Consider the following 55399-nt stretch of genomic DNA (forward strand, 5'->3'; position numbering starts at 1 on the left):
ATCGACGATCTGGCGATGATGGAAGCGGTGCGTACCGACGCGTTCTACATTGGCGTGATGGGGTCGTTGCAGACCTCGCAGAAGCGCTTTGAGCGACTGCGCCGCATCGGTGGGTTGGGGGAGCCTGAACTGGCGCGGATACACGCGCCCATCGGGCTTAACCTGGGGAGCAGGACGCCGTCGGAAATTGCGTTGGCGGTATTGGCGGATATCGTGCGGATTCGCAGCGGGATTGCTCGCGACCGGCTCTGAAGCGCAGCCCTGTAGGAGCGAGCAAGCTCGCTCCTACAGTGTTTACATCCCGAATTTATCTCGCAACCCGTAGTACCAAGCCCCCAGCGCCGCAAACGGCGTGCGCAACATTTGCCCACCCGGGAACGGGTAATGCGGCAAACCCGCAAACGCATCAAAACGCTCTGCCTGACCCCGCAAGGCCTCTGCCAGTACTTTGCCTGCCAGGTGCGTGTACGTCACGCCATGGCCGCTACAGCCCTGGGAGTAATAGATGTTGTCACCCAGGCGACCGACCTGCGGCAAACGCGACAGGGTCAGCAGGAAATTGCCAGTCCAGGCGTAGTCGATCTTCACGTTCTTCAGTTGCGGAAATGCCTTGAGCATTTTCGGCCGGATAATCGCTTCGATATTTGCCGGGTCCCGCGCGCCATACACCACGCCGCCGCCGAAGATCAGGCGCTTGTCGCTGGTGAGGCGGTAGTAGTCGAGCAGGTAGTTGCAGTCCTCGACACAGTAATCCTGTGGCAATAAAGTCTTGGCTACTTCATCGCCCAGTGGCGCCGTGGTGATCACTTGGGTGCCACACGGCATCGACTTGGCCGCCAGCTCCGGCACCAGATTGCCCAGGTAAGCGTTCCCCGCGACGATAATGAATTTGGCCCTGACCTTGCCTTCGGCGGTATGCACCACCGGATTAGCGCCGCGCTCGATGCGCACCGCTGCCGATTGCTCATAGATCGTGCCGCCCAGGGATTCCACAGCCGCGGCTTCACCGAGCGCCAGGTTGAGCGGGTGGATATGGCCGCCGCTCATGTCCAGCAAGCCGCCCACATAGTTGTCACAGGCCACCACTTCGCGGATGCGGCGCTCGTCCAGCAACTCCAGTTGCGTATGGCCGTAGCGCTCCCACAGACGCTTCTGCGACTCCAAGTGGCCCATGTGCTTGCTGTTGAGGGCGGCGAACACGCCACCGTCCTTCAAGTCGCACTGGATCTGGTACTTGGCCACGCGCTCACGGATGATTCTGCCGCCTTCAAACGCCATCTGCCCCAACAACTGCGCCTGCTGAGGCCCGACGCTGCGCTCGATCACGTCGATATCGCGGCTGTAACTATTGACGATCTGCCCACCGTTGCGACCCGAGGCACCAAAACCGACCTTGGCGGCTTCCAGCACCGTAACGCGAAAGCCGTTCTCCAGCAGAAACAGCGCACTGGAAAGCCCGGTATAGCCGGCCCCGATCACGCACACATCGGTCTCGACTTCGCCTTGCAACACAGGACGGAGCGGAACTGCATTCGCAGAAGCGGCGTAATACGACTGGGGGTAGGGGGTGTTCGCCATCCTGGAACCTCTGTTTTATATTTTTTACGAGTGCGCCGATCCTACCTGAGTTGAAAATTGCCTGCCAGCCACCCGAAAATCACGGGTGTACCCGGCGCAAATAAAAAATTCGCATATTCATAGGGTTAGCTGCAAAAAAGATGTTGACACCCCTTCGGAATTCCGTAGAATGCCGCCTCACAGCAGGCACGTAGCTCAGTTGGTTAGAGCACCACCTTGACATGGTGGGGGTCGTTGGTTCGAGTCCAATCGCGCCTACCAAACAAAATCCGCTCTGCTGGGCGGTCTAGAAGGGCTCACCGAAAGGTGGGCCCTTTTTTGTTGTCCGCGATTTCATGCAGAACGTTCACAAAATATAGGGTTCGTTCACACTGGGCAATGTGAACGCCGATGACGTGATGGCGGGCAGCTACAACGGTCAGTAACATGGCTTGCGAAATGCCTAGCTTCTATTGAGGGATATCCATGAGTTTTGTAATCCCAACCCTGATCGGAGTTGTTGTTTTCCTGATCGGACAATACCTACTCAAGATGGTGATTGAACCCATACAAGCCTGCAGAGCCGCACTAGCTCGGCTTTCCAATACAATTCTTAGGCATCAAGCCAAGATTACCAGCGCAGCCGTCGATGACGAGTTGTCGGGAAAATTATCTGATCATTCGGCAGAGATAGTCTCTGCTGCTGCCACGATTATGTTCTATCGTGCAGCGAGACTGTTCTTCCGCTTACCTAAAAAAGCTGGAATCACCTTGGCAGCACGAAGCCTGAACCACATCGCCTATTCGCTAAATGTGAGCGCGAGAGAGTGGGAGGCAAGCCCAGCATTCAATAGTGCAAAACCTGATCATTCGCGATACGTGTATGACGCATTGACAGTGATACGCCAGCAACTTGGTATCAAGACCAGTTACGAAGATTAGCTAGGGGGCTTCAGAAAGACCGCTCTCGATACAACCAATCACCAAATGGATGCAGTGGAGTGACGCGGATTTCGATGAGTATGATTACGATCCGAAGCGGTAGTCTTGGGAGGCTAGAGGTGTCCGATAGCTACTAGCTATCGGATCGTAAATCAACCTTGAGACTGCTTAACTGCAATGTCTCGGGTTGTCTGAATATTCTGGTGGATTGCTGAGAGTACAAACCACACTCCAGAGCCCAGGCATCCAACGGCGAAGCCAACCACAGCGCCGTTTCATTGCGAAGTAATCCACAACCGTTGCCACAATGATCCCTAGCCAAGCGAAGAAGTTCACTACGGTAATCACAATGTCTTTCATTGCCTTTGCATCCCTTATGAATTGAAAATATTGTCACTCAATCGCCGGTGGGGTGACGTCATTTTCAAGCATTGGTGGTTCTGTCCCTGATGGCAAATTCTCAGCACGTGCTTGCGTATTCCAAGATATGCCGGTCAGTTCTTTTATCCGATCCACTATCGGCTTGGCGTTCTCGCCTACTTTTTTGAGAACTACACTTGCTTCGACCGCAAGACCGTAGAAAGCATTAAGGTCAGATACCTTTTTGTGGATTTCCGACTGCATCTTCTCAAGGCGTTTCAGTAAGCGGCGTTTGTGGTCTTCATCTAGTTCGGTATTTTCGGTTATCAGTTCGCGTAACTCATTAATTAGTGCTCGAATACGCTTTAAGTCCCCATCCGTAAATTCGTAGCCAAACGTATTATTGAGGGTGAGAGAGAAGTGATTTTTAAATTGATCGAGCTTGCGTTCGTTAGTTTGGTCTCGATGCTGAGTTTGCAATTGTTCTTTGACGCCATCTACGAACTGACTAATGCGTACGCAAATATTTGGGAAGGGGGCTTTTAGATCTGGAGCGTCTTCAAGATATGAGATTCGCCCTGATTCCTTCAAACTGAATAATAGGGCGTAAATTTCAAATAGGAGTTCTTCGTCGGATGGCACCCAGGAGTTTCCATTATTGAACTCCGTCTCTACAAACTCGCAGGCTGCAATTGCTCCGGTTGTCGGGTCGTCCTTTATCTGCTCTAAAATTTCCTGTGGTATCCGCATGTTTCATCCTTGTCTTATTGGCTAGGGGGGTGGACGTATGGTGGCAGTGTGCTCCGACGATTGTCTAGGCACTAAACTGGTCTTTCATGGGTAGAGCTGCCAGCTTTCACCAAAGCGGCCTAGGCTTCTGATCGGTTTTCAAATCCGCCGCCCAAAATAAGCGAGCATCTCTTGTCGTTTCGGCCATGGTGGTGGGGAAAATAATAAAAAGCACTTGGGCATTGGGTTGAGCGCGGTAGGTGCTAAGCACGTCACGAGTAGGCCAAATGGCAGTCTGCGGAATATAGAAATAAGCTGGGCGGCCCTTAAGCCCCTACAGCCTCAGAGCGAGACGTTGAAGGCGAGCATGAGGTGACGTACTGCCGTTGGTATGAGCGTGGCGCCACGGGCTGTACGTAAGCCTTTGGTGTTGAGGCAATCAGCTATGGCCTGAAGCGTATTCAACTTGTTGTACAGGCATGCAGTAGGTGGGGCTGTACTGCCGTGCATTCACGGCCTTTGGCGAGCGCCTGAGAGCGGTTGTTGATCTTCTGTACCGCAACTGCATCAGCAGCATGTGGTTAGCGAACGCTCCCCGTTGGCCGGATTGGACTGATTCGAAATCCGTTGTACCTCCACAACTACCCAAGAAAGCTAATTAAATTCAATGAGTTGTGAGTTTTTTTGAGTTGTACTACTCCCTTTCTCGCAATCCTCCCCTCATCTTAGGACTCGCCGTATTTCGTGCTTTTCACGGTACTACGTCCAGAGGTCGGTTCGAACGGTTAGCCGCTAGATGTGCGAACTAGCGCGTCTTCCTCATATGGACAGGGTACCTGCGAGTCGATAATGTCGATGGAATGCGTTTCCCATCTTGCCATTCAGAGCCAACCTGCATGACCGCACAGACGACAGTACCTACGAAAAAAGAGTTCTGTATTGACTTTCCCCTGTATGAGCAATTCACCTTTGCTGAAGGACAGGATCACGATGGCTGGAACGTATTCTATTCTCAAGAGCCAATTGACACCTATTGCCCTGAATGTAATACGCACAGTATTTTCCATCAGCATATTATCTCTGATGTCCCTCGCTATCTTGACGGTTGGGTGGGAAGTAAGCGCCATCACGTCACGCTTAAATGCTCTAGGGATTCAGATCATCGCCTGTATTTCCTTTTCGACGTTGAGGGCAGGACGGTGCAGAAGATAGGGCAGTATCCGTCTCTTGCTGATCTCAATACGTACGATGTACGTCAGTACTCTGCCGTGCTACCCAAAGAGGATTTCAAGGAGTTCACTAAAGCAATTGGATTGGCTGCACATGGTGTGGGCGTCGGTTCGTTTGTTTACTTAAGACGAATTTTTGAGAATCTTGTCGATGCTGCGTACCAGACCGCAAAAAATGATAGCGGTTGGGATGATGACGCTTATCAAAAGAGTCGGATGGCGGATCGGATACAGCTGTTGATGGGGCACCTTCCTGAGTTTCTCGTGGAAAATCGTTCGATGTACAAAATTCTTAGCCAGGGCATACATGAGCTGACAGAGAATGAATGCCTAGCGGCGTTCCCAGTTTTAAAAATGGGGATTGAACTAGTTCTAGATGAGAAGTTGGCCGTAGCGGCGAAACAACAGAAGCTAGAGCAAGCTAAGAAGGCTATTCACGGCTTAGTCAGTAAGGCTGGAGCTGAGAATCGCCCTGGTATTAGTGGGTAACCCATTTTTTCAGATAAAACTCCTCTGTCACAATTTTTTGGGGGCAGATGAACGAGGTGGGGGCTGGAAAAGATAGTACAGTCGAGCTGCGAAACGGAATCCGATCATCAGTACCATTTAGAAGGGAGGGGCTAACTAATTTTTTGGCTCAGTTCGCTATGTGGAAACTCCTAAAAAAGCGTCTAAAATAGTGCCTGTCTCAATTGTAGATTCTGGCGCCTAATTATGACGGAGTGCGTAGCGGAACCTTACATGTTTCGTGATGCCTGCTGAATGAATTATGTTGATGTTTTAGTTTTTATAAAGGTTTGATAATTGGAGTGAAAAGGATGTCCGATACAAAAGCATTTGGTATGCCCGGTAATTTAATGTTTGTCTCTGTTGAGTCTCTGCCTGATGCGATGCTTTCCGGGTGGCAGCGCGAAATTATAGATCCGAATGTTCATGCAGAAGTAGCTGATAGAACAGGTGAGTTCCTTGAACAGGTCTGTGGTTATGAGATGCATGATTTGCTTGGTTTGACTGCGTTATTTACATTTACAAAGGCCGTTATTAAGGATGGGCATAAGTCGGATTACCCGGAACAAGCGGATCTTGAGGCTCTTCAGGCATTAATGCTTGGATGTCAGGGGGATGGCCAAAAAGTGTCTATCCCTAGGGAGAGTGTAAGTGGTTTTTGGTTAGAGTTGATGAGGCAGAACTATGTGGTGTCTCACTCTGCTAAGCGAGAAGGACAGTCAGTAATTGAAACTTTGGCGGACTCTCAAATTGCCTATTATCGTAATCCTTACGGAGACGAGTTTTTTGATAGGATGATGGTTGAGGTCACAGCTGAGTATGATAATCGTTATTTGAGGGATGAAAGTTTTTCTTCTGTTGGTAAGCTCTTTGTTTGTATTAGAACTACTATTTGGGAAAGGTTTCAAAGGTACTATCGTGAGTTAGTTGCGATTCATGGATTTAGTCGTAAGCGGATGTTGAGTGAGGTTTCGCGCTACAAAAAATTAGTGGAAGTTGATGAGGATGATTATGACTGGCATAGGTTAAGTGTTGATCAATTAAGGTGTGGTCTGCGTAATTTAATTGAAGATTACACCATTAAGACTCTTTTTTTACTTGACCAGGCTTGGGTGGCGTCGGTTGGGTTTGAAGATTCTTTTGTGAGAGAGACGTTGGATAAGCTGAGCCTGAATAGCCTCGAAGGAGTAAAAGGGTTTGATGGGCTAAGTAGATTCAATCCAATTGCTTCTCGCCCATTTATTAAGTCAGCGAAAGGATACTCGATATATTGCTTGATGACTTTGATGAGCCTCCCGTTTTCATCGTTATTGACGTTGCTGGTCGATAAGCCAGATGCTAAAAACAGGATTGAAAAAGTCCGCGGATGGTTTGCAGAGCGTGAAGCCGCTCGCATGTTGTTAGATGCGTTTCCATCAGCGAAGCATGTACCCTCTGGATACTGGTTCAGAAGCAAAGAAGATCGTGTTGAATCTGATCTTATAGTTTTAGTCTCTCGACATGTATTAATATTTGAAGCCAAGGGTGCGCTTATAACTGATCGTGTTAGATCTGGAGCTGTTGGTGCAGTACAACAATTTCTTAAGAAAACCTGGGGGAAGTCGACTCTGCAGGGTGCTGCATTAGCTGACCACCTTAGAAGCTCGACTGAGCCTGTTTGTATCGAGGATGCGAAGGGAAAGGTGCTATTAACTCTCGATCCGAAAGAGATACGAACGGTTTCCAGATTCAGTGTTTCGCTTGAGCAGGTTGGGTTGTTGATGAATGCACCCAACATATTGCGTGAGTTGAAAATAATTGATAATGATATAGACCCGGCGCCCTGCATTATTCTTTCTGAATTGCAACAGGTTTTGGGGGCGTTGAAAGATGAATTGCATCGTCTGCATTATCTGACTCGCCGCTTTGCAGTGTGCCGTAGGAATCAGATTATCGGTGATGAAATGGATATATTTTCTATCTATTTGCGAACAGGATTCGTTGGTTTACAAGGTTCTGACGAAGTCATGATGATTCTTGGGGCGTCATATGAGTTGTCAGAGTACCGAAAGCAAGATGGCGTTTTAAAAATTCCGAAAGATAGTGCGTTACGGAACTCACCTTTTTTTGATTCATTCCTGGCTTTGATGCTTAGAAGAATGACGCCTGCTTATTTTGAGGTTGGGCTTCTACTTTTGGATATTCCCTTTGAGTCGCAGAGAGAGCTTGTCACAGGAATGAAAAGAGTGTTCGTTGGGACGCCAAAGGAGGCTGATTCACCTATAATATTTTCGACTGTCGAAGGGTTGTTGGGAGAATTTGCGATCTGTGGTATTTATATGGATCGAAACGTTCACTACGCACAGCGTCGAGAAATGGCAATGAATGTTCTTGGTTCTGTTGGCTCTGCTAATAGTGTTGCTGAGGGCTTCGCATTTGTTCGGCTCAACAAAAGCACTGATGCATATGATGCCTTGTACTATGGTGGTCAACTTTTTGCGAAATAAAATATTGTGAAGTTTAATTAAGATTTTTCTGAAATTTAACGATTGTTGGAGCGGGTAATGCGTGCATGCTATAGCCCGCTTCCACAAAGCTTGGTCTACGCCACCAGAAAATTGGGGGGCGCTTTAATTAGTAGGCGTTTCGTTGACTGGAAAGCAATTCTGGTGGTTTTGCCTGATCCGCTTAGCTTGTTGCGAGCGGGGCTCATGAGTGCCGCTGCTTTTCTAAAATAAGTTGGGGGGCACGTAGCCCTACAGAGCTAGACCAGAAACTACATCAAGCTGCCACTGTTTCTCGCTTGATCCGGTAAACGGTTGCAACACCACAGTCAGCTAATTTTGCAATCTGATCAGCGGACATCGTTGGGTGTTTCTGCATCAACGCCTGTACCTCCGCCCACTTAACGGTATTCCTTCCTTTACCTGACGGCTTCCAATCAGGGTCAGCAGCCTTTTTGTTCTCCAAGCCTTGTTTGATGCGCTCTACGCGTTTCTCTTGATCCAGTCGTGCCATGGTTGCCATCAAATCAATCAACATGTTGTTGATCACATCCATGATTTGACCGGTTATACCCTTCGCTTCAACCAGCATGTGGCTGGTAGGCAGATCAGCAACAACCAGACGCAATCCCTTAGCCTTGATAGTAGCCTTGAGAGTGTCCCAGTCAGCCTGTGAGAGGCGGCTCAGACGGTCTACAGACTCAACCAATAGCACGTCGCCACTCTCGGCAGTATCGAGCAAGGAAAGCAACTCAGGACGGTTGAGCTTGGTCCCACTAATGTTCTCCGCATACACACCAACGATGCTTAAACCCTTTTCGACAGCGAACAACTCCAGGGCGACTTTTGCACGGTTGGCGTCTTGGTCTTTCGTTGATGCACGGAGGTAGAGGTGGGTATTCAAAGCGGACTATCCTTTGTTCTTAGATTCGATAGATAAATGATAATTGAATCGTATGGCTATCTGCAATAGATATTTGATAGTGGTAGGCGAGTGGCTATCGAGCTACCAGTTACGTCTACCTATCTGATAGCGGTTATCGACTCAGCTTCTGAATTCCGGCCTAGATGACGTCGGAGTTTAAACCCAGAGATTCCAAGGCTGAGGCGACGCTTTAGCGGGCGTCTAGCGAACCTCCTGCCTTTTTTCATCACACTGGACACTTGATGTGGTTGCAGGTAGCGTCAGTTACTTAGTCGAGATGACAGGGATACAATCATGGCAGATAGGCACCCGTACTCCGGTATTGCAGGGCTGACTCAGACCGTTACCCAGCTCAGAAAATCGTTCCCTGTCCAATTTGGCTCAGATACGATGAAAAAACTAGGGATAGCACCTAACAACGAAAGCTATGTATTGAACACACTGCGATTTCTTGGTGTGCTCGATGAGGATGGGAAAAAGGGGCAAAAAGTTGGTTCCGTTTTCAGCCAGCATGAAGATGATGAGTTTCAGCGAGGTTTCTCGGAAATCGTCTCTTCAGCCTATAGCGAGCTTTTTGAGTTGCACGGAGAGGGTGCTTGGACGCTCCCGTTGCCCAAATTAATCGCTTACTTCAGGCATACAGACAACACGAGCGACATTGTAGGAAAGAAACAGGCCGCGACATTCCAAGCACTTGGGTTACTGTCCGGTAAATTAGATGGGAGCGTACGAACGCCCACACCTAAACCGAAGACAAGCGACACATCCACTCCTACTCGTACAGTGCGCTCTAAGCCTGCCAAAGCTACTCCGCAGCTACCTAAAGCCGAAATCCCCTTGCCCATTCAATCCGCTCCCCCGGCAGCTCAGTCTTCCGCCATGGCGCTTACTGTCAGGGTCGAAATTAACCTACCCGCTGGTGGTGACCAAGAGACCTACGACCGCATCTTCAAAAGCATCAGAGAGAATCTGCTGAATGGCAACGTCTCTTAATCTCTTCGAAGAAATAGTCCGCAGGACGACAGGGGCATTTGATGGCGAAAGTGAGGTCAAAAGCATTGTCCTGCATCCATTTGAGCTAAGAAATATTCATCAAGGTCTTTATGGGAAGGTCAAAAAGCTTTTCGACAATGGACACTGTGCAGAGTCTACCTTCGAAGCATTTAAGCTTATAGACAAGCTTGTACAGCGTTTATGCCAAGTGGATGAGTCGGGCTTTAAGCTCATGATGAATGCCTTTAATGAGAGTAAGCCAATTCTCACCCTTGCCGACTTATCGACCACGAGTGGCCGAGATGAACAGAAAGGTTACAGCTTTCTTTTCAGCGGAGCAGTGATGGCCATTCGAAACCCCAGAGGGCATGAGATAAACCTCAGTGACGATCCCGACACCTGTTTAGATCATCTTGCATTTGCCTCTCTGCTGCTTAGAAGATTGGAGCAGAGTGGTTTTTCCTGATTGCGAAGGCCAGGATTTCCAACAGCACATGTTGTGTAAGCCCAGCACTTCAACCCGGCAACCGCTGCTCGATTAATTCTCGTCCAAAGATCGTTCAACTCAGCGATCAGCTCGCGGAGCTGCACGATATCCATGCGGCGTGTCCCGCTTTCAACGTTACTCATGAACGACTGTGGACGTCCAGAGCCTCTGAACACTGTACTTGGTTCAGGCCAGCCGCCTTCCTGTGTTTCTTCAGTAGGGTCAGCAGGACTGCGTGTTCGGGTTTGCAGACACTGGAATTTGGGCAAAGGAAAGTCAAGACGCCGGGCGGCGTCCTTTCAGGGCTTGTATGTCCAATCAGGCGAAAAGCGTCGCCACCGCCAGCAGGCAAATTACCTGGGCGAACAGCTGGCAGCGTATTTCGCCAAGTGTGGTCGCCATATTACTCATTTGTCCGGCATACATAGCGGGAACCCTCATTGTCGGCGTGACACCGTGAATGAACTGCAAGTACACACAGCTGCACCGTGGAGTATAGGTGCAGATCAGGAATTTTCCCTGCCGACGCCATAGCGAGTTCATCCTCACGTCTTTTCCAAAAAAACTGCGCTGAATCTCTCCATGGTGCCGTACCCCCGATGCCATCCCCCCACAAAAATTATTGGTTTGCAGCAACAATTTTTCTTGTTGGACACCCCCGTCCCCAGGCAGCAAAGTTGCCGCCACTGACGCTCGACCTTCCAGGTCAACAATAAAAAACCGAGCCGATTGCACGCCACTTTCAAGCTGTGAGCCCTCGGCCCACATCCTGCTGTTATGGCGCCGCAGCGCGCACTAAAGGACCTCTTCGCCATGCAAACTGTTGTGAACTTATGGCCGTTGATCGGCGTACTTGTCATCGTGGTCGGCTTTGTATTGCGCTTCAATCCGCTGTTGGTGGTCACCGCGGCCGCCATCGCCACCGGGCTTGCCGCCCAGTTCCCGCTGGAAAAAATTCTCGCCACCATGGGCGATGGCTTCCTTCAGACCCGTGCCTTGCAACTGATTCTGTTATTGCCGCTGGCGGTGATTGGCCTGCTGGAACGCCATGGCCTGCGCCTGCATGCGCAGAACTGGATTGCACGCTTCGAACGCGCCACGGTCGGGCGTTTGTTGATCATCTATCTGTTTGTGCGTGAGTCCACGGCGGCCATGGGGTTGACGAGCCTGGGTGGGCATCCGCAGATGGTGCGGCCGCTGCTGGCGCCGATGGCCGAGGGCGCCGCAGAAAAACGTTATGGCAAGCTGCCTGACAAGCTACGCCACAAGGTACTGGCCATGTGCGCTGCCACCGACAACGTCGGGTTGTTCTTTGGTGAGGACATCTTCGTGGCCTTTGGTGCGATTGCGTTGATGCACACCTTCCTGCTTGGCTCGGGGATTGATGTGGAGCCGCTGCACATTGCGGTGTGGGGCATCCCGACGGCGATCTGCGCCTTCATCATTCACGCTATCCGGTTGCATCGTTTCGACCGGCGCTTGACCCGCGAAATGAGCTCGGCCACCGCTCCAGTGGAGGCTGCTCAATGATTATTTCCATTCAATACCTGTACTGGCTGGCGGGCGTGCTGTTGCTGATCACCGCCGGCATGATCCTGCTCGACCGTTCCCACCCCAAGCGCTGGTCCAGTGCGCTGTTCTGGTTGTTGTTCGCCGTACCGTTCCTTATAGGCGAGCGCTTGCCTTCGGTGGTCATCGGAGTGGGTGTGGTGGTGATGGCATTGATTGCGGGCTTGGGCGGCGTTGGTCGTGGCCAGCATGCCCAATTGCACGACAAGGCGTCCCGCGCCAGTGCCGGGCGCCTGGGCCACAAACTGTTCATCCCGGCGTTGGCGATTCCGCTGACCACGGTGATTGGCTCAGTGTTGCTCAAACACACCGAAATCGGTGGTGTACCGCTGCTGGACCCGAAGAACACCACCTTTGTCTCCCTCGGCATCGGTTGCCTGATCGCCCTTGGCCTGGCCTGCTGGCTGACCCGGGATACGCCGGTACAAGCGTTACGCGAATCTCGTCGCCTGACCGAAGCCCTGGGCTGGGCCATGGTGCTCCCGCAAATGCTGGCGATGCTCGGGCTGTTGTTCAATGAGGCCGGGGTGGGCACGGCGGTCGCTCATGTCACCACCACCTACATCAACCTGGACTACAAGTTGGTGGCGGTGATGGTCTATGTGTTGGGCATGGCCTTGTTTACCGTGATCATGGGCAATGGTTTTGCGGCCTTTCCGGTGATGACCGGTGGCGTCGGCGTGCCGGTGCTGGTGGGGATTTACGGCGGCAACCCTGCGGTGATGGCGGCCATTGGTATGTTCTCGGGCTATTGCGGTACGTTGATGACGCCCATGGCGGCCAACTTCAATATCGTACCGGCGGCGCTACTGGAACTGCCGGACAAAAATGCGGTGATCAAGGCCCAGATACCCACGGCGCTGATGATGCTGGTGGTCAATATCGTGCTGCTTTACCTGTTGATGTGAGGTCATTGTGCAAAACGTATTGCTGACGGGCTTCGAGCCCTTTGATAAGGCGGCGGTAAACCCTTCTTGGGAGGCCGTGCGCCAGTTGGACGGTGTGCAGTTGTGCGAGGGGGTGCAGATAGTTGCGCGTTGCTTGCCCTGCGCATTTGCCACCGCGGCCGAGACCTTGCTGCAGTTGATCAACGAACTGCAGCCGGCAATGGTCATCGCCACAGGCCTGGGGCCTGGGCGCAGTGATATTTCCATCGAGCGCGTTGCGATCAACGTTAACGATGCGCGTATTCCCGACAATCTGGGCGCTCAGCCAATTGATACCTCAGTGGTGGAGGGCGGCCCGGCGGCGTACTTCTCGACGTTGCCGATCAAGGGCATGGTCAAGGCGGTGCGTGAGGCGGGTATTGCGGCCTCGGTATCGCAGACGGCGGGGACGTTTGTGTGCAACCAGGTGTTTTATCGTTTGCAGCACGCCTTGGTGGGGACTGGGGTGCGCAGTGGGTTTATTCACGTTCCCGGCTTGCCCGGATCGAGCGAGCCGTCGATGGTGCTATCGACAACCGTGGAAGGGCTGCGGGTTGCGGCGCTGGCAGCCTGGCAAACCCAGGCGGATGTCGTCCTTGCCGGTGGCCAGATCAGCTGACAGCTGTACGCTGTGTTGCAATTTCAACTACAGTTCCAGCACACCCTTGCCTCGGAAAGTCGCCATGTTAAAGCGTACGAAACTTGTATCGGCTGCGTTGTCGCTTGCACTGTCCGTCACCAGTGGCCTTGCCCTTGCAGATCCAGGTAATGGCAAAGGCCAAGGCAATAACAAGGGTGATGCCTATGGTGGGCAGGACAACGGCAAAGGTCACGGTAATAACAAAGGTAATGCCCAGGGCGGGCCGGGTAAGGCCAAAGACAAGGGCGGCCAATCCAGGAACGACTTCAGCGTTGATCGCGGTCTTGTACTGAACGTGCTGGGCGGTCACCGCGATTATTGGCGCCCAGGGCCAGCCTTGCCGCCTGGCATTCAGAAAAACCTGGCACGCGGCAAGCCCCTGCCGCCTGGTATTGCCAAGAAGCTGGACGGCCGCTTGCTGGGGCAGTTGCCTCGTTATGATGGTTACGAATGGCAGCAAGCGGGAACCGACTTGATATTGGTGACCATTGCGACCGGCATCATCTACGAAGTTCTGAACGGTGCGTTTGATTGAGGTGCAGCGCCCTCAGGCTTCACGGCCGGGGAAAAACAACTCAAAACAGGTCACGCCATCTTCACTGCTTACACGGTACCGCCCGTTATGCAGTTGCATGATGGTCGCCACGATCGAGAGTCCCAGGCCGTTGGACTGGGATGACCGCTCGCGGGATTCATCGACCCGGTAGAACCGTTCGAACAGCCGCGGCAGGTGCTCAGCCGGGATCGTCTGGCCTTGGTTGCTGACTTTCAGGTTGATGCCCGCGCCATCCGGCACTGCCTGGATACTCAGCTCCGAGCCCGGCGCGCCATACTTGATGGCGTTGGCACACAGGTTGGCCAAGGCACGGCGCAGCAGCATTGGTTCAGCCCAGATCACCCCTTCGCCCAAGGCCGTGATGTGCATGTCCACATCACCGGCCAGCCCCTCGAAGTAATCCGCGATGCGTTCCACTTCATCCGCCGCGTCCAGCGCCTGGCGTTGGCGCAGTGCGCTGGCGGGGTCGGTGCGGGCCAGGAACAGCATGTTGTCGAGCATCCGCGCCAGGCGCTCCAGCTCTTCGACATTGGAGGCCAGCAGTTGCTGGTAGCTCTCGATGCTGCGCTGCTGCTGCAGGGCCACCTGGGTTTCGCCGAGCAGGTTGTTGATCGGGGTGCGCAGTTCATGGGCCATATCGGTGGACACTTGGCCCAGTTGTACAAAGCCTTTGGCCAGGCGCTCAAGCATGGTGTTGAACGAGTCGATCATGGGCAGCAATTCTTTCGGCGCGCCGTGGCTGTCGAGGCGTTCGGCCAGGTTGCTGACGCCGATCCCTTGGGCATGCCGGGCCAGGCGGCGCAACGGCAGCAAGCCGCGATGAACCAGCAGGTAACCCACCAGCGCCAGGATGATCGCGGCGATACTCGCCTGGATGTAGACGCTGAGTCGATAACTGGCGAGCACGGCGGTGCGCTCGGTCATCAGGCGGCCGCTGGTGATTTGCAAGCTGCCCAGGTCGCCGGAGTCGATGTCCACGGCCACCAGCGAGAAGGGAATGCCGTTCAGGCCTGGCAAATGTTGCACGTCGCTCAATATGAGCCGGTGATCCTTGGGCAGCGGCTGGATCGACGGCAACTCAATATTTCCCGGGTTTACCAGCAGCAGCGGCTGCTGGCCGGGTGCGGCGATACTCAGCACCGATTCGCGGTTGCCCAACATGTTCTGGAACAGCTCTGGCTTGGTCTTGATCAAGTCCAAGGTATTGCTGTCGTTAAGCAGGTTGCGCAACTGATCCACTCGCGATATCAGCGCGGCGTCATCGCGGCGGATCAGTTCGCGCTCCAGCTCCCGGTACAGCGCCACGCCCAGGGTTGCCAGCAGGGCGAAGGCGAGCAGGGCGAAGATCAATGCCAGGCGCAGGGTCAGGGAGTAAGGGTGCTGGCGGCTCATGGCTGGGTATCGAAGCGGTAGCCAATGCCCCGCACGCTGTGGATCAGCTTGAGCTGGAACGGGTCGTCGATTTTCAGGCGCAGGCGGCGCACGGCGACATCCACCACATTAGTGTCGCTGTCGAAGTTCATGTCCCATACCCGCGAAGCAATCAGCGAGCGGGACAGCACTTGGTCCTGGTGCGTGGCAAACAGGTGCAGAAGGGCGAACTCTTTGTTGGTCAGGGTAATGCGCGTGCCGGCGCGGGTGACCCGACGTTTGAGTACGTCAATGTGCAGGTCGGCGATGTGCAGTTGCTCTTCATCCCGGCTCGGGCCACGACGGTTGAGGGTACGCAGGCGCGCCACCAGTTCGGCGAACGAAAAGGGCTTGATCAGGTAGTCATCGGCACCCAGTTCAAGGCCTTTGATGCGGTCGGCGATGTCATCGCGGGCGGTGAGGAACAGCACCGGCGTATCGGCCTCTTTGCGCAGGCGACGCAGCACTTCCCAGCCATCCATTTTCGGCATCATCACGTCGAGTACGATCACGTCGAAGGGCGTTTCAAGGGCCTGGTGCAAACCGTCCACGCCATCGCGGGCCAGGCTCACACAATGCCCCAGTTCCTGCAGGCCATTGAGCAGATAATTGCCGGCCTTGGGTTCGTCTTCGACTACAAGGATGTTCATGGGAAGTGCTCTGCTTCAATAAGTTGCGCCAGTGTAGCCCGATCAATTGTCATTGGCGCAACCGGTGCCCTGGACTTGGTAATCCAGCACATGTTCGCGGTCTTGGTGGTCCAGGTAGCGCAGTTGCGCCGGCACAACCCCGCATTGGCCGTAGGTGTCGGTGCTGGACAGCACCTTGGCGACATCCAGGTGCACGAAGAAGCCGGTCTTGTCATGGATCACGTTGGCGGCAGGGGCGGCGTCGGCAGCGAATACCGAGCCAGTGACGAGCAAAGCGGCGAAGCCCAGGGCAATCAGTTTCATGGTGGTGTCTCACGTTCCGGGTGGGTAGTGAGCTCACGGTAACCAGGCGACCCCAACAGCCAACCAACAGGATCATGACAAGTTCGTCATTTTTGCCTCGGAACTGACGGGCCAGATCTCGGCGTTTACAAGCGTCAAGGTGATCCGTAGATTGCAGGGGCCCAGCCCATGAGGAAGCCGTGCAGTGTCCAGCCCAACTCCAAACGTATTTACCCGGCGTTACCGCGCCTTTCTGTTCGATATGGACGGGACCCTGCTCAACTCCATTGCGGCTGCGGAGCGCGTGTGGGGCATCTGGGCTGCACGGCATGGCTTGGATGTGGAAGCGTTCCTGCACACCATTCATGGTGCCCGCGCAATTGATACGATCACCCGCCAGGCGTTGCCGGGTGTCGATCCACAGGTAGAAGCCCAATGGATCACCGAGGCTGAGCTGGACGATGTCGAAGGCATCGTGGCAGTTCCCGGCGCGGTGGCGTTTTTGGCCAGCCTGCCCGTCGATCAATGGGCGTTGGTCACCTCTGCGCCAAAAGCGTTGGCCGTGCGCCGGCTGCAAGCGGCGGGCATTCCGGTGCCGGCGGTACTGGTGACAGCCGAAGATGTAAAGACGGGCAAGCCCGATCCGGCCTGTTATGTGCTGGGTGCCCAGCGCCTGGGCGTGCCGGTGCAAGACTGCCTGGTGTTCGAGGACGCCACAGTGGGGATTCAGGCTGGGGAAGCGGCGGGGGCGGATATCATGGTGGTGACCTCGACACACATGGCGCCGATGGTGACTGCCCATGCTTGCATCGAGGAATATAGTGCGTTGAAAGCCGAGCGTGGGGCTGATGGCTTGCTGTCCTTAAGTCCGTTACCGGTCTCGGCCTTCCAGGCAGTCGAGGGAGTCTGATAGCGCCTGCAACCGGCTGTTTTTCATGCCTTGGCGCGACATCACCATTTCCCTGAGTATCTCGGTGGCGAGCTGGTTGATGGCCTCTGTACCGTGATAGTGCGCACGCACGATGCCAGTAATCGCGAAGTGATCGGTCTCTGGGCCGCTGAGCACGGCTGACAGGGTGCCGTCGGCATGCAGCGTGCACTCAACCCTGTAGCTCGGCAGGCGTTCTGCCAAGGCTTTTTCGATTTGGGATTTGTTGAGGGTGTCCATCTGCTTTTGCACCTTTGATTAGCTGCGCAACGCAAGCCCAATGATAGGTGGTGGTGCGGCGGTGTAAATACCGGCGATCCGATAACCGCTAAACGCCCTCAGCGTGCGGCTTTTTCATGGGCGCGATGAGCGGCGCGCTGACACAGCTTGCGCAAGATCACCTTCTGGATGGGCTTGAGGCAGAACACAAGCAGGTAACCACAGAGTAGAAGCGCCAGATCCACCCAGGAATGGGTGCCGGGATCGGCCCCTTCAACTTCCATTCTCAGGCCACACCCGAGTGCCACGAAGGTCAGCCCTATCAACAGGGCAATCATCCAGGATCTGGAAACAAGGGATTGCGACGCGGCTGGCCTCATCGACGTGTTCCTGAAATGCACTCGGATGGCAGGATAAAGTGTCAGAAATTGGGCTGCCAATAGCGCGACAAGTTCCGGATACCCTGACAGTTTCATCTTGCAGCGAAGGGAAAGCTCAAGGCGCGCTGGTCACGCGGGGAAACGCGAGCAGGCCAATTGGGTTTTCGCCAGCCGTTACAGTGAACGAAAAGGCTGGCTACTGGAGGCGTTTCAAGGCGTCTGGTTTTTATCGGGTGCAGTCAGGCCGGCCTGGATACGCTGGTAAATCTCCTCGCGATGCACGGCAACATCCTTAGGGGCGTTGATGCCGATTCGTACTTGCTGGCCGCTAACGCCCAGGATGGTGATCGTAATGTCATCACCGATGTTTATGCTTTCACCGACTTTGCGGGTGAGTATAAGCATGGACTTCTCCTTGAATTACTTTTAAGGACACATGTTTCAGACAGGGTAGGTGTCGGATGTGTGTAGCTTACTGCGAAGCGCTTCCCTGTGACTGCCTCTTTCTAGGACGCATAGAGGCGACATTAATTCCCATGGCGGTATCATACAGGTCGCGATACATGATTCGCATTGTTTAAGCCAACGTTTATGACGGCCAGAATAGACAGTGAATGGTAAAGTTGCCTCTTTGATCCTCAAAGGAGCAGGGCAGTGCGTAAAGTAGCGATGGCAATTGTGGTGTTGGCGTTGGCCGGATGCGGTGAAGGTAAGTCGGTCGATGCCCCCAAGGCCAAGCCTGCCGTGACCGAAAGCCTGCCGCAAACCGGTGCGATTGCCGCTCAGGAGTGGGATATACGGGTCGGCCCGCCGGACCACAAGCTGCAGGCGATCACCGACCTGACCGCCTGGTTGCTGGAACACGGCTTCAATTTCTATATCGTCAAAGTCGACGGCAAGGATGAGGTGCTATTGGGGCCGTTCGCGACCAAAGCCGAGGCCGAAGCCAAGCAGGCGCTGCTAAACGAAAAAATGGCACGGGCCAAGAAAAACGACACCGTGTCGGAGATCATCGAACACAAGGCTGCGCAGTAGCAGCAGGCCAGGTGGGCGGGCAGCCCCGCCCACGTTCAGCCGCAGGCCTTCAGGTTGACCGGGCCGACGAACTCATTGCCGCGCCCCATCACGCAAGCCACGGTCTGGTTGCGCTGGCGCTCCCAGATTTGCACCGGATAGGTCTTGTTCCAGGCTTCATACAATTGCCGGTCCTGCTTCGACAGGCGTAGGCCATATTGCTTGCTCATGTAGAAATACGTGCGCGCGATCATTCCGCGAATGGACGGGCGCGGCATGACTTTCTTTGCCTTGAAGTCCACCTGGGTCAGGCATGAGCCATACTGCCCGCTTTGCACCGGCAGCCAGCCAAAGCTGAAGTTGTTACGGTCGCCATTCACTTCGCCGATGCTCGGCACCAGATTGTGCAGGTCTGCCTCGGCGCGCTTGAACACCTCATCATGGCGCGTGCAGTTTTTTCGCCCGCCATTTTGCCAGCATTGGCGCAGATGCCCGATTTGCCAGGCCGGTACGATGTGTTCCCACTCAATGCGCGCGGCGCGGTTGGCGTTTTTGCGGGGGATGTAACCGCAGGCTTTCAGGTTGACCCGGTTACCGGTGTATTTGCAGCCGCAATAAAATTCGGTGGATTGCGGCGCGTAGAGCTTCCAGGCGATTTTCTTGGCTTCGCTGAAGGTTCGAGGGGCTTGGGCGTTGGCGGTGACGGTTAAAAACAGACAGCACACAGCAATAAAACGGGCACTCATTGAATCAATCTTCCTTCGGCACAACCCAGAAAATCTGCACGCCACCGTCATCTCGATAGGCGAGGGTGACGTTGTCGTTTTCCGAAATCTCTTCCAGTAAACGTTGCCAATCGGTCTCCGGTTCATCGGGTAAACGGAAGATCAACGCTGCCTTGGCTTTTTGGGCGTTGGTCGAATTGATGATTTTTTGCACGCGGATAGCCAGGCGCTGGTAGGCGTCAGGCGATGCAGGGGCTGCGGAAGAGGGCTTTGCCACAGAACATTCCTTAATTGGCTGTACGCACATACAGTATTTAACTGTAGGCAATTTCGCAACTGCTTAAATTTCAAGAAGTTCGTCTGACAGCGAATCAGGAAGTTTGTTGAGGTGCGGGGGGAGAGGGGTTGAATATGGCGAGGGAGCAAGCTCCCTCGCCACAAAAGCATCTACAGGTGAATCAGCAGGGATCAGTATTCCCAGAAGATCCGTTGCAGTTCCTTGCTGTCCTGGGTCTTGGTCAGTGCGACCATGGCCAGGATGCGGGCTTTCTGCGGGTTCAGGTCAAGGGCGGCGACCCAGTCGTATTTGTCGTCTGGCTGTTCGGCGTTACGCAGAACCATGCCACCGGCGTTGACGTGGGAAGAACGAATGATCTGCACGCCTTGCTTGCGCAATTCCACCAATGCTGGAACGACCTTGGACGATACCGAGCCATTGCCGGTACCGGCGTGAATGATCGCTTTGGCGCCCGCTTGGGCCAATGCTTTGTAAGCGGTGTCGCTCACGTTGCCGTAGCCGTAGGCAATTTCAACGTCAGGCAGGCTTTTGATGGTCTTGATGTCGAACTCAGAATCCATGGTGTGACGCTTGGCCGGCAGGCGGAACCAGTAGGATTTGCCTTCAACGACCATGCCCATTGGCCCCCATGGGCTCTTGAAGGCTTCGGTTTTGATGTTGATCATCTTGCTGACGTCGCGACCCGATTGGATCTCGTCGTTCATGGTCACCAGCACGCCTTTGCCGCGGGCTTCCTTGCTGCCTGCGACCGCAACGGCGTTGTACAGGTTGAGCATGCCGTCTGCCGACATCGCGGTGCCTGGGCGCATGGAGCCGACGACCACGATAGGCTTGTCGGTTTTTTCCACAAGGTTCAGGAAGTAGGCGGTTTCTTCAAGGGTGTCGGTGCCGTGGGTGATCACGATGCCATCCACGTCCTTGCTGTCGGCCAATTCGGCGACACGGCGACCCAATTGCAGCAGGTTTTCGTTATTGATGCTTTCCGACGCAATTTGCATTACTTGTTCGCCGCGAACATTGGCGATCTGGCTAAGCTCAGGAACGCCGGCGATCAGTTGTTCGATGCCGACTTTGGCTGCCTGGTAGGTGGCGCTGTTGGCCGCGCTGGCGCCGGCGCCAGCGATGGTGCCGCCGGTGGCGAGGATGACCACGTTGGACAGTTTGGTCTTGCTTTCAACTTCCTTTGCCTGGGCGGCAACGGGGAACAGCAGCAGAAGGGCCAATGCGCCCGGAATAACGTTCTTCAATGCAGATTTCATTATTTTTCTCTCTGGTTTTTGATGAGTGCTGTAGCAGGTTCATCTAGAACACCCGGGCGGTTCTGAACGCCGCGAGGTGCTGAGAAAGAGCAGGATTTGTACCAGGCTGAGCATGTTGGTTTTTTTAAATTAACTTATTGATTTAAAACAACTTAAAGCAAGATTTCGGTTTGGTGGGGGTCGGTGCTGTCCGGCTTTCCGAACGAGAAGGGCTGTGGTGTTCGGTTGTCCGAAAAGCGTTCACGATTTGTCCGGGCACCCTGCATGATCATTCACCCCCCAGGCTGTCGTTTCAGCGAAGGTCAGAGAGGGCGAGCTTGCTTAAACGTATCAGCGGCCGATAGCTGAAGGGAGGGCCTGGAGGGCGTCCGTGAAAGCCTTGCTGCTACCGTTGACAAATCTCGACAAGGTTCTCATAGTTTACTCAACGCAAACGTTTGCGAGATGTTTCACTGCGCCCTTGGCACATCGTGACAGCTCGTATCAGCCGCCCAAGTGGGAGGGCTGCCGAAGGGGTCTTCGGTGCAAGCGTTGCTCACAATAATCATAAGATCGGAGTGAACCCATGAAGCTGCCATTTGCTGGACGTCTTCTTGCTGTTGCTGTGCTTGCTGCCGCATCCGCCGCTTTGCCTCTCTCTTCTGCATTTGCCGATGACGCTGCCAAAACGCCTACCGTGGGTTTGGTCATGAAGTCCCTTGCCAATGAGTTTTTCGTCACCATGACCGACGGTGCGAAGGACTACCAGAAAGCGCACCCAACAGAATTCAAGTTGATCTCCAACGGCATCAAGAACGAAACCGATACCAGCGCGCAGATCGCCATTGTCAACGAAATGATCAACGCCAAGGTCGATGCGCTTGTCATCGCTCCCGCCGACTCCAAGGCACTCGCCAGTGTGCTGAAGAAAGCTTCCGATGCCGGTATCAAAGTCGTCAACATCGACAACCGCCTGGACCCGGAAGTACTCAAAAGCAAAAACCTCAATATCCCGTTCGTAGGCCCGGATAACCGCAAAGGCTCCAAGCTGGTGGGCGACTACCTGGCCAAGCAACTGGCCGCCGGTGACAAGGTCGGCATCATCGAGGGCGTACCCACTACCACCAATGCCCAGCAGCGCACCGCAGGCTTCAAGGATGCGATGGACGCGGCAGGCATGAAGATTGTTTCCACCCAATCCGGTAACTGGGAAATCGACCAAGGCAACAAGATCGCGGCAGCGATGCTGAGCGAAACACCGGATATCAAGGCGCTGTTGGCCGGTAACGACAACATGGCCCTGGGCGCTGTTTCCGCCGTGCGTGCGGCAGGCAAGGCCGGCAAGGTGCTGGTTGTGGGTTATGACAACATTGACGCGATCAAACCAATGCTCAAGGACGGTCGTGTGTTGGCCACCGCTGACCAGGCCGCTGCCCAGCAAGCCGTGTTTGGTATCCAGAACGCGCTGAAGCTGGTCAAGGGTGAGAAAGTCGATGCCAAAGATGGCGTGATCGAAACCCCGGTCGAACTCGTCATCAAGCAGTAATCCTGGCAGTACCCAACAGCGCCCGCTCGTCCTGAGCGGGCGCCTGGAGATTTTCCTATGTCATCTTCCGCCCCGAACGCTGTCCTCTCGGTCAGCGGTATCGGTAAGACCTATGCCCAACCGGTTCTGTCCGACATCACCCTGACGCTCAATCGCGGGGAAGTGTTGGCGCTGACCGGTGAGAACGGCGCAGGCAAAAGCACCTTGTCGAAGATCATCGGTGGCTTGGTCACGCCCACTACCGGGCACATGCAATTCAATGGTCAGGATTACCGCCCCGCCAGCCGCACCCAGGCCGAAGCCTTGGGCGTGCGCATGGTCATGCAGGAACTCAACCTGCTGCCGACGCTGACCGTGGCTGAAAACCTGTTCCTGGATAGCCTGCCGAGCCGCTGTGGCTGGATCAGCCGCAAACAACTGCGCAAAGCCGCGATCGAAGCCATGGCCCAAGTCGGCCTGGACGCGATCGACCCGGACACGCTGGTGGGCAGCCTGGGCATCGGTCACCAGCAAATGGTCGAGATCGCCCGTAACCTGATCGGCGACTGCCATGTACTGATCCTCGACGAGCCCACGGCGATGCTTACTGCTCGTGAAGTCGAGATGCTGTTCGAACAAATCACGCGCCTGCAGGCTCGAGGCGTGGCGATCATTTATATTTCTCACCGGCTCGAAGAGTTGGCCCGTGTCGCCCAGCGCATTGCGGTATTGCGCGACGGCAAGCTGGTCTGCGTCGAGCCGATGGCCAATTACAACAGTGAGCAGTTGGTGACCTTGATGGTCGGTCGCGAACTGGGTGAACACATCGATTTGGGCCCGCGCACCATCGGAGGCCCGGCCTTGACGGTGAAGGGCCTGACCCGTTCGGACAAGGTCCGCGATGTGTCCTTTGAAGTGCGCGCCGGTGAAATCTATGGCATTTCCGGCCTGATCGGCGCCGGCCGCACCGAGTTGCTGCGCCTGATCTTCGGCGCCGATCCGGCCGACAGCGGCACCGTGGCCTTGGGTTCGCCGGCCAAGGTGGTGAGCATTCGCTCGCCGGTGGACGCGGTCGGTCATGGTATTGCCTTGATCACCGAAGACCGCAAGGGTGAGGGCCTGCTGCTGACCCAATCCATCAGCGCCAACATCGCCCTGGGCAACATGCCGGAAATTTCCGGCGGTGGCGTCGTCAACAGTCGCAACGAAACCGCTCTGGCCAAGCGCCAGATCGACGCCATGCGTATCCGCAGTTCCAGCCCAACGCAACTGGTGTCCGAGCTGTCGGGTGGTAACCAGCAGAAGGTGGTGATTGGCCGCTGGCTGGAGCGCGATTGCGCGGTGATGCTGTTCGATGAGCCCACCCGTGGTATCGACGTCGGTGCCAAGTTCGACATCTACGCTTTGCTCGGTGAATTGACCCGTCAGGGCAAAGCGCTGGTAGTGGTGTCCAGTGACCTGCGTGAGCTGATGCTGATCTGTGACCGCATCGGTGTGTTGTCCGCCGGACGGCTGATCGAGACCTTCGAGCGTGACAGCTGGACCCAGGACGAATTGCTCGCCGCCGCCTTCGCCGGCTATCAGAAACGTGATGCGCTGCTCAACGAAGCCGCGCCTAGGAATACCCCATGAAAACAAGCACTTCCCCCGGTAAAACTGGCGGCAACTTCTATGGCCTGGGTACTTACCTGGGGCTGGCAGGTGCCTTGCTGGCGATGATTGCGCTGTTCTCGGTGCTCAGCGATCACTTCCTGTCCTATGACACCTTCAGCACCCTGGCCAACCAGATTCCTGACCTGATGGTGCTCGCGGTGGGCATGACCTTCATCCTGATCATTGGCGGCATCGACCTGTCCGTGGGCTCGGTGTTGGCATTGGCGGCCTCGGCGGTCAGCGTGGCGATCCTGGGCTGGGGCTGGAGCGTGTTGCCCGCCGCCCTGTTGGGTATGGGCTGCGCGGCGTTGGCCGGCACCATCACCGGTTCCATCACGGTGGCCTGGCGCATTCCGTCATTTATCGTATCCCTCGGCGTGCTGGAGATGGCCCGCGGCGTGGCCTACCAGATGACGGGCTCGCGCACCGCTTATATCGGTGACTCATTTGCCTGGCTGTCCAACCCGATTGCTTTTGGTATTTCCCCGTCGTTCATCATTGCGCTGCTGGTGATTATTGCGGCCCAGTTGGTGCTGACCCGTACTGTGTTCGGGCGTTACCTGATCGGCATCGGTACCAACGAAGAAGCGGTGCGCCTGGCGGGTATTAACCCCAAGCCATACAAGATTCTGGTGTTCAGCCTGATGGGCCTGTTGGCCGGTGTGGCGGCGCTGTTCCAGATTTCGCGCCTGGAAGCGGCGGACCCGAATGCCGGTTCGGGCCTGGAGCTGCAAGTGATCGCCGCCGTGGTGATCGGTGGTACCAGCCTGATGGGCGGGCGTGGTTCGGTCATCAGTACGTTCTTCGGGGTGTTGATTATTTCGGTCTTGGCCGCTGGGCTGGCACAGATCGGCGCGACGGAACCGACTAAACGTATCATTACCGGCGCCGTGATCGTGATTGCCGTGGTCCTCGATACTTACCGCAGCCAGCGCGCCAGTCGGCGGGGCTGAACCATGGCAACGATCAAGGATGTGGCAGCGCTTGCAGGTATTTCCTACACCACCGTGTCCCATGTGGTGAACAAGACGCGCCCAGTCAGCGAGCCGGTACGCATCAAGGTCGAGGCGGCGATCAAGCAGTTGGACTACGTGCCCAGTGCCGTCGCACGCTCGCTCAAGGCCAAGACCACGGCCACCATCGGCCTGCTGGTGCCCAATAGCCTCAACCCGTATTTTGCCGAACTGGCTCGGGGTATCGAGGATTACTGCGAGCGTAATGGCTATTGCGTGATCCTCTGCAACTCGGATGACGACGCAGAGAAACAGCGCAGTTACTTGCGCGTGTTGCTGGAAAAGCGCGTCGATGGCTTGATCGTGACATCCGTGGGCGGCGATGACAGTGGCCTTGCCGCGGGCTTGAGTGCAGTGCGCACGCCCATGGTGATTGTCGACCGGGCGCTGGATGGGATTGATGTGGACCTGGTGCGCATCGATCACGAAGAGGGCGCTTACCTGGCGACCCGGCACCTGCTTGAACTGGGGCACCGGGACATCGCCTGTATCGGCGGCCCTGGGCATACCCGCGTGGCGCAGATGCGCCTGGCGGGTTACCAGCGTGCATTGCGCGAGGCGGGCATCGAGGTGTTGGCCAGTCGTACCCTGGAAAGCGATTTCACCAGCACGGGCGGGTATGCCGCAGCCGTAGAGTTATTATCGCAACACCCGCCCAGCGCGATTTTCGCCAGCAACGATATGATTGGTTTTGGCGTGCTGCGCGCCGCCGCCGAGCGCAATGTGCGGGTGCCGGGCGAGCTGTCGGTCATCGGTTTCGATGACATCCAGATGGGGCGCTACGTCTACCCGGCGCTGACGACGGTCGGCCAGTCAATCCTGCAATTGGGCGAGACTGCGGCCGAATTATTACTGCAACGAATAGCAACACCCCAACTGCCGATCGATCAACGTATCGTGACGCCCAGTATTGTTTTGCGTGAGTCGACTGCGCCATTGGCTGATGTGTTCGCCCAATACCGCTGAACCGAATTGATGAGTACTGATGTATGCCAGCAAAAGTAGTGGTAATAGGCAGCTTGAACATGGACCTGGTCACTCGCGCCAGTCGCTTGCCGCGTGCCGGTGAAACCCTGATCGGCCAGACGTTCTCCACTGTGCCCGGCGGCAAGGGCGCCAACCAGGCCGTCGCCTCGGCACGCCTGGGGGCGAGTGTCGCCATGGTGGGATGCATCGGTACCGACGCCTATGGCAGCCAATTGCGCGATGCGCTGTTGGTGGAAGGGATCGATTGCCAGGCCGTCAGCACGGTGGACGGTTCCAGTGGTGTGGCATTGATCGTGGTCGATGACAGCAGCCAGAACGCCATTGTCATTGTGGCCGGCAGCAACGGTGAGCTGACGCCTGCGTCGCTGCGAACGTGCGACGCTGTGCTGCAGGCGGCAGACGTGATCATCTGCCAGCTTGAGGTGCCGATGGAGACTGTTGGGTATGCGCTCCAGCGAGGGCGCGAACTGGGCAAGACGGTCATTCTCAACCCGGCCCCGGCAAGCGGGCCGTTGCCCGCTGATTGGTATGCCTCGATCGATTATCTGATCCCCAATGAAAGCGAGGCCAGCGCTCTGAGTGGCGTGACGGTCGACTCCCTCGACAGTGCCAAGGTCGCCGCGATCGCGCTGATCCAGGCGGGCGCCGGTAAGGTCATCATCACCTTGGGCGCCCAGGGCGCGCTGTTTGCCGACGGCCAGAGCTTTGAGCACCTGGTGGCGCCGAAGGTCAAGGCGGTGGATACCACCGCTGCTGGCGATACCTTTGTCGGTGGCTTTGCCGCCGCGCTGGCCGCGGGCCAGAGCGAAGCCCGGGCGATCCGTTTTGGCCAGGTGGCGGCGGCATTGTCAGTGACCCGCGCCGGCGCTCAGCCTTCCATTCCTACGCTGCACGACGTACAAGGTTTTGTGCCCGCATGAAAAAGACACCTTTGCTGAATATCGCCCTGTCGCGCGTGATCGCGTCCCTGGGTCACGGCGACATCCTGGTCATCGGCGATGCCGGCCTGCCGGTGCCTCCCGGCGTCGAACTGATCGACCTGGCACTGACTCAGGGCATCCCTGACTTCATCAGCACCTTGCGCATCGTGCTTAGCGAAATGCAGGTGGAAAGCCATGTGCTGGCAGAAGAGATCCTGCTGAAGCGACCGCCCGCGCTGACCGCGCTAAATGCGCTCACAGAGCAGGCTGCACTGGGTGAGCGCCGCCTGCTCAGCCATGACCAATTCAAGCAATTGAGCCGCAATGCCCGCGCCGTGGTGCGCACTGGCGAATGCCAGCCGTACTGCAATATCGCGCTGGTGTCCGGCGTAACGTTCTAGCGTCCCCCCTATGACAAGGAGTGCTTTATGCAACGTGGTCTACCTACCCTGAAAAACCTGTTCCGGAGTGTTCTGCTTTTGTCCGCGCTCACTGCTGCAAGCGCCCAAGCGGCGGAAAAAATCGACCTGATCATCGATACCGACCCGGGTGCCGATGACGTGGTGGCCTTGCTGTTCGCCATGGCCTCGCCGCAGGAGTTGAGCATTCGTGCGCTGACCACCGTCGCCGGCAATGTGCGCCTGGACAAGACCTCCCGCAACGCACGCCTGGCGCGCGAGTGGGCAGGGCGCGAGGACATCCCGGTGTACGCCGGTGCGCCAGCGCCGTTGCTGCGCAAACCGATCTACGCCGAGAATATTCATGGCAAGGAAGGCATCTCGGGCGTCACGGTGCATGAACCGAAAAAAGGCCTGGCCGAAGGCAATGCGGTCGACTATCTGATCAAAACCCTGAGCAGCGCCAAGCCGCACAGCATCACCATCGCCATGCTCGGCCCGCAGACCAACCTGGCACTGGCACTGACTCAAGCGCCCGAAATCACCCAGGGCATCAAGGAAGTGGTCGTGATGGGCGGCGCCCACTTCAATGGCGGCAATATCACCCCAGTGGCTGAGTTCAACCTGTTCGCCGATCCGGTGGCGGCGGAGATCGTGCTCAAAAGCGGTGTGAAGTTGACCTACCTGCCGTTGGACGTGACCCATAAAGTCCTCACCAGCGACGCCCGCCTGAAGAAGATTGCGGACCTGAACAACAACGCGAGCAAGGTCGTCAGCAGTATTCTGAATGAGTACGTCAAAGGCGATATGGAGCACTACGGCATTCCGGGTGGCCCGGTCCATGACGCTACCGTGGTGGCGTACCTGCTCAAGCCTTCGCTGTTCAGCGGTCGTGAGGCCAATATGGTAGTCGACAGCCGCGAAGGCCCGACCTTCGGCCAGACCATCGTCGATTGGTACGATGGGCTCAAGCAGCCAAAGAATGTGTTCTGGGTTGAGAATGGCGACGCCCAGGGCTTCTTCGATCTGTTGACCGAGCGCCTGGCGCGTCTGAAGTAAGTTAGCGGGGCGGCACTCGTCGCCCGGTTCTAATCGCGCTCTTGGGCGCCCCTGTAGTCGGCCGGGTATTTCTCGAATATCTGGCCGATGAACGCTTGCGCCGCCTGGGTGCCCAGTTCCTTGACCAACAGATCGATACCAATGATCGCCAGTTCTTCCGGGCTTCCGGGGCTGTAGGAACTTTGCCCTTGGGGCCACTTGGCTTTGATGTCGGCTTGAAGCGTTACGGTGGTCATGGAAATCTCACGGGCTGAAAATGCGGGGTAGTGCACTGGAACGCCGTTCCAGAGGGGCGCAGTTAAGCATTTTGTACGGCATTTGGCACTGCTACTTAGGCATGAAGCAGCGGCTGTGCGACACTGTCGGCCTGTTAAATGGCCGGGAAACACCGCGTGCAAATCGATTTGAGCAACCCCGACAACCTGACGCTGGAGGCCGTGCGCCAACTGCTTGGCAGCGCCAGTGACGACGAACATACCCAGCTGCGGGTGAGCAAGGCAGGCGTTGCCTACATTTCTTCCGGCGTAGTCGGGGGGGCTGATATCGGTGGCCTGCTGTTTCGCCTGGAGACCTGGGCCAAGGGTTCCGGTTATGTCGGCCTCGTGGCGGCCAGTGATGAAGTGTGGGTCATGCAGATTTTTAACGCACTGAAGCAGAATTGGCCTACAGCGACGTCAGACTATATCGACATCTACTAAGTGCGTTCATATCTAGTCACGATTGACAGGGCGCTTGCCAGCAGTGAGTCAGGCAGACTTGCCCACAAGCGGTTAACGTCTTGAAACCAATCGCTTTGACTGATGTCGCACGATCTCTCTCCACTTTTTATCATAGGAGGCTTCATGCCTTGGAAGCTCGCATCATTCGGTACTTTGTTGGCTGCGCTCGCGTTGGCGGGTTGCAGCACCCCGGGTGCCTCTGAGCCAGGCAAAGCTGCCACTGCGACCGATGCCGGTCATAGCCGCTGTGAGTCGAAGGCTGCAGAGTTCGCCATCGGCCAGAAGGCCTCGCCCCAGTTGCTGGAGCAAGCTCGCACACGTGCCGGCGCGCAGAATGCACGCATTCTCAAGCCCAATGACATGATCACGCTGGAATATCGCTCCGACCGCTTGAACCTGAACACCGACAACAATCTGGTGATCAACCGGGTTAACTGCGGCTGATACGGCTTTTGCATCACCCATAAAAAACCCCGTCACATGGACGGGGTTTTTTTAGCTCAGCGGAGAATTACTCGCCGCGAACCTGTGCAGCTTGCATACCCTTTTGGCCTTTCTCAGCCACGAAGGAAACGGTTTGGCCTTCTTTCAGGCTTTTGAAACCGTCGCTTTCGATAGCTTTGAAGTGTACGAACAAGTCGTCACCGCCACCTGTAGGAGTGATGAAGCCGAAGCCTTTTTCATCGTTGAACCATTTAACGGTGCCGGTTTGGCGATTAGACATGGTGTATCTCCAAGAAACATATATTTTCAGTAGTGCTGTGCTGCTCAGGCCAACTGGGCACACTGGGCTATCATAGTCGAAATGTTCGGCTTGGGAGCCCCCCCAAGGCACTGTTTGCTAATCAATCGCTTTGCGTTTGATTCATCATTCGGCTGAAAGCCCCGATTTACGGGGCTTTGCGACGAAATATCAGCTGTTAAAAAAAGCCGTAAAACCTGCATAATTTGTGTGAAATGGCAGTTTTCAGGCTGTTTTTCCAGCGAAATGGCCGTCGAATCGTCAGCCAATCTTACTTTTTCTTCACCACTTTGCAGGACGAAATAGCCGCGACCGCTTTGTTTTTAAGCTCCGGGCTGGCGTTCTGGTTGGTCATCAATTCCTTGATCTCGGCAGTGCTCAATTCGGCATTGATCTTGTCAGCGCCGCATTCGCAGTGGGCCTTGGCGGTCTTGACGTCCACGTTCTGGCTGGCGGCGGCACTGCAGTCGTTGACGAAGGCGTCACGGGCGCCGGCTGGCCAGTTGGAAGGCGCTGCAGCCTGCGCGCCGAGGGAAAGGAGGCTCAGGGTAGCGGCGACAGCGAGGGTAGAGGTAAAACGCATCATGGGATGCTCCTTTGGGTCGAGGACGAACGGCGATTCTCAGTGGCTTTGAGGCCCTGCGTACAGCTCAAGTTCACTTTCGCAGCTATAAAGCCATGAATTGCTCTTTACCCAACGCTTGGCCGACGCGATGACCGTTCATCTGTGCTAGCATCCTTGCCTGGCTATTTCCGGGCGCGCCATTTGCCGCCTTGCCAGGTCCTTTTTGTTCACTCCAGTCACTCTGGTTCGATTATCGGTTGGCCGAAAGGCTCCTGCCGCTGTAAGGCAGGCGTTCTTCATTGAACGGCCTGGTGTTGGATCTTGTACTGGCTCATCCCAACCCACGTGACCTTTGGTAGGGGTCACCACTAGGAGAGGAGGCGCCATGCCAACTATTACTCTTCCCGACGGCAGTCAACGTTCATTCGATCATCCGGTTTCCGTAGCCGAGGTCGCCGCATCCATTGGTGCTGGCCTGGCCAAGGCCACCGTGGCCGGCAAGGTCGACGGCAAGCTGGTTGACGCCAGCGACCTGATCACCAGCGACGCCAGCCTGCAAATCATCACGCCCAAGGACCAAGAAGGGCTGGAGATCATTCGCCACTCTTGCGCGCACTTGATTGGCCATGCGGTCAAGCAACTGTATCCAACCGCCAAGATGGTGATCGGGCCGGTCATTGAAGAAGGCTTCTATTACGACATCGCCTATGAGCGTCCTTTTACTCCGGACGACCTGGCGGCCATCGAGCAGCGCATGCACGCGCTGATCGAAAAAGATTACGACGTCATCAAGAAAGTCACCCCCCGTGCCGAAGTGATCGACGTGTTTACCGCGCGTGGCGAAGACTACAAGCTGCGCCTGGTGGAAGACATGCCGGACGAGCAGGCCATGGGCCTGTACTACCACGAAGAATACGTCGACATGTGCCGTGGCCCGCACGTGCCGAACACGCGCTTTCTCAAGTCGTTCAAGCTGACCAAGCTGTCCGGTGCCTACTGGCGCGGCGATGCAAAGAACGAGCAACTGCAACGGATCTACGGCACTGCCTGGGCTGACAAGAAACAGCTGGCCGCCTACATCCAGCGCATCGAAGAAGCCGAAAAGCGCGACCACCGCAAGATCGGCAAGCGCCTGAACCTGTTCCACCTTCAGGAAGAAGCGCCGGGCATGGTGTTCTGGCACCCGAATGGCTGGACCCTGTACCAGGTGCTTGAGCAGTACATGCGCAAGGTGCAGCGCGAAAACGGTTACCTGGAGATCAAGACTCCACAGGTGGTCGATCGCAGCCTGTGGGAGAAATCCGGGCACTGGGCCAACTACGCCGACAACATGTTCACCACCCAGTCGGAAAACCGCGACTACGCCATCAAGCCGATGAACTGCCCGTGCCACGTGCAGGTCTTCAATCAGGGCCTGAAGAGCTACCGCGAGTTGCCGATGCGCCTGGCCGAATTCGGTGCCTGCCACCGTAACGAACCATCGGGTGCGCTGCACGGCATCATGCGCGTGCGTGGCTTCACCCAGGACGACGCCCACATCTTCTGCACCGAAGAGCAGATGCAGGCCGAGTCCGCAGCGTTCATCAAGCTGACCATGGACGTTTATCGCGATTTCGGCTTTACCGAAGTCGAGATGAAGCTGTCCACTCGTCCGGAAAAGCGCGTCGGTTCCGACGAGCTGTGGGATCGCGCTGAAGCGGCACTGGCCGCTGCGCTCGACAGTGCGGGCCTTGCGTACGATCTGCAGCCGGGTGAGGGCGCCTTCTACGGTCCGAAGATCGAGTTCTCGCTCAAAGATTGCCTTGGCCGTGTCTGGCAGTGTGGTACCCTGCAGCTCGATTTTAACCTGCCGATCCGTCTGGGAGCCGAATACGTCTCCGAAGACAACAGCCGTAAACACCCGGTTATGCTGCACCGGGCGATCCTCGGTTCGTTCGAGCGGTTCGTCGGTATCCTGATCGAGCACTACGAGGGCGCGTTCCCTGCGTGGCTGGCTCCGACTCAGGCAGTGATCATGAATATCACTGATAAACAGGCAGATTTTGCCGCTGAAGTTGAAAAAACTCTCAACGAAAGCGGGTTTCGTGCCAAGTCCGACTTGAGAAATGAAAAGATCGGCTTTAAAATCCGCGAGCATACCTTGCTCAAGGTTCCCTATCTCTTGGTTATCGGAGATCGGGAAGTCGAGATGCAGACTGTCGCTGTGCGTACTCGTGAAGGTGCTGACCTGGGCTCGATGCCCGTCGCCCAGTTCGCTGAGTTCCTCGCGCAAGCGGTTTCCCGGCGTGGTCGCCCAGATTCGGAGTAATTATTATTAAGCGTGAAATGAGACAAGATAAACGAGCTGCACCGAAAGCCCCGATCAACGAGAATATCTCGGCACGCGAGGTTCGGTTAATTGGCGCTGATGGCGAGCAGATTGGCATCGTCTCGATTGATGAAGCGCTTCGTATTGCAGAAGAGTCCAAGCTGGACCTGGTGGAAATCTCCGCCGATGCAATCCCACCTGTTTGTCGGGTGATGGACTACGGCAAATCGATCTTCGAAAAGAAGAAGCAGGTTGCCGCAGCGAAGAAGAACCAGAAGCAGATTCAAGTAAAAGAAATCAAGTTTCGTCCAGGGACGGAGGAAGGGGATTACCAGGTAAAACTGCGCAACCTGGTACGTTTCCTGAGTGATGGGGACAGGGCCAAGGTATCCTTGCGATTCCGCGGCCGTGAGATGGCCCACCAGGAGCTGGGGATGGAACTCCTCAAGCGGGTTGAAGCTGACCTGCTCGAGTACGGTTCGGTCGAACAGCATCCTAAGATGGAAGGACGCCAGCTTATTATGGTCATCGCCCCGAAAAAGAAGAAGTAATCAACAGGGCACGGCAGGCCTTCTGATTATGTTTATCAACTGAATGCGGAGTACCGAACATGCCAAAGATGAAAACTAAAAGTGGTGCTGCTAAGCGGTTTCTGAAAACTGCTAACGGCATCAAGCACAAGCACGCTTTCAAGAGCCACATCCTGACCAAAATGTCGACCAAGCGTAAGCGTCAACTGCGCGGTAGCAGCTTGCTGCATCCGTCTGACGTGGCAAAAGTCGAGCGCATGCTGCGCCTTCGTTAATTTTGGTTCAAGAATAGAGGAAGTAACTCATGGCTCGTGTAAAGCGTGGCGTCATGGCCCGTAAGCGTCACAAAAAAATTCTGAAACTTGCTAAAGGCTACTACGGCGCGCGTTCACGCGTATTCCGTGTTGCCAAGCAAGCGGTAATCAAGGCAGGCCAATACGCCTACCGCGACCGTCGTCAGAAAAAACGTCAGTTCCGCGCTCTGTGGATCGCTCGTATCAATGCTGGTGCACGTGTTAACGGTCTGTCCTACAGCCGTTTCATCGCTGGCCTGAAAAAAGCGTCCATCGAAATCGACCGTAAGGTTCTGGCTGAACTGGCCGTGAACGAAAAAGCGGTGTTTGCTGCGATTGTCGAGAAAGCTAAAGCCTCCTTGGCTTAAGTACCCCCGACAGTCACCCTGGGCTACTCCTGTGGCCCAAGGTGGTAAACGTCATAAATAGGGGAAGAGCCTTCAAGCTCTTCCCCTATTTTGTATCTGGAGTCTGTACATGGAAAACCTGGACGCGCTCGTCGCCCAAGCCCTTGAGGCTGTGCAAAGCGCTGAAGATGTAAATGCCCTGGAGCAAATCCGGGTTCACTACCTTGGCAAGAAAGGTGAATTGACTCAGGTGATGAAGACCCTGGGAAATCTGCCTGCTGAAGAGCGTCCGCAAGTCGGTGCGCTGATCAACGTCGCCAAGGAGCGTGTCACAGAGGTTCTCAATGCGCGCAAGGCGTCGCTCGAGGAGGCCGATCTTGCGGCCAAGCTCGCCGCCGAGTCCATTGACGTGACCTTGCCTGGTCGTGGCCAGGCCTCGGGCGGTCTGCATCCGATCACCCGGACTCTGGAACGTATCGAACAGTTCTTTACCCACATCGGCTACGGCATTGCCGAAGGCCCTGAGGTCGAAGACGACTACCACAACTTCGAGGCGCTCAACATCCCAGGCCATCACCCGGCCCGGTCGATGCACGACACCTTCTATTTCAACGCCAACATGCTGCTGCGCACCCATACCTCGCCGGTACAGGTCCGCACCATGGAAGCGAACAAGCCGCCGATCCGCATTGTCTGCCCAGGCCGTGTGTACCGTAGCGACTCGGATATCACCCATTCGCCGATGTTCCACCAGGTCGAAGGCCTGCTGGTTGATCGCGATATCAATTTCGCCGACCTCAAAGGCACCATCGAGGAATTCCTGCGGGTGTTCTTCGAAAAAGAGTTGGCGGTACGTTTCCGTCCTTCGTTCTTCCCGTTCACCGAGCCATCGGCTGAAGTCGACATGGAATGCGTGATGTGCAGCGGTAAAGGCTGCCGTGTGTGCAAGCAGACCGGCTGGCTGGAAGTGATGGGCTGCGGCATGGTTCACCCCAACGTGCTGCGCATGTCCGGGATCGACCCGGAAGAGTTCTCGGGCTTTGCCTTCGGCATGGGCGTTGAGCGTCTGGCCATGCTGCGTTACGGCGTGAACGACTTGCGTCTGTTCTTCGACAACGACTTGCGGTTCCTCGCGCAATTTCGCTAGTCGTAACGAATCTTTAGGAGAGCAGGATGAAATTCAGTGAACAATGGCTGCGTGGCTGGGTAAGCCCGCAGGTAGATCGCGACGAGTTGGTTGCTCGTCTGTCGATGGCCGGTCTTGAGGTCGATAGCGTTACGCCGGCCGCCGGTGTTTTCAGTGGTGTGGTGGTGGGCGAGGTGTTGAGCACCGAGCAGCACCCGGATGCCGACAAATTGCGTGTGTGCCAGGTCAGCAACGGCTCGGAAACCTTTCAGGTCGTGTGCGGAGCGCCTAACGTGCGCCCGGGCCTGAAGATCCCGTTCGCCATGATCGGCGCCCAGTTGCCGGGCGACTTCAAGATCAAGAAGGCCAAGCTGCGCGGCGTTGAATCCAACGGCATGCTGTGCTCCCAGGCCGAGCTGCAAGTAGGTGAGGGCAATGATGGCCTGATGGAGCTGCCGGCCGACGCGCCAGTGGGTCAGGACATTCGTGCTTACCTGGAGCTGGAAGACGCCAGCATCGAGGTCGACCTGACCCCCAACCGCGGCGACTGCCTGTCCCTGGCTGGCCTGGCCCGTGAAGTGGGTGCGCTGTACAACGCTCCCGTCACCCGCCCTGTGGTCGCTGCTGTGCCGGCTGTGCATGACGAAGTACGCTCGATCGAAGTGCTCGCGCCGAACGCCTGCCCGCGTTACCTGGGGCGTGTGATCCGTAACGTCGACCTGTCCAAGCCAACCCCGCTGTGGATGGTCGAGCGCCTGCGTCGTGCCGACGTGCGCAGCATCGACGCCGCCGTCGACATCACTAACTATGTGATGCTGGAACTCGGCCAGCCGCTGCACGCCTTCGATCTCGCCGAAATTAACGGCGGCATCCGCGTGCGTATGGCCGAAGAGGGTGAAAAACTGGTGCTGCTCGATGGCCAGGAAGTCAGCCTGCGTGCCGACACCCTGGTCATCGCCGACCACGCTCGCGCCCTGGCAATTGCCGGCGTGATGGGTGGCGAGCACAGCGGTGTATCCGCGACCACCCGTGATGTATTCCTTGAAAGCGCGTTCTTCGACCAGATCGCGATCGCTGGCAAGGCTCGTTCCTACGGCCTGCACACCGATGCGTCGCACCGCTACGAGCGTGGTGTGGACTGGAAGCTCGCCCGTGAAGCCATGGAGCGCGCCACCGGCCTGCTGCTGGAAATCACCGGTGGCGAAGCCGGCCCGATCACCGAAACCGTCAGCGAACAGTATCTGCCGTCGATTGCGCCGATCACCTTGCGTGCCAAAAGCGTTGAGCAGATGCTCGGCCTGGTCATCGAGCCGGCTGAAATCGAGCAACTGCTGTCCGCGCTCGGCCTGGGTATTTCCGCGGGCGGGGAAGGGCAGTGGCAGGTTGCAGTACCTAGCCATCGCTTCGACATCAGCCTGGAAGTCGACCTGATCGAAGAGCTGGCGCGCCTGTACGGTTACAACCGCCTGCCGGTTCGCTATCCGCAAGCACGCCTGGCACCGCAACCCAAGGCCGAAGCGCGTGCGCACCTGCCTGAACTGCGTCGCTTGCTGGTGGCCCGTGGTTATCAGGAAGCTGTGACCTATAGCTTCATTGATCCAAAACAGTTCGAACTGTTCAACCCTGGCGTTGAGCCGTTGCTGCTGGCCAACCCGATCTCCAACGATATGGCTGCCATGCGTTCGTCGCTGTGGCCGGGCCTGGTGAAGGCGCTCTCCCACAACCTGAACCGCCAGCAAGACCGCGTGCGTCTGTTCGAAAGCGGCTTGCGTTTCGTCGGCCAGCTTGATGGCTTGAAGCAAGAGCCGATGCTGGCGGGCGTCGTTTGCGGCAGCCGTCTGCCAGAAGGCTGGGCGCAAGGCCGTGAGGTCGTGGACTTCTTCGACGTCAAGGCAGACGTGGAAGCGGTGCTCGGCTTTGCCGGTGCGCTGGACGCCTTTACGTTCGCGCCGGGTAGCCACCCAGCCTTGCATCCAGGCCAGACTGCACGTATCGAGCGTGAAGGTCGCTTGGTAGGCTTCGTGGGCGCCATTCACCCAGAACTGTCGAAAACCTTGGGGCTGGACCGTCCAGTCTTTGTGTTTGAGCTAGTCTTGGCTGAAGTTGCGTCGGGCAAGATGCCTAAATTCAGCGAGTTGTCGCGCTTCCCTGAAGTGCGTCGCGACCTGGCCCTGATTGCCGACCGTGAAGTCGCTGCCACTGCAGTTCTGGATGTAATCCGTGAAAATGCAGGGGAATGGCTGACAGACCTCAGGCTATTTGACGTCTATCAGGGTAAAGGCATTGATCCGCATAGAAAAAGCCTTGCAGTTGGCTTGACCTGGCAGCATCCATCGCGCACTCTTAATGACGATGAGGTGAATACCACGACGCAAAATATCCTCACCTCGCTCGAACAAAGGTTGAACGCCACGTTAAGGAAGTGACGTATGGGGGCTTTGACGAAAGCTGAGATGGCGGAACGTCTGTACGAAGAGTTGGGTCTGAACAAGCGCGAGGCCAAGGAATTGGTCGAGCTGTTTTTTGAAGAGATCAGACACGCTCTGGAAGACAACGAACAGGTCAAATTGTCCGGTTTCGGCAATTTTGACCTGCGAGACAAACGCCAGCGGCCTGGCCGCAATCCAAAAACGGGAGAAGAAATCCCGATCACGGCTCGCCGTGTGGTCACCTTTCGTCCAGGGCAGAAGTTGAAGGCCCGAGTTGAGGCTTATGCTGGAACCAAGTCATAACGACGAGCTACCCGTCATCCCAGGCAAGCGCTACTTCACCATCGGTGAAGTTAGCGAGCTGTGTGCGGTAAAACCGCACGTGCTGCGCTATTGGGAGCAGGAGTTTCCTCAACTCAACCCCGTCAAACGCACCGGGAACCGTCGGTATTATCAGCGCCAGGACGTGCTGATGATCCGACAGATCCGCGCGTTGCTGTACGACCAGGGGTTCACCATCAGCGGCGCACGTCAGCGTATGTCCGGTGATGAAGCCAAAGACGACACCACCCAATACAAGCAACTGATCCGCCAGATGATCTCCGAATTGGAAGATGTACTGGTGGTGCTGAAAAAATGATTCAAGCTTTAAAAATACTTCCACATTTCAAAAGCTTGCGGTATATTCCGGTTCGCTTCGTTAAGAAGCGAACCCAGTAACACGCCTAGTCGGGGCGTAGCGCAGTCCGGTAGCGCACTAGCATGGGGTGCTAGGGGTCGAGTGTTCGAATCACTCCGTCCCGACCATTTATTCCTGAGTAAAATCAGTCACTTAAGCCGATAAGATGAATCGGCTTTTTTGTGCCTGCGCAAAACCTGCACAAAACTACCCAGTGATTTCGCAGATATTCAGGTCCGGAACTGCCTCGGACCAGATGATTTCATCATGGTCTCGCTGGTAGTTTTTGGTCATGCCCTCGCTCGCATGACCCGCAGATCTTCTGCCCCTCGAAACGCATGTCTAGGATGTCGGTCCGCCGCTGAGCGATGATAAGCGCCAGGCCGATTGGCGTTCTGTAGCCAGGCAGGCGACTTTTTCCCTGATAGCCTTCAGGCCCTCAACGGTGTGCCGCTTGCGCTGCTTCTTCCCGACTCGTTTGATGGTGCTGGCCGCTGGGTTGTCCGGGCACAGGCCCTTGGCTGCGGCGTGGTTGAAAAAGTCGACCAATGGCGCCCGGCATTGGTTGGCTGAGCGCGGGGTGAACCATGATCCCAACATGCTCGACGCTGATTACCGGGATGGGGCTGACGAAGCTGGAAGCTCTGTGGCGGGAGCGGGACGCAGACCTGCTGGCTTAGCAGGTAGCAATGACGATAGCCCGGCCCAGCGCCGGGCTATTGTTTCGCCTCAAGGCAACCCGACTGGTAGGTAATCCATAGCCTTTACCGGGCGGGGCTGCTTTCGGCTCCGGGTTCATACGGATGGGCGTGCAGATCGGCATCAACTCTACTCTCAGCGCGGCCTTTTCCGTTGAAATCGCCCAGTCGACGACCGAGACCAGCAGAGGTGTCCGCTTGCATGGGGCGCCAGGGGGCGGGTGTTCGAGTCACTCCGTCCCGACCATATTATTCAATGAATTAGCCCAATCGGTGACGGTTGGGCTTTTTCAGGGAATAAATGCCCTTCCCAGCATCCGTCGCCATTTTTCATAATCACCACACACCAAGGAAATTTCCCACATCCAACGCCGGTACCCCGTTGTTAGGCTCCCACTCTTTGACCTAACTTCAAGGAGTTACCTGATGACAAAACGTCTAGCCGCCGAGTTCTTCGGCACATTCTGGCTGGTACTGGGCGGTTGCGGCAGTGCCGTTCTGGCTGCCGCCTTCCCTGAGCTGGGCATCGGCTTTGTCGGCGTGGCCTTGGCATTTGGCTTAACCGTATTAACCATGGCCTACGCCGTCGGCCATATTTCCGGCGGGCATTTCAATCCCGCGGTCACCCTGGGTTTGCTCGCCGCCGGGCGGATTGACGGCAAGGACGTGGCGCCCTACATCCTCACTCAGGTCTTGGGCGCGATTGCAGCTGCCGGGGTGCTGTACCTGATCACCAGCGGCAAGGCCGGGTTTGATGTGTCGGCCGGGTTTGCCACTAATGGTTATGGTGAGCACTCTCCAGGTGGCTTCTCGTTTCTGTCAGTGGTGGTCACCGAGTTTGTACTCACGGCGTTTTTCCTGCTGATTATCCTGGGTGTTACCGATAAAAAGGCGCCGGCCGGTTTTGCGCCGCTGGCCATCGGGTTCGCCCTGGTCTTGATTCACCTGATCAGCATTCCGGTGAGCAATACATCGGTTAACCCGGCGCGCAGTACGGGCGTGGCACTGTTTCAAGGCGATTGGGCGATAGCCCAGTTGTGGGTGTTCTGGGTGGTGCCTTTGCTCGGTGGCGTGTTTGGTGGGCTCGTGCACCGGTTCGTGTTGGCGACAAAACAGTAATCGCTCAGGCCACCTTTGCTCGGCGAGCTGGCCGTGTTCTTCATGATCGAGCCGCCTTGTAACGGTTGCCCGGGCGCGCCAAACCAAGGTTTTCGCGCAGTGTGGTGCCGGTGTATTCGCGACGAAACAAGCCGCGTCGCTGTAATTCGGGAATGACCTGGCGGGCAAAATCCTCCAGCCCGCCCGGCAGGTGCGGTACCAGGATATTGAAGCCATCCGCCGCACCTTCTTCGAACCAGCGCTGCAGTTCATCGGCGATCTGAATCGGCGTGCCGATCACGCTGTAATGACCGCGGCCACCGGCAATGCGTCGGCCCAGTTGCGCCAGTGTCAGCTGTTCACGCTGGGCCAGTTCACTCAGCAGTTGCTGGCGGCTGCGTTGACCGCTGTCGGTCAAGGGTAACTCGGGCAGCGGCCCATCCAGGGGGTAGCCGGACAGGTCGAAATTACCCAACATGCGCCCCAGCAACGCCACCCCCACCTCGGGTTCGACCAGCGCCTGGAACGCTTCGAATTTGGCCTGGGCCAGGGCTTCGGTTTGGCCCACCACCACAAATACGCCCGGCATGATTTTCAGCGAGTCGGCCTCGCGCCCGTATTGGCCCAGGCGAGCTTTGAGGTCGCTATAGAAGGCCTGCGCGTCGGCCAATGAGGTCTGCGCGGTAAACACCACTTCGGCGGTCTGCGCGGCCAGTTCACGGCCGGTTTCCGAGGAGCCAGCCTGCACGATCACTGGCTGGCCCTGGGGCGAGCGCGCCACGTTCAGGGGGCCTTTGACCTGGAAGTGTTCGCCCACATGGTCCAGCACATGGCGTTTACTTGGTTCGTAATAGCGCCCGCTGGCCTTGTCGCGCACGAAGGCGTCGTCGTCCCAGCTGTCCCACAGCCCCGTCACCACCTGATGAAATTCCCGTGCGCGGCTGTAGCGTTCGGCATGCCCCAGGTGCTCGTCGCGACCGAAATTCAGCGCCTCGGCCGCGTTATCCGAGGTCACCAGGTTCCAGCCTGCGCGACCGCCGGAGAGGTGATCCAGCGAGGCGAATTTGCGCGCCACGTGGTACGGCTCGTTATAGCTGGTGGTGGCGGTGGCGATCAGGCCGATATGTTCGGTCACGGCACTGAGCGCCGAGAGCAGGGTGAGCGGCTCGAAATGATCCGAGCGCGCCATCTGGCTGGCGACCTCGCCGGTGGCGGCGGCAATGCTGTCGGCCACGAACAGGGCGTCGAACTTCGCCGCTTCCGCCACCCGTGCCAAATGCTTGTAGTGGGCAAAGTCCAGGCCAGCGTTCGCCGGTACATCGGGGTGGCGCCAGGCGGCCACATGGTGCCCGGTGGCCATCAGGAAGGCGCCGAGTTTGAGTTGACGGCCCATGCTAGAAATCCTTGCGCAGTTGCACGCCGAAGTAACGCTCATCGTCACGAGGCACGGCGCGGTAGATGTAGTTGCCGCCGCTGGCCAGCAGCGGTGAGTAGGATTTGTCAGCGAGGTTCTTCGCCAACAGCGCCACGCGCCAGCCATTGGTGTAGTCGGCCAGGGCCACGCTGGCGTTCCAGAGGCCGTAGGCGCCTTGTTTGGTGTTCAGGTTCTGGCTGATGTCGTACTGCACTTCGCTCTGCCAGCTGTAGTCAGTGCCCAGTTCGATATCCAGGCCGTTCTCCAGGGGGATGCTGTAGTCGGCGCGCACGTAGCTTTTCCAGTCCGGGCTGAACGGCAGTGGTTTGCCATTGACGTTGCAGGTTGCCGCTGCGCCTGGCGGGCACGCGAACTGATCGATGCGCGCTCGGGTATAGGCCAGGGCGCCGGAGAGCTTGAGTTGCTGAGTGGCTTGCAGGGCGTAATCGAGCTCGACGCCTTCGGTGCTGACGCTGCCGGCGTTGATCAGGCGCGTCACGACTTGGCCGGCGACGGTGTCGAAAAAGTTGGCCTGGTAGTTGTCGTAGTCACTGTGGAACACCGCCAGGTTGGTGGTCAGGCGGTTGTTCCAGACCGTGGCCTTGATTCCGGCTTCCCAGGTATTGGAGGTTTCTGGCTTGAGCGCGTCGGTGTCGCGCGGCTGCATGTTGAAAAACACGTTGTAGGCCGGGCCTTTGTAGCCACGCGAGTAAGTGAGGTAGCTGGTCACGGTGTCGCTGATGTCGTACTGCACGCCCAGCCGCCCGGACCAACCGTCCTCGTCTACCGAACCGGAACTCGATGTCGCCGGTTGAATGCCGCTGACGGTAGTGGCAGAGGTGGACACGCGGCGATGGTCGTACTTCAAGTCGTCATGGGTGTAACGCAACCCGGCGATGCCGCGAAAGCGCGAGGTGAAGTTGAGCGTGGTCTCGCCGAACACCGCGTAGCTGTCGCTGGTGGTGCTGTAGTCGGCAATGCCTCTATCGACCCGCGTCGTGGTGGTGAGGGTACGCTGATAGGTCTCCTCATCCTTGCCATGCATGTAGAACAGGCCGCCGACGTACTCCAAGAACTCGCCTTTGGGCGAGGCCAGGCGCAGCTCCTGGGAGTATTGGTCGAACGCCAGGTCGCCCTTGTCAGCGGTGCCGGGGAACGCGGCGGTGACCGTGCCCAGACGGTCGCCATCCTGATATTGAGTGTTGTCCCAGCCGCGCCAGGCGGTGATTGACGTGAGGGTGTAGTCACCCAGATTCCAATCCAACTGCGCCGACAAGCCCTTGTTAATGTCTTCCACATGGCTGCGGGTATCGGTGTTGATATCGCGGTTGTCGCTTGAGGCGCGCACCGGCCTCAAGGCATTGCTGAACGCCGGGTTCAGGGACTTGCTGACCACACCATTGGGCGCGTCATCGTGGGACTGCATGTAATCGGCGCTCAGGGTCAGCTTCACGTCGTCGTTGGGCGTGAACTCCAGCTTGCCGCGAATGCCCTTGTGGTTGTAACCGTTGACCTCCTGGCCGTTGTGGCGGTTGTCGACGTTACCGTCGTAGCTGCCGAACAAAGTACTGATCGAGCCCTTGAGCACCTCCGGCACCAGGCTGCCGCCGATGCCAAAGCGCGTGCGGCTTTCATGGCCGCTGTAGAACGACTGGTCGATAAAACCGTGGGTCTGGGCAGTCGGCGCCTTACTGGTGATATTCAGCACACCGGCCGACGCGTTCTTGCCGAACAGCGTGCCTTGCGGGCCACGCAGCACTTCGATGCGCTCCAAATCCAACAGGTCGAGTGTGGCCTGGCCGGGGCGTGCATAGACCACGCCATCGATCACCGTGGCCACCGTTGGCTCAACGCCCGGCGAGGTTGAAATGGTGCCCACGCCGCGCACGAACAATGAGGTGTCCTTGTTCGAGGCGCCGGTGCGAAAGTTCAGCGACGGTACTTGCTGCGCGATGCTCGCCACCCCGTTGCGATTGTCACGCTCCAGTTGCTCGCCATCGAGCACCGAGACGGCCACCGGGACTTTTTGCAGCGATTCTTCGCGGCGGGTAGCGGTGACTGTCACGGATTGGAGCGTGGGTTCCTGTTCGTCAGCCGCTACAGCGCCGCAGACGGGCAAGGCGCAGAGGCCTGCCAGAAGCAACAAATGGGTGTGCCGTGGAAAGTTATGCATGCTGTGCCCGCTCGAAAAAATACCCTGGTCCGCTGCGGTTCTGCGACCTTCAGCGCCTGAAAATGTCTTGGGCATTCGCTCGAGCGAGTAGCAGACAGTGCGCTTTGTTAGCGCTAACATCGGCATTATTGAAGGCGTCGGTTTAGAGCGTCAAATACTAAAAAATTAGTTTTATATTCCTTTTTGAGGTTTTTGCCGTGAACGAACACAAACCGCGCAAGCGCCGGGGCGCCGGCCGCGTCACCCTCAATACCGTGGCGCGCCAGGCCGGGGTGTCGGCCATTACGGTGTCGCGTTACTTCAACCAACCTGAACAGGTGTCACCCGAGCGCCGTGAACGTATCGCCCAGGTAGTCGCGCAGTTGGGGTATGTGCCGAACCTGGTGGCCGGCGGGTTGGCCTCCGCGCGCGGCAAAATCGTTGCGATGGTGACTCCGAATATCTCGGGGCCGATTTTTGCCAATACGCTGCAGGGCTTCAGCGACACCCTCAATCGTCACGGCTACCAACTGTTGCTGGCCTCCAGCTATTTCAGCGTCGAGCAGGAGGAAAGCGCGGTGCGCGCTTTTCTCGGTTGGTCGCCGGCAGCGCTGGTGCTGACCAGCCGCTTTCACAGCCCTGGCACCGAGAAGATGATCGCCGAGGCAGATATACCGATCGTCGAAACCTGGGACTACGTGCCGGAACGCGCGCCGTTGCAAGTGGGGTTTTCTCATTATGAAGTGGGCGTCACCGCCGCGCGCTACTTGCATGGCAAAGGCTATCGACGCATCGCCTTCGTACAAAACAGTGCAGTGGGCGACTTCAGCGCATTGGAGCGGCGCGATGGATTTACCGCGACCCTCTCCGAGTTGGGTGTGCACCCGTGGGTCTTTGTGCCGGACGCCGACCGTGCGCCCTTCGAAGCCGGCAAGCAAGCCATGGAAGCGCTGATGGGGCAGGCGATCACGCCCGATGCGATTTTCTTCGCCAATGACAACCTCGCCGCGGGCGGTTTGCTGGCCGGTCAACGCGCCGGGCTGAGCATCCCCCAGGACTGCGCCGTATTGGGTTTTGGCGATTACCCGTTTGCCCACATGTTGTTGCCCAGCCTCAGCACCCTCCAGCCACCCGCGTTGGAGATTGGTGTCCTCGCTGCCACACGCGTCCTGCAAAGTCTGGGCGTATTAGCCACCGATGAAGTTAAGCGCTTGAATCTTTTGCACTGTCAGTTAATTGAAAGAGAGAGCACCTGAATGACCCGCCGTTATGGCTAATTGCAACTAGTGGCTATTGGCTGCTAACGCTCTAAATCAGTGCATTTGGCAATGTTTTGTATTTAATTACCCCCTCGTCCGGAACTAGGGCTATAACTTCCAGTCGATACACCCGGCTAACGCCTGCCTGGGCTATGGCGAACTAATGGCATTGTTCGGTAGTTCTAAATAGCCATACTTTTCGCAACGTTAGATATTCCTCAATGATGTCGTCAGCGCCCATCGATGCTTGCAAAATGCAGATCCCGCATACCGACCAGGTGTGCGCGTGGCTGATGCAGCACGCCGGGCTCAAAATCGCTGATCTGGAACGCGCCCAGCGTTTATCCACTGAGCCTGGCGACCTGCTCGGTTTACTCACGCGCCTGGGCCTGGTGTCCGAGGTCGAACTGGCTCGCGCCTGGGCCGATTTGCTGAATGCGCCACTGCTGCTGGCCGACGCGGCGCCACCGTTGCTCGACCCGCTTCCCGTGCTTACCGAGCGCTTTATGCGTCATTACCAGGTCGTGCCCATGGGGTGGCATCAGGGCGGGTTGCGTGTAATGGCCGCCAACCCGGCGCAGTGGTATCCGTTCCAGGCCCTGGCGTATGCCTGTGAGGTGCCGGTCTGGCTGGCCGTCGGTTCGCGTAATGAAGTCGACACGCTGATCGAGCGCTATTACGGCCAGGGCCGTTCCGCCATGGGCAGCCTGATCGAAAACCTCGATGAGCAGGGCGGCGTGCTGGAAGACATCGAACACCTCAAGGACATGGCCTCCGAAGCGCCAGTGATTCGCCTGGTCAATCTGATCCTGCAGCGCGCCGTGGAACAGCGCGCCTCGGATATCCATATCGAACCCTTCGAAAACCAACTCAAGGTGCGCTACCGCATCGACGGCGTGCTGCACGACGCCGAAGCACCGCCTGCCAGTTCGTCGGCGGCGGTGATCTCGCGGGTGAAGATAATGGCGCGCCTGGACATCGCCGAACGACGCCTGCCCCAGGACGGGCGCATCATGCTGCGCATCCAGGGCAAGGCGCTGGATCTGCGGGTGTCCACGGTGCCCACCAGCTTCGGCGAGTCGGTGGTGATGCGCCTGTTGGACCGGCAAACCGTGCAATTCGATTTCCCCAGCCTGGGCTTTGATGGCCCGCGCCTGGCGGCCTTCCAGGATCTATTGGCGCGGCCCCACGGCATCCTGTTGGTCACCGGGCCTACGGGCTCGGGCAAAACCACCACGCTCTATACCGCGTTGTCGCAGCTCAATACCGCTGAACGCAAGATCATCACCGTGGAAGACCCGGTGGAATATCAGCTTGAAGGGATTAACCAGATCCAGGTCAAGCCGGCCATCGGCCTGGACTTTGCCGGAGCGCTGCGCGCCATCGTGCGCCAGGACCCGGACGTGATCATGATCGGCGAAATCCGCGACCTGGAAACCTGCCGCATTGCCGTCCAATCGTCACTCACTGGCCATCTGGTCCTCTCGACCCTGCACACCAACAGCGCTGCGGCGAGTATCACGCGCTTGCTGGACATGGGCGTGGAAAGCTACCTTATTGCCTCCACGGTCAGCGGTATTCTCGCCCAGCGCCTGGTGCGGCGCCTGGACCCGGCCACGCGAGTAGCCTTCCAGGCCCCAGCGGAATTGATCAAGGAGCATGGCCTGGATCGCCTGACCGAGCAGCGTCCGATCCTGCTTTACCGCGGTGACTATCACGGCCGCAGCGCCCTCACTGAATTGTTGGTGATGAACGATGAGTTGCGTGGCTTGCTGATGGGCCACGCCGACGCCGCCAGCCTCGAGCACGCCGCCCGCCGCGCCGGTTTGCGCACCTTGTATGAAGACGGTTTGCGCCAGGCCCTGGCCGGTGTCACCTCCCTGGAAGAAGTGCTGCGCGTCACCCGCGGAGATGACGCGTGAGCCTGTTCAAGTTCCGCGCCCTGGACAGCCAGGGCGTGGCCCAGAGCGGCACGTTGCAGGCCATTGACCAAGCGGCCGCTGTCGCCGTCTTGCATCAGCGCGGGTGGTTGTTGCTGCACATCGAAACGGCCAGCGGCCCCTTGTTGCGCCAGGCACGTGGGCAGTTGAAGGGCGTAGCGCTGGTGAGTTTCACCCAGCAATTGGCCACGCTACTGGGCGCCGGCCAGCCCCTCGAACGCGCTTTAAACCTGTTGCTCAAGCAAGCCCGCCATCCCCAGGTGCAGGCCTTGATCGAGCGCATTCGCGACCAGGTCAAGGCCGGCAAACCGCTGTCGGCGGCGCTGGAGGAGGAGGGCGGCACGTTTTCCCCGCTGTACCTGAGCATGGTGCGCGCCGGTGAGGCCGGCGGGGCGCTGGAGGGCACCTTGCGCCAGCTCAGCGACTACCTGGAGCGCAGCCAGTTACTGCGCGGCGAGGTGATCAATGCGCTGATCTACCCGGCGTTCCTGGTGGTGGGTGTACTGGGTTCCCTGGCGCTGTTGCTGGCCTATGTGGTGCCGCAATTCGTGCCGATTTTTCAGGACCTTGGCGTGCCGATTCCACTGATCACCCAGGTGATCCTGGCGCTCGGCGAGTTCCTCGGTGCCTATGGCCTGGTGGTGCTGGCCGGGTTGTCGATCAGTGGGTGGATCCTGGCGGCGCGCCTGCGCGCCCCCCTGCGCCGTGAGCGTTACGACCGTCACCTGCTGGGCATCCGCGTGATCGGCCCGCTGTTGCAACGGGTGCAAGCCGCCCGCCTGACCCGCACCCTCGGCACGTTGCTCAGCAATGGCGTGGCGCTGCTGCCCGCGCTGGTGATCGCCCGGCAAGTCTGCAGCAACCGTGCGCTCCAGGCGCAAGTGGCGCTGGCAGCGCAACGGGTCAAGGGCGGCGGTACGCTGGCCGATGCGTTCGGTCGCCAGCCGCTGCTACCGGAGCTGGCGCTGCACATGATCGAAGTCGGTGAACAGGCCGGCGAACTGGACAGCATGCTGCTCAAGGTTGCCGACATCTTCGACGTCGAGGCCAAGCGCGCCATCGAACGCTTGCTCGCGGCAATGGTGCCGACCCTGACCGTGGTCATGGCGGTGCTGGTGGCGGTGATCATGCTGGCGATCATGCTGCCGCTGATGAGCCTCACCAGCCATATATGAACTTTCAAGGGGCAGAACCGATGAAAACCCGACACCGCCAAGGCGGCTTCACCCTTTTGGAAATGCTGGCGGTGATCGTGCTGCTGGGCATTGTCGCGACCATTGTGGTGCGCCAGGTCGGTGGCAATGTGGACAAGGGCAAGTACGGCGCGGGCAAGGCGCAACTGGCCAGTTTGAGCATGAAGATCGACAGCTACGCCCTGGACGTGGGCGCGCCGCCCAACAACCTGCAACAGCTGCTCGACAAGCCGGCCAGTGCTTCGAACTGGGCCGGCCCCTACGCCAAGCCTTCGGAGCTGAAAGACCCGTTCGGCCACGGGTTTGGCTATCGCTTCCCCGGTGAGCACGGCGCCTTCGACCTGATCTTCTACGGCCAGGACGGCCAACCCGGCGGCGAGGGCTACAGTGCCGACCTGGGCAACTGGGAATAACCCGCCCGTGGCCCAGCGAGGCTTTACCCTGCTGGAGATGCTGGTGGTCATCCTATTGATCGGCATTGCGGCGGGTTTGTTGGGGCTGGGTGTACGGCAAGGGCTGCAGGTGGCCAAGGAGCGGCGGGTGGTCGCGCAGATGGTCGAGGCGCTGCGCGCCACGCGCGCGAGCGCCATCGTCAGCGGCCAGGCGACGCACACTCGGTTTGACCTCCAGGGCCGCACATTCCAGGCTTCAGGGCGTGCGTCACAGCAGTGGCCAGCGCAGGTGCAAGTGACCTTGCACAGTGCCGAGCAGGCAGGGTCCGCCGTGGTGTTCTATCCCGACGGCAGTTCTACCGGCGGCAACCTGCTGCTGGCCAACGGCAGCCGGCGTTGGCGCATCGATATTGGCTGGCTCACCGGCAGTGTGCAATCCAAGGCGCTGCCATGAAGCACCAGGCCGGCTTCACCTTACTGGAAATGCTCGCCGCCCTGACGTTGATGGCGGTGTGCAGCAGCGTGTTGCTGGTTGCCTTCGGCCAGAGCGCGCGCGCCTTGTCCCAGGTGGCCCGCAGTGACCGCCTTACCCATGCCGCGCTCACGCTGCTGGACCAGGAAGCTGCCGGCCCGCTGATTGAAGGAACCCGCCAAGGCCAACTCGACGGCATCCATTGGCAACTGACCAGCACCCGCCAACAGCCGCACCTGTTTCGTCTTGACCTGAACGTGCGTGAAGGCGCGCATCAGGCGCACTTCAGCACTTTGAAGGCGCGCCTGTGAAGCGCCGTGAGCAGGGTTTCACCTTGCTGGAAGTGCTCGTGGTGCTCAGCCTGCTGTCGGTGTTGTTGCTGCTGGTGAGCGCAGCGTTGCTGGGGGCCAATCGGGCGGTGGCCAAGGCACAGGCCTACACCGTCAGCCTGGATGAAATGCGCGCCGCCCAACAGTTTTTGCGCACCTCGATCAGCGAGGCGCTGCCGCTAAAGCTCACTGGCGATGACAGCCAGGCCGAAGGTTTTTTTATCGGCACGCCTGAGCGTCTGCAATTTGTGGCGACCTTGCCCGGTGTATTGGGCGGGGGGATCCAGCGCTTTACCCTGCAACGGGTCGGGCAGGATCTGCAGGTGGCTTTTTCGCAGAGGGCCTCCCACGCCAACGCGCAGCGCGATGAGCCGCAGGTACTTTTGCACAACGTCGAGGCGCTGCAGTTCAGCTATCGCGGTGTCTCGCCACTGGGCCAGCCCACCGACTGGTTGAGCCCGTGGCCCTGGCCCCGGCGCCTGCCCACAGCGGTGCGCATCGACGCCTCCGTCGACGGGCCGGTGCCATGGGTCGCCCAGGTGGTTGCGCTGCGCCTGAACCTGTCCAGCGCGAGCAGCGAAGAATGAAGCGCCAACGCGGTGCGGCCCTGTTGCTGGTGTTGTGGGTGCTGGCCTTGCTCAGCGTATTGCTGGGTGGCCTGGCCGGGTGGGTGCAACTGCAAAGTCGCCAGGCGCTGTGGCTGCGCCAGCATACCCAGACACTATTGGCCGCCCAGGCCGGTATCGCACAGGTCATGGCGCAAGGGCAGTGGGTGGCGGACGGGCGTTCTATGGCGCTGACCTTCGACGACGCCCGCTTGCAGGTCAGTCTGCGCAGTGAGCGTGGCAAGTTGTACCTGGTCAACGCTGCCCCCCAAGACCTCACGCGCCTGGCCCTGGCCTGCGGCGCCACACCGGTTCAGGCCCAGCAGTTGGCCAAGGCCCTTGAGACGCGGCGCCATAAGGGCCTGGCGCCGTTTCGGGTACTGGAGCAAGTGCGTCAACTTCCCGGCATGACCCAGGCGCTCTACAGCGAACTACTGCCGGAAATTACCTTGTGGAGCGACCTCGACCGGCCCGCTTCGGCATTCGCCAGCCCCTTGATGCGCAAGGCGCTGAACCTGCCACGCCAGGACGCCGAGGGCGTCGACCCCGGCCAGGTCGTGGAAATCGACAGCCGCGCCGAGCGCCCCGGCGGCTATCAGGCACGCCTGCGACTGACCCTTTTATTAAGCCCTGCGGAGGACAGCGCACAGCCCTATCGGGTGGTGCGGTGGCAAGAATGATTCAACTCGAACCAATTGCCCGCTATTGGCGCGGCAGCCTGCTGCAACAAGGCTGGCGCCTGTGGCTCACAGAGTTACGCGGCTGTGTGCCGAAGTGGCTGGCGTTCCAGGACCCGCCCGAGCACGTTCATCACTGGCCGCTCACGGCACCGGTGGTGCCAGGCAATGCGCGCCAGGTGCTGATGCTTGCTCCTGATGCTGTGTTGCAGCAAAGCGTGCAACTGCCTCTGGCTGCCGCGCGCAACCTCGTGGAGGTGGTTGGCTATGAACTGGACCGCTATACCCCGTTCAACGCCGAGCAGCTCTACTTTGTCGCCCGCCTGGAGCAGCGCATGCCCAGCCACCTGGAGGTGAGGGTGGTGGCGATCCTGCGCGAGCGCCTGGACCAGGTCCTCACTGACTGTGCCGCCCTCGGCCTTTACCCACACCGTGTGGACGCGGCGGGCCTGGGTATCGACCTGCTGCCCGCGCCGTTGCGCCCGCGCTCACGTTCTGCCGGCAAGCAATTGCAGCGCAGCCTGCCGTGGTTGTGCGGCGCGTTGCTGATTGCGGCGATGCTGTTGTGGCTCAACGATCGCCAGCGGGTACTCGACAGCATGCACGCCACTGTTCAACAGCAAAAAGCCGAGGTCGCGCAGGTGCACGCCCTGCGCCAGCAACTGCTCAACACCCGTGGTGCGGCGCAGTACCTGTCCCAGCGCAAACGGGCGCAACCCCCCCTGGCCGGCCTACTGAATGACTTGACCAACTGTCTGCCCGCCGACACCTGGCTCGACCAATTGGACGTCAAGGACGGCGAGGTGAGCTTTTCCGGCCAGAGCGCCAAGGCCAGTGGCCTGATCAGCCGCATCAAAGGCTGCCAGCGCTTGGACAACGCACAGTTCGAAGGGGTGATCCAACCCGACGCACGTACCGGCAAGGACCAGTTTGCCTTGCGTGCCCACCTACGCCAGGAGGCCGCCGATGCGCCGACCCCTCACACGCCGTGAACGCCGCGGCGCCGCCTTGTTGACCCTGGCGTTGGTGCTCGGCGCGGCCTATTGGCTGTTGATCGACAGCTGGTTCGCCGGGCCGCTGCGGGCCATGGGTGAACAGGCCGAACAGTTGCGTGAACAGCAGCAGCGCTATGCCAGCGTCATACGCCAGGGCGATGCCTTGCGCGAACAGCTGGCGCAGGCACAGCAAGACCCGGCCAGCAGCGCCAGCCTGTTGCCAGGGGACGACCCGGACGTGGTCGCCGCCGACCTGATGCAGCGTCTTGCCGACCTGATCAACAGCCACGCCAACCTCGGCGGCGGCTGCAACCTCACCCAGCGCAAGCCGATCACGCCTGAACAAAACGACAGCGAGCCCTATCGTCAGGTCAAGGTCAGCCTCACGCTCAATTGCGCGATCGAACCGCTGACCGCGATCCTGCATGGGCTGGAATATCAGCCGCCTTTTCTGTTCGTCGATGAGCTGCATATTCGTCGCGACAAACAGGCGCCAGCCAGTGGTGGGGCAGGCAAGCTGGCGGTGCAACTGCTGGTGCGCGGCTACCTGCAACCGGCGCGGGTGGCACCATGATCGGCCCATTGCGTCCTCTTGAATGGGGCTGGCTCGGCTTGGCCGGGCTCTTGGGGCTGTTGATGGCGATGATCCTCAGCAGCATCGGCGACGCCCCCCGGTGGTTACCCGATGCGCCGGTGCACGCGCCTCCCTCGTTCCAGGTGCAGGCCGCTCCCACGCCGGCGTTGCGAGACCTTGCCGGTACCTGGCAAGCGCCGCTGTTCAGCCCGGATCGCCGCCCGGACCGGGAGGTGGGTAAAACCCAGGTGGCGAGCCTGGCCAACCTGACCCTCAGTGGCATCATGATCACCGGCAACCTGCAAATGGCCATGCTCAAGCAAGCCGGTGGCCCAACGCTCACGGTGCGCTTGGGCCAGGCGTTGCCCAACGGCTGGCGCCTGGAACACCTGACCCCGCAATACGCTCGTTTTGCCCTGGACGGGCGCACCCAGACCCTGAGCCTCTACGGTAAGCGGTTACCCCTGATCTCACATCCCCGCGAGTCTCTCCCTTGATTGATATGCGCACTTCGCTGTTTTGCCTGGCTACCGCCGTCTCCCTGAGCGGCTGTGGCTCTTTGCCCGACACCCTCGACCCGAACGACGACCTGCTGCACGAGGCCCTGCAGGGCACCGGCGCACAACGCCCGGCGCTTCAGGCGCCTGTGGCCGAAAGCCCTCCACCTGCCACCCAGGCTCCGCCGCAGCGCCAGCTGATTCGTGGCAATCAAGCGTTTGTGCGCCAGCCCGCAGCGCCGGCAAACGTGCCGCAGCAGGGGGGCGACATCGTGTTCAACTTCGCCGACCAGCCCATCGAGGCCGTGATCAACAGCGTGATGGGCGACCTGTTGCACGAGAACTACAGCATCGCCGAGGGCGTGAAGGGCACTGTCAGCTTCTCCACCTCCAAACCCGTGGACAAACAGCAGGCGCTGTCGATTCTCGAAACCCTGCTGTCCTGGACCGACAACGCCATGATCAAGCAGGGCAACCGCTATGTGATCCTGCCGGCCAACCAGGCAGTGGCGGGCAAGCTGGTGCCGCAGATGCGCGTGGCGCAACCGGCCAGCGGCCTCTCGGCACGTCTGTTTTCACTGCGCTATATCTCGGCCACCGAGATGCAGAAACTGCTCAAACCCTTCGCCCGTGAAAACGCTTTTTTGTTGGTCGACCCGGCGCGTAATGTCCTGAGCCTGGCCGGCACGCCCGACGAACTGGCCAACTACCAGGACACCATCGACACCTTCGACGTGGACTGGCTCAAGGGCATGTCGGTGGCGGTGTTCGGCCTGCAACGCGCCTCGGTGGCCGAGCTGATGCCCGAGCTGCAAGCCATGTTCGGCGCGGACAGTGGCACACCCCTGGCCGGCATGCTGCGGTTCTTGCCGGTCGAGCGCACCAACTCGGTGGTGGCGATTTCTTCCCAGCCCCAGTACCTCAGCGAAGTGGGCGACTGGATCCGCACCATCGACGAGGGCGGCGGTAACGAGCCGCAGATGTATGTGTACGACGTGCGCAATATGAAGGCCGCCGACCTCGCCAAGTACCTGCGGCAGATCTACGGTAATGGCGCGATCAAGGATGACGCCCCGGCGAAGGTAGCACCGGGCTTGCGTACCACCACCCTGTCCTCGTCCACCAGTGCCGGTTTGCAGGCGAGCGCCCCGGTGCCCGCAGCCGAAGAACCTGAATCCGAGCCTGCCGAAAACACCCAGGCATCGCCCACCAGCGACCTCGAAGCGGGCACGCGCATCACCGCGCAAAAGAGCAGCAACCAACTGCTGGTACGCACCCGCCCGGCGCAATGGAAAGAGATCGAAGCGGCGATCAAACGCCTCGACAACCCACCGCTGCAAGTGCAGATCGAGACGCGCATCCTGGAGGTCAAGCTCACCGGCGAACTGGACCTGGGGGTGCAGTGGTACCTGGGCCGCCTGGCCGGCAATTCCACCAGCACCACGGTGGCCAATGCTTCCGGCAGCCAAGGCGCCTTGGGCGGTGGCGGGGCAGGGCTGGGGGCGGCGGACTCGTTGTTCTACTCCTTCGTCAGTTCCAACCTGCAAGTGGCCCTGCACGCCCTGGAGACCAACGGCCGCACCCAGGTGCTATCGGCGCCATCGCTGGTGGTGATGAACAACCAGCCGGCGCAGATCCAGGTGGGGGACAACATTCCCATCAGCCAGACCACCGTCAATACCGGGGACGCCGACACCACCTTGAGCAGTGTCGAATATGTACAGACCGGGGTGATCCTGGATGTGGTGCCGCGCATCAATCCGGGTGGGCTGGTGTACATGGATATCCAGCAACAGGTCAGTGATGCCCAGAACCCGACGGGGAACAGTGAGACGCCGGTGAACCCGCGCATCTCCACGCGCTCGGTGTCCACCCAGGTGGCGGTGCAGAGTGGCCAGACAGTATTGCTCGGCGGATTGATCAAGCAGGACAACGCTGAGAGCGTCAGTGCCGTGCCTTACCTGGCGAAGATTCCGGGGTTGCGCTGGTTGTTTGGCAATACCGGCAAGTCCAAGGACCGCACGGAGCTGATTGTGCTGATTACGCCGAGGGTGATTACCAGCAGCAGCCAGGCGCGGCAGGTGACGGATGATTATCGCCAGCAGATGCAGTTGTTGCGACCCGCCCAATAAGCCCTCTCCTACATTGATCGTTCCCACGCTCTGCGTGGGAATGCCGCCCTGGACGCTCCGCGTCCCATCTGCACAACGTGACGCGGAGCGTCACAGGATGTATTCCCACGCAGAGCGTGGGAACGATCATCACGGCAGGGCGTCACCCTATTGCTGCAACAGCAACGCCTGCTGCTTGAGCCTGCGTTTCTGCGCAAACGGCAAGCTCTCATCATCCCCATACGGTGCGCTGTACCAGTTGCCGTAGCTCGGGTTGGGCAGCAGGAACCAACGCTGGCCCAGCCAATTCACATAGGGTTCGACGGCCTTGCGCTGTGCATCCAGGGTGTTGTGCTCGGCCTGCACGAAATCGCCCAGGGAGTCTCCGGCCATCAACAGCACGCGGGCATGGTTGGCGACCCATTGGCGGCGGCAGTTCTTGCCGTAGCCCGCGCTTTCGCAGTGGCCGGTGGGGGTGCTGGCCGCCAGGATCTGTGCGTCGCTCTCAATCGGAAATCCGCGCAAACGCAGGTTTTTGGCGGTGGCCGCGACCTGGCTGTGTTCTCGGTTGGTGAGGTAGTAAACCTGGATGCCTTTTTGCCGGGCCGCCTGCAGGAACGCCACCGAGCCTGGCAGTGCCTGGGCCTTGGCCT

At 58.1% G+C, this 55399-nt stretch carries 60 protein-coding genes, 2 tRNA genes and 1 pseudogene (2 of these 63 running past the window's edge); 44 read left to right on the forward strand and 19 right to left on the reverse strand.

Translation table 11 applies throughout. The features are described from left to right. A protein-coding gene (locus BT199_RS02430) for an XdhC family protein (protein WP_014719145.1) crosses the window boundary here: on the forward strand, positions 1 to 252 show its 3' end. The gene continues 720 nt to the left of window position 1, outside the view; the window shows 252 of its 972 coding nt (coding positions 721-972); the start codon falls outside the window, past its left edge; the stop codon is at positions 250 to 252. A 42-nt stretch (positions 253 to 294) separates the two neighbouring features. Here BT199_RS02430 and BT199_RS02435 read toward each other — a convergent pair whose 3' ends face one another. Beyond that, positions 295 to 1578 carry an NAD(P)/FAD-dependent oxidoreductase gene (locus tag BT199_RS02435; RefSeq protein ID WP_072433792.1) on the reverse strand — a complete coding sequence of 428 codons (1284 nt, stop codon included), beginning with the start codon at positions 1576 to 1578 and terminating at the stop codon, positions 295 to 297. A 184-nt stretch (positions 1579 to 1762) separates the two neighbouring features. Between BT199_RS02435 and BT199_RS02440 the strand changes: the two genes are divergently transcribed. Both BT199_RS02440 and BT199_RS02445 read left to right on the forward strand, forming a co-directional pair. Then, a tRNA-Val gene (locus BT199_RS02440) sits at positions 1763 to 1839 on the forward strand. 204 nt (positions 1840 to 2043) lie between these two features. Beyond that, entirely contained in the window at positions 2044 to 2499 is a 456-nt protein-coding gene (locus tag BT199_RS02445; RefSeq protein ID WP_072433793.1) for a hypothetical protein, read from the forward strand. Between the two features lie 393 nt (positions 2500 to 2892). On the opposite strand, the gene BT199_RS02450 is transcribed toward BT199_RS02445, so the two are convergent. Beyond that, a complete protein-coding gene (locus BT199_RS02450; protein WP_072433794.1) occupies positions 2893 to 3609 on the reverse strand; it encodes a hypothetical protein in 717 nt (238 codons plus the stop codon). An 875-nt stretch (positions 3610 to 4484) separates the two neighbouring features. On the opposite strand from BT199_RS02450, the gene BT199_RS02455 reads away from it, so the two are divergent. Both BT199_RS02455 and BT199_RS02460 read left to right on the forward strand, forming a co-directional pair. After that, positions 4485 to 5306 carry a short-chain dehydrogenase gene (locus BT199_RS02455; RefSeq protein WP_072433795.1) on the forward strand — a complete coding sequence of 274 codons (822 nt, stop codon included), beginning with the start codon at positions 4485 to 4487 and terminating at the stop codon, positions 5304 to 5306. A 329-nt stretch (positions 5307 to 5635) separates the two neighbouring features. Continuing rightward, a complete protein-coding gene (locus BT199_RS02460; protein WP_072433796.1) occupies positions 5636 to 7810 on the forward strand; it encodes a hypothetical protein in 2175 nt (724 codons plus the stop codon). Positions 7811 to 8084: 274 nt separating this feature from the next. Here the strand turns inward: BT199_RS02460 and BT199_RS02465 are convergent, their stop codons facing one another. Next, positions 8085 to 8711: a recombinase family protein gene (locus BT199_RS02465; RefSeq protein ID WP_072433797.1), complete on the reverse strand. Its 627-nt coding sequence runs from the start codon at positions 8709 to 8711 to the stop codon at positions 8085 to 8087. 315 nt (positions 8712 to 9026) lie between these two features. Between BT199_RS02465 and BT199_RS02470 the strand changes: the two genes are divergently transcribed. The 6 genes from BT199_RS02470 to BT199_RS02505 all read left to right on the forward strand — a co-directional run bounded on the left by BT199_RS02470 (position 9027) and on the right by BT199_RS02505 (position 13882). Further along, positions 9027 to 9725, forward strand: a complete 699-nt coding sequence (locus BT199_RS02470; RefSeq protein ID WP_072433798.1) for a DUF5343 domain-containing protein — start codon at positions 9027 to 9029, stop codon at positions 9723 to 9725. Next, positions 9709 to 10191, forward strand: a complete 483-nt coding sequence (locus BT199_RS02475; RefSeq protein WP_072433799.1) for a TIGR02391 family protein — start codon at positions 9709 to 9711, stop codon at positions 10189 to 10191. The genes BT199_RS02470 and BT199_RS02475 overlap by 17 nt, the downstream gene beginning before the upstream one ends. 834 nt (positions 10192 to 11025) lie before the next feature. Beyond that, positions 11026 to 11742 carry a DUF969 domain-containing protein gene (locus BT199_RS02490; RefSeq protein WP_014719143.1) on the forward strand — a complete coding sequence of 239 codons (717 nt, stop codon included), beginning with the start codon at positions 11026 to 11028 and terminating at the stop codon, positions 11740 to 11742. Continuing rightward, positions 11739 to 12689, forward strand: a complete 951-nt coding sequence (locus tag BT199_RS02495) for a DUF979 domain-containing protein (protein WP_019820885.1) — start codon at positions 11739 to 11741, stop codon at positions 12687 to 12689. Before BT199_RS02490 ends, BT199_RS02495 begins: the two co-directional genes overlap by 4 nt. Before the next feature lie 7 nt (positions 12690 to 12696). Next, a complete protein-coding gene (gene pcp / locus BT199_RS02500) occupies positions 12697 to 13326 on the forward strand; it encodes a pyroglutamyl-peptidase I (RefSeq protein ID WP_072433801.1) in 630 nt (209 codons plus the stop codon). A gap of 64 nt (positions 13327 to 13390) precedes the next feature. Then, complete coding sequence (locus BT199_RS02505) at positions 13391 to 13882, forward strand: anti-virulence regulator CigR family protein (RefSeq protein WP_072433802.1); 492 nt, start codon at positions 13391 to 13393, stop codon at positions 13880 to 13882. A 12-nt stretch (positions 13883 to 13894) separates the two neighbouring features. On the opposite strand, the gene BT199_RS02510 is transcribed toward BT199_RS02505, so the two are convergent. From BT199_RS02510 to BT199_RS02520, 3 genes are read right to left on the reverse strand one after another with little or no spacing between them, the layout of a single operon-like run. Continuing rightward, positions 13895 to 15295 (reverse strand): heavy metal sensor histidine kinase, encoded by a 1401-nt coding sequence (locus tag BT199_RS02510; protein ID WP_072433803.1) that lies wholly within the window; start codon positions 15293 to 15295, stop codon positions 13895 to 13897. Further along, positions 15292 to 15963 carry a heavy metal response regulator transcription factor gene (locus BT199_RS02515; RefSeq protein ID WP_003192516.1) on the reverse strand — a complete coding sequence of 224 codons (672 nt, stop codon included), beginning with the start codon at positions 15961 to 15963 and terminating at the stop codon, positions 15292 to 15294. Before BT199_RS02515 ends, BT199_RS02510 begins: the two co-directional genes overlap by 4 nt. 42 nt (positions 15964 to 16005) lie before the next feature. Next, complete coding sequence (locus tag BT199_RS02520; RefSeq protein WP_014719138.1) at positions 16006 to 16266, reverse strand: DUF2790 domain-containing protein; 261 nt, start codon at positions 16264 to 16266, stop codon at positions 16006 to 16008. Between the two features lie 184 nt (positions 16267 to 16450). Here BT199_RS02520 and BT199_RS02525 point away from each other — a divergent pair, with 184 nt between their 5' ends. Continuing rightward, entirely contained in the window at positions 16451 to 17155 is a 705-nt protein-coding gene (locus BT199_RS02525; RefSeq protein WP_014719137.1) for an HAD family hydrolase, read from the forward strand. Here BT199_RS02525 and BT199_RS02530 read toward each other — a convergent pair. The 3 genes from BT199_RS02530 to csrA all read right to left on the reverse strand — a co-directional run bounded on the left by BT199_RS02530 (position 17117) and on the right by csrA (position 18177). Then, on the reverse strand, positions 17117 to 17413 hold the full coding sequence (locus BT199_RS02530) for a hypothetical protein (RefSeq protein ID WP_014719136.1): 297 nt from the start codon (positions 17411 to 17413) through the stop codon (positions 17117 to 17119). The genes BT199_RS02525 and BT199_RS02530 overlap by 39 nt on opposite strands. 98 nt (positions 17414 to 17511) lie before the next feature. Beyond that, positions 17512 to 17772, reverse strand: coding sequence for a hypothetical protein (locus BT199_RS02535; protein ID WP_019820895.1), 261 nt, complete (start codon positions 17770 to 17772; stop codon positions 17512 to 17514). A 210-nt stretch (positions 17773 to 17982) separates the two neighbouring features. Then, positions 17983 to 18177, reverse strand: coding sequence for a carbon storage regulator CsrA (gene csrA / locus BT199_RS02540; RefSeq protein WP_003192511.1), 195 nt, complete (start codon positions 18175 to 18177; stop codon positions 17983 to 17985). A gap of 264 nt (positions 18178 to 18441) precedes the next feature. Between csrA and BT199_RS02545 the strand changes: the two genes are divergently transcribed. Continuing rightward, positions 18442 to 18807: an SPOR domain-containing protein gene (locus tag BT199_RS02545; RefSeq protein WP_019820896.1), complete on the forward strand. Its 366-nt coding sequence runs from the start codon at positions 18442 to 18444 to the stop codon at positions 18805 to 18807. 35 nt (positions 18808 to 18842) lie between these two features. Here the strand turns inward: BT199_RS02545 and BT199_RS02550 are convergent, their stop codons facing one another. The 3 genes from BT199_RS02550 to BT199_RS02560 form a co-directional block, all read right to left on the reverse strand. Beyond that, the gene (locus BT199_RS02550; RefSeq protein ID WP_019820898.1) at positions 18843 to 19532 is read right to left on the reverse strand and encodes an endonuclease; all 690 of its coding nucleotides are present in this window, start codon (positions 19530 to 19532) and stop codon (positions 18843 to 18845) included. A gap of 4 nt (positions 19533 to 19536) precedes the next feature. After that, positions 19537 to 19788 carry a DUF1654 domain-containing protein gene (locus tag BT199_RS02555; RefSeq protein WP_014719132.1) on the reverse strand — a complete coding sequence of 84 codons (252 nt, stop codon included), beginning with the start codon at positions 19786 to 19788 and terminating at the stop codon, positions 19537 to 19539. A 191-nt stretch (positions 19789 to 19979) separates the two neighbouring features. After that, a complete protein-coding gene (locus BT199_RS02560; RefSeq protein ID WP_019820900.1) occupies positions 19980 to 21068 on the reverse strand; it encodes an asparaginase in 1089 nt (362 codons plus the stop codon). Between the two features lie 565 nt (positions 21069 to 21633). Here BT199_RS02560 and BT199_RS02565 point away from each other — a divergent pair. The 7 genes from BT199_RS02565 to BT199_RS02595 are packed head-to-tail and all read left to right on the forward strand — an operon-like array spanning position 21634 to position 28602. Continuing rightward, entirely contained in the window at positions 21634 to 22593 is a 960-nt protein-coding gene (locus BT199_RS02565) for a sugar ABC transporter substrate-binding protein (RefSeq protein ID WP_014719130.1), read from the forward strand. Between the two features lie 57 nt (positions 22594 to 22650). Then, positions 22651 to 24204 (forward strand): sugar ABC transporter ATP-binding protein, encoded by a 1554-nt coding sequence (locus BT199_RS02570; protein ID WP_058410051.1) that lies wholly within the window; start codon positions 22651 to 22653, stop codon positions 24202 to 24204. Continuing rightward, entirely contained in the window at positions 24201 to 25178 is a 978-nt protein-coding gene (locus tag BT199_RS02575) for an ABC transporter permease (RefSeq protein WP_032903933.1), read from the forward strand. Before BT199_RS02570 ends, BT199_RS02575 begins: the two co-directional genes overlap by 4 nt. Positions 25179 to 25181: 3 nt before the next feature. Then, complete coding sequence (locus BT199_RS02580) at positions 25182 to 26204, forward strand: LacI family DNA-binding transcriptional regulator (protein ID WP_014719128.1); 1023 nt, start codon at positions 25182 to 25184, stop codon at positions 26202 to 26204. 23 nt (positions 26205 to 26227) lie between these two features. After that, positions 26228 to 27145 (forward strand): ribokinase, encoded by a 918-nt coding sequence (gene rbsK, locus BT199_RS02585; protein WP_072433804.1) that lies wholly within the window; start codon positions 26228 to 26230, stop codon positions 27143 to 27145. Further along, on the forward strand, positions 27142 to 27546 hold the full coding sequence (rbsD, locus tag BT199_RS02590) for a D-ribose pyranase (RefSeq protein ID WP_072433805.1): 405 nt from the start codon (positions 27142 to 27144) through the stop codon (positions 27544 to 27546). The genes rbsK and rbsD overlap by 4 nt, the downstream gene beginning before the upstream one ends. A gap of 27 nt (positions 27547 to 27573) precedes the next feature. Then, on the forward strand, positions 27574 to 28602 hold the full coding sequence (locus BT199_RS02595; protein WP_032896207.1) for a nucleoside hydrolase: 1029 nt from the start codon (positions 27574 to 27576) through the stop codon (positions 28600 to 28602). A 29-nt stretch (positions 28603 to 28631) separates the two neighbouring features. Here BT199_RS02595 and BT199_RS02600 read toward each other — a convergent pair whose 3' ends face one another. Then, entirely contained in the window at positions 28632 to 28838 is a 207-nt protein-coding gene (locus BT199_RS02600; RefSeq protein ID WP_014719124.1) for a hypothetical protein, read from the reverse strand. Positions 28839 to 28994: 156 nt separating this feature from the next. On the opposite strand from BT199_RS02600, the gene BT199_RS02605 reads away from it, so the two are divergent. After that, positions 28995 to 29300 (forward strand): hypothetical protein, encoded by a 306-nt coding sequence (locus BT199_RS02605; protein WP_014719123.1) that lies wholly within the window; start codon positions 28995 to 28997, stop codon positions 29298 to 29300. 144 nt (positions 29301 to 29444) lie between these two features. After that, positions 29445 to 29765, forward strand: a complete 321-nt coding sequence (locus tag BT199_RS02610; protein WP_003192494.1) for an I78 family peptidase inhibitor — start codon at positions 29445 to 29447, stop codon at positions 29763 to 29765. Positions 29766 to 29832: 67 nt separating this feature from the next. Here BT199_RS02610 and BT199_RS02615 read toward each other — a convergent pair whose 3' ends face one another. Together BT199_RS02615 and BT199_RS02620 are read right to left on the reverse strand one after the other, a co-directional pair. Continuing rightward, complete coding sequence (locus tag BT199_RS02615; RefSeq protein ID WP_003192493.1) at positions 29833 to 30045, reverse strand: cold-shock protein; 213 nt, start codon at positions 30043 to 30045, stop codon at positions 29833 to 29835. 289 nt (positions 30046 to 30334) lie between these two features. Next, positions 30335 to 30649, reverse strand: a complete 315-nt coding sequence (locus tag BT199_RS02620; RefSeq protein ID WP_019820908.1) for a hypothetical protein — start codon at positions 30647 to 30649, stop codon at positions 30335 to 30337. A 364-nt stretch (positions 30650 to 31013) separates the two neighbouring features. Between BT199_RS02620 and thrS the strand changes: the two genes are divergently transcribed. The 9 genes from thrS to BT199_RS02665 all read left to right on the forward strand — a co-directional run bounded on the left by thrS (position 31014) and on the right by BT199_RS02665 (position 38468). Next, entirely contained in the window at positions 31014 to 32936 is a 1923-nt protein-coding gene (gene thrS / locus BT199_RS02625) for a threonine--tRNA ligase (protein WP_003192490.1), read from the forward strand. Then, positions 32936 to 33487: a translation initiation factor IF-3 gene (infC, locus tag BT199_RS02630; RefSeq protein WP_015884933.1), complete on the forward strand. Its 552-nt coding sequence runs from the start codon at positions 32936 to 32938 to the stop codon at positions 33485 to 33487. Before thrS ends, infC begins: the two co-directional genes overlap by 1 nt. Before the next feature lie 59 nt (positions 33488 to 33546). Further along, positions 33547 to 33741 carry a 50S ribosomal protein L35 gene (gene rpmI / locus BT199_RS02635; protein WP_002553160.1) on the forward strand — a complete coding sequence of 65 codons (195 nt, stop codon included), beginning with the start codon at positions 33547 to 33549 and terminating at the stop codon, positions 33739 to 33741. A 29-nt stretch (positions 33742 to 33770) separates the two neighbouring features. Beyond that, on the forward strand, positions 33771 to 34127 hold the full coding sequence (gene rplT, locus BT199_RS02640) for a 50S ribosomal protein L20 (protein WP_003192488.1): 357 nt from the start codon (positions 33771 to 33773) through the stop codon (positions 34125 to 34127). A gap of 109 nt (positions 34128 to 34236) precedes the next feature. Continuing rightward, on the forward strand, positions 34237 to 35253 hold the full coding sequence (gene pheS / locus BT199_RS02645) for a phenylalanine--tRNA ligase subunit alpha (protein WP_003192486.1): 1017 nt from the start codon (positions 34237 to 34239) through the stop codon (positions 35251 to 35253). Between the two features lie 26 nt (positions 35254 to 35279). After that, positions 35280 to 37658 (forward strand): phenylalanine--tRNA ligase subunit beta, encoded by a 2379-nt coding sequence (pheT, locus tag BT199_RS02650; RefSeq protein ID WP_072433806.1) that lies wholly within the window; start codon positions 35280 to 35282, stop codon positions 37656 to 37658. A 3-nt stretch (positions 37659 to 37661) separates the two neighbouring features. Beyond that, positions 37662 to 37964 carry an integration host factor subunit alpha gene (ihfA, locus tag BT199_RS02655; protein WP_002553164.1) on the forward strand — a complete coding sequence of 101 codons (303 nt, stop codon included), beginning with the start codon at positions 37662 to 37664 and terminating at the stop codon, positions 37962 to 37964. Then, the gene (locus BT199_RS02660; RefSeq protein WP_003174972.1) at positions 37945 to 38301 is read left to right on the forward strand and encodes a MerR family transcriptional regulator; all 357 of its coding nucleotides are present in this window, start codon (positions 37945 to 37947) and stop codon (positions 38299 to 38301) included. The genes ihfA and BT199_RS02660 overlap by 20 nt, the downstream gene beginning before the upstream one ends. 90 nt (positions 38302 to 38391) lie before the next feature. Continuing rightward, positions 38392 to 38468, forward strand: a tRNA-Pro gene (locus tag BT199_RS02665). A 79-nt stretch (positions 38469 to 38547) separates the two neighbouring features. Here the strand turns inward: BT199_RS02665 and BT199_RS27350 are convergent. Next, positions 38548 to 38922, reverse strand: a pseudogene (locus BT199_RS27350) (integrase); the annotation flags it as partial. A gap of 542 nt (positions 38923 to 39464) precedes the next feature. On the opposite strand from BT199_RS27350, the gene aqpZ reads away from it, so the two are divergent. Continuing rightward, positions 39465 to 40157, forward strand: coding sequence for an aquaporin Z (aqpZ, locus tag BT199_RS02670; protein ID WP_072433807.1), 693 nt, complete (start codon positions 39465 to 39467; stop codon positions 40155 to 40157). Between the two features lie 40 nt (positions 40158 to 40197). Here the strand turns inward: aqpZ and BT199_RS02675 are convergent, their stop codons facing one another. Next, the gene (locus BT199_RS02675; protein ID WP_072433808.1) at positions 40198 to 41529 is read right to left on the reverse strand and encodes an LLM class flavin-dependent oxidoreductase; all 1332 of its coding nucleotides are present in this window, start codon (positions 41527 to 41529) and stop codon (positions 40198 to 40200) included. Between the two features lies 1 nt (position 41530). After that, the gene (locus BT199_RS02680) at positions 41531 to 43723 is read right to left on the reverse strand and encodes a TonB-dependent receptor (RefSeq protein ID WP_072433809.1); all 2193 of its coding nucleotides are present in this window, start codon (positions 43721 to 43723) and stop codon (positions 41531 to 41533) included. Between the two features lie 197 nt (positions 43724 to 43920). On the opposite strand from BT199_RS02680, the gene BT199_RS02685 reads away from it, so the two are divergent. From BT199_RS02685 to gspD, 12 genes are all read left to right on the forward strand, one after another. Next, a complete protein-coding gene (locus BT199_RS02685; RefSeq protein WP_072433810.1) occupies positions 43921 to 44958 on the forward strand; it encodes a LacI family DNA-binding transcriptional regulator in 1038 nt (345 codons plus the stop codon). Between the two features lie 257 nt (positions 44959 to 45215). Beyond that, on the forward strand, positions 45216 to 46883 hold the full coding sequence (gspE, locus tag BT199_RS02690) for a type II secretion system ATPase GspE (RefSeq protein WP_256575811.1): 1668 nt from the start codon (positions 45216 to 45218) through the stop codon (positions 46881 to 46883). Continuing rightward, positions 46880 to 48076 carry a type II secretion system inner membrane protein GspF gene (gene gspF / locus BT199_RS02695; RefSeq protein WP_072433811.1) on the forward strand — a complete coding sequence of 399 codons (1197 nt, stop codon included), beginning with the start codon at positions 46880 to 46882 and terminating at the stop codon, positions 48074 to 48076. The genes gspE and gspF overlap by 4 nt, the downstream gene beginning before the upstream one ends. A gap of 20 nt (positions 48077 to 48096) precedes the next feature. Further along, positions 48097 to 48507, forward strand: coding sequence for a type II secretion system major pseudopilin GspG (gspG, locus tag BT199_RS02700; protein WP_019821138.1), 411 nt, complete (start codon positions 48097 to 48099; stop codon positions 48505 to 48507). A gap of 7 nt (positions 48508 to 48514) precedes the next feature. Then, complete coding sequence (locus BT199_RS02705; RefSeq protein ID WP_072433812.1) at positions 48515 to 48940, forward strand: GspH/FimT family pseudopilin; 426 nt, start codon at positions 48515 to 48517, stop codon at positions 48938 to 48940. Beyond that, complete coding sequence (locus tag BT199_RS02710; RefSeq protein WP_014719114.1) at positions 48937 to 49269, forward strand: type II secretion system protein; 333 nt, start codon at positions 48937 to 48939, stop codon at positions 49267 to 49269. Before BT199_RS02705 ends, BT199_RS02710 begins: the two co-directional genes overlap by 4 nt. Then, positions 49266 to 49874, forward strand: a complete 609-nt coding sequence (locus tag BT199_RS02715; RefSeq protein ID WP_072433813.1) for a prepilin-type N-terminal cleavage/methylation domain-containing protein — start codon at positions 49266 to 49268, stop codon at positions 49872 to 49874. Before BT199_RS02710 ends, BT199_RS02715 begins: the two co-directional genes overlap by 4 nt. Then, entirely contained in the window at positions 49871 to 50572 is a 702-nt protein-coding gene (locus BT199_RS02720; protein ID WP_014719112.1) for a hypothetical protein, read from the forward strand. The genes BT199_RS02715 and BT199_RS02720 overlap by 4 nt, the downstream gene beginning before the upstream one ends. Further along, complete coding sequence (locus BT199_RS02725) at positions 50569 to 51561, forward strand: PilN domain-containing protein (RefSeq protein WP_072433814.1); 993 nt, start codon at positions 50569 to 50571, stop codon at positions 51559 to 51561. The genes BT199_RS02720 and BT199_RS02725 overlap by 4 nt, the downstream gene beginning before the upstream one ends. Beyond that, positions 51536 to 52138 carry a type II secretion system protein GspM gene (gene gspM, locus BT199_RS02730; RefSeq protein ID WP_032902001.1) on the forward strand — a complete coding sequence of 201 codons (603 nt, stop codon included), beginning with the start codon at positions 51536 to 51538 and terminating at the stop codon, positions 52136 to 52138. Before BT199_RS02725 ends, gspM begins: the two co-directional genes overlap by 26 nt. After that, on the forward strand, positions 52135 to 52635 hold the full coding sequence (locus BT199_RS02735; protein WP_032902000.1) for a general secretion pathway protein GspN: 501 nt from the start codon (positions 52135 to 52137) through the stop codon (positions 52633 to 52635). Before gspM ends, BT199_RS02735 begins: the two co-directional genes overlap by 4 nt. 5 nt (positions 52636 to 52640) lie before the next feature. After that, the gene (gene gspD / locus BT199_RS02740) at positions 52641 to 54767 is read left to right on the forward strand and encodes a type II secretion system secretin GspD (protein ID WP_072433815.1); all 2127 of its coding nucleotides are present in this window, start codon (positions 52641 to 52643) and stop codon (positions 54765 to 54767) included. A 147-nt stretch (positions 54768 to 54914) separates the two neighbouring features. On the opposite strand, the gene BT199_RS02745 is transcribed toward gspD, so the two are convergent. Further along, a protein-coding gene (locus tag BT199_RS02745; protein WP_072433816.1) for a 5'-nucleotidase, lipoprotein e(P4) family crosses the window boundary here: on the reverse strand, positions 54915 to 55399 show its 3' portion. It continues 352 nt past the right edge of the window; the window shows 485 of its 837 coding nt (coding positions 353-837); its start codon lies off the right edge, out of view; it ends in the stop codon at positions 54915 to 54917.

Source organism: Pseudomonas sp. NFR02 (assembly GCF_900119375.1).
GTDB classification, from domain to species: domain Bacteria; phylum Pseudomonadota; class Gammaproteobacteria; order Pseudomonadales; family Pseudomonadaceae; genus Aquipseudomonas; species Aquipseudomonas paracarnis.

Bases quoted from the DNA above. Each gene is read 5' to 3' on its own strand.
- BT199_RS02505 (WP_072433802.1), top strand. From the start codon at position 13,391: ATGTTAAAGCGTACGAAACTTGTATCGGCTGCGTTGTCGCTTGCACTG.
- rplT (WP_003192488.1), top strand. From the start codon at position 33,771: ATGGCTCGTGTAAAGCGTGGCGTCATGGCCCGTAAGCGTCACAAAAAA.
- BT199_RS02660 (WP_003174972.1), top strand. From the start codon at position 37,945: ATGCTGGAACCAAGTCATAACGACGAGCTACCCGTCATCCCAGGCAAG.
- csrA (WP_003192511.1), bottom strand. From the start codon at position 18,177: ATGCTTATACTCACCCGCAAAGTCGGTGAAAGCATAAACATCGGTGAT.
- BT199_RS02725 (WP_072433814.1), top strand. From the start codon at position 50,569: ATGATTCAACTCGAACCAATTGCCCGCTATTGGCGCGGCAGCCTGCTG.
- BT199_RS02600 (WP_014719124.1), bottom strand. From the start codon at position 28,838: ATGACCACCGTAACGCTTCAAGCCGACATCAAAGCCAAGTGGCCCCAA.
- BT199_RS02445 (WP_072433793.1), top strand. From the start codon at position 2,044: ATGAGTTTTGTAATCCCAACCCTGATCGGAGTTGTTGTTTTCCTGATC.
- BT199_RS02580 (WP_014719128.1), top strand. From the start codon at position 25,182: ATGGCAACGATCAAGGATGTGGCAGCGCTTGCAGGTATTTCCTACACC.
- BT199_RS02460 (WP_072433796.1), top strand. From the start codon at position 5,636: ATGTCCGATACAAAAGCATTTGGTATGCCCGGTAATTTAATGTTTGTC.
- BT199_RS02475 (WP_072433799.1), top strand. From the start codon at position 9,709: ATGGCAACGTCTCTTAATCTCTTCGAAGAAATAGTCCGCAGGACGACA.
- BT199_RS02570 (WP_058410051.1), top strand. From the start codon at position 22,651: ATGTCATCTTCCGCCCCGAACGCTGTCCTCTCGGTCAGCGGTATCGGT.
- BT199_RS02455 (WP_072433795.1), top strand. From the start codon at position 4,485: ATGACCGCACAGACGACAGTACCTACGAAAAAAGAGTTCTGTATTGAC.
- BT199_RS02510 (WP_072433803.1), bottom strand. From the start codon at position 15,295: ATGAGCCGCCAGCACCCTTACTCCCTGACCCTGCGCCTGGCATTGATC.
- BT199_RS02545 (WP_019820896.1), top strand. From the start codon at position 18,442: ATGGCAATTGTGGTGTTGGCGTTGGCCGGATGCGGTGAAGGTAAGTCG.
- BT199_RS02530 (WP_014719136.1), bottom strand. From the start codon at position 17,413: ATGGACACCCTCAACAAATCCCAAATCGAAAAAGCCTTGGCAGAACGC.
- BT199_RS02560 (WP_019820900.1), bottom strand. From the start codon at position 21,068: ATGAAATCTGCATTGAAGAACGTTATTCCGGGCGCATTGGCCCTTCTG.
- BT199_RS02565 (WP_014719130.1), top strand. From the start codon at position 21,634: ATGAAGCTGCCATTTGCTGGACGTCTTCTTGCTGTTGCTGTGCTTGCT.
- BT199_RS02435 (WP_072433792.1), bottom strand. From the start codon at position 1,578: ATGGCGAACACCCCCTACCCCCAGTCGTATTACGCCGCTTCTGCGAAT.
- BT199_RS02495 (WP_019820885.1), top strand. From the start codon at position 11,739: ATGATTATTTCCATTCAATACCTGTACTGGCTGGCGGGCGTGCTGTTG.
- thrS (WP_003192490.1), top strand. From the start codon at position 31,014: ATGCCAACTATTACTCTTCCCGACGGCAGTCAACGTTCATTCGATCAT.
- rbsK (WP_072433804.1), top strand. From the start codon at position 26,228: ATGCCAGCAAAAGTAGTGGTAATAGGCAGCTTGAACATGGACCTGGTC.
- pheT (WP_072433806.1), top strand. From the start codon at position 35,280: ATGAAATTCAGTGAACAATGGCTGCGTGGCTGGGTAAGCCCGCAGGTA.
- BT199_RS02450 (WP_072433794.1), bottom strand. From the start codon at position 3,609: ATGCGGATACCACAGGAAATTTTAGAGCAGATAAAGGACGACCCGACA.
- BT199_RS02515 (WP_003192516.1), bottom strand. From the start codon at position 15,963: ATGAACATCCTTGTAGTCGAAGACGAACCCAAGGCCGGCAATTATCTG.
- BT199_RS02490 (WP_014719143.1), top strand. From the start codon at position 11,026: ATGCAAACTGTTGTGAACTTATGGCCGTTGATCGGCGTACTTGTCATC.
- aqpZ (WP_072433807.1), top strand. From the start codon at position 39,465: ATGACAAAACGTCTAGCCGCCGAGTTCTTCGGCACATTCTGGCTGGTA.
- gspG (WP_019821138.1), top strand. From the start codon at position 48,097: ATGAAAACCCGACACCGCCAAGGCGGCTTCACCCTTTTGGAAATGCTG.
- gspM (WP_032902001.1), top strand. From the start codon at position 51,536: ATGCGCCGACCCCTCACACGCCGTGAACGCCGCGGCGCCGCCTTGTTG.
- rbsD (WP_072433805.1), top strand. From the start codon at position 27,142: ATGAAAAAGACACCTTTGCTGAATATCGCCCTGTCGCGCGTGATCGCG.
- BT199_RS02675 (WP_072433808.1), bottom strand. From the start codon at position 41,529: ATGGGCCGTCAACTCAAACTCGGCGCCTTCCTGATGGCCACCGGGCAC.
- BT199_RS02720 (WP_014719112.1), top strand. From the start codon at position 49,871: ATGAAGCGCCAACGCGGTGCGGCCCTGTTGCTGGTGTTGTGGGTGCTG.
- BT199_RS02710 (WP_014719114.1), top strand. From the start codon at position 48,937: ATGAAGCACCAGGCCGGCTTCACCTTACTGGAAATGCTCGCCGCCCTG.
- pheS (WP_003192486.1), top strand. From the start codon at position 34,237: ATGGAAAACCTGGACGCGCTCGTCGCCCAAGCCCTTGAGGCTGTGCAA.
- BT199_RS02615 (WP_003192493.1), bottom strand. From the start codon at position 30,045: ATGTCTAATCGCCAAACCGGCACCGTTAAATGGTTCAACGATGAAAAA.
- BT199_RS02470 (WP_072433798.1), top strand. From the start codon at position 9,027: ATGGCAGATAGGCACCCGTACTCCGGTATTGCAGGGCTGACTCAGACC.
- BT199_RS02610 (WP_003192494.1), top strand. From the start codon at position 29,445: ATGCCTTGGAAGCTCGCATCATTCGGTACTTTGTTGGCTGCGCTCGCG.
- BT199_RS02620 (WP_019820908.1), bottom strand. From the start codon at position 30,649: ATGATGCGTTTTACCTCTACCCTCGCTGTCGCCGCTACCCTGAGCCTC.
- rpmI (WP_002553160.1), top strand. From the start codon at position 33,547: ATGCCAAAGATGAAAACTAAAAGTGGTGCTGCTAAGCGGTTTCTGAAA.
- BT199_RS02520 (WP_014719138.1), bottom strand. From the start codon at position 16,266: ATGAAACTGATTGCCCTGGGCTTCGCCGCTTTGCTCGTCACTGGCTCG.
- BT199_RS02735 (WP_032902000.1), top strand. From the start codon at position 52,135: ATGATCGGCCCATTGCGTCCTCTTGAATGGGGCTGGCTCGGCTTGGCC.
- BT199_RS02575 (WP_032903933.1), top strand. From the start codon at position 24,201: ATGAAAACAAGCACTTCCCCCGGTAAAACTGGCGGCAACTTCTATGGC.
- gspE (WP_256575811.1), top strand. From the start codon at position 45,216: ATGCAGATCCCGCATACCGACCAGGTGTGCGCGTGGCTGATGCAGCAC.
- gspD (WP_072433815.1), top strand. From the start codon at position 52,641: ATGCGCACTTCGCTGTTTTGCCTGGCTACCGCCGTCTCCCTGAGCGGC.
- ihfA (WP_002553164.1), top strand. From the start codon at position 37,662: ATGGGGGCTTTGACGAAAGCTGAGATGGCGGAACGTCTGTACGAAGAG.
- BT199_RS02595 (WP_032896207.1), top strand. From the start codon at position 27,574: ATGCAACGTGGTCTACCTACCCTGAAAAACCTGTTCCGGAGTGTTCTG.
- BT199_RS02535 (WP_019820895.1), bottom strand. From the start codon at position 17,772: ATGAGGCCAGCCGCGTCGCAATCCCTTGTTTCCAGATCCTGGATGATT.
- BT199_RS02550 (WP_019820898.1), bottom strand. From the start codon at position 19,532: ATGAGTGCCCGTTTTATTGCTGTGTGCTGTCTGTTTTTAACCGTCACC.
- BT199_RS02680 (WP_072433809.1), bottom strand. From the start codon at position 43,723: ATGCATAACTTTCCACGGCACACCCATTTGTTGCTTCTGGCAGGCCTC.